The 56974-nt window shown below is 44.9% G+C and carries 50 protein-coding genes; 21 read left to right on the forward strand and 29 right to left on the reverse strand.

Features of this window, described 5'->3' with window-relative positions; all coding sequences use genetic code 11:
* From ACQEXP_RS18215 to ACQEXP_RS18225, 3 genes are all read right to left on the reverse strand, one after another.
* On the reverse strand, nt 1-371 hold a 371-nt coding region (locus ACQEXP_RS18215), incomplete at its 3' end, for a YagK/YfjJ domain-containing protein (RefSeq protein ID WP_426971152.1).
* Nucleotides 361-1113 (reverse strand): inovirus Gp2 family protein, encoded by a 753-nt coding sequence (locus ACQEXP_RS18220; RefSeq protein ID WP_426971153.1) that lies wholly within the window; start codon nt 1111-1113, stop codon nt 361-363. The genes ACQEXP_RS18215 and ACQEXP_RS18220, both read right to left, overlap by 11 nt.
* Nucleotides 1114-1173: 60 nt before the next feature.
* A complete protein-coding gene (locus tag ACQEXP_RS18225) occupies nt 1174-1818 on the reverse strand; it encodes an inovirus Gp2 family protein (RefSeq protein WP_426971154.1) in 645 nt (214 codons plus the stop codon).
* 411 nt (nt 1819-2229) lie between these two features.
* Between ACQEXP_RS18225 and ACQEXP_RS18230 the strand changes: the two genes are divergently transcribed.
* Nucleotides 2230-3117, forward strand: a complete 888-nt coding sequence (locus ACQEXP_RS18230; RefSeq protein WP_002030544.1) for a hypothetical protein — start codon at nt 2230-2232, stop codon at nt 3115-3117.
* A 468-nt stretch (nt 3118-3585) separates the two neighbouring features.
* On the opposite strand, the gene ACQEXP_RS18235 is transcribed toward ACQEXP_RS18230, so the two are convergent.
* From ACQEXP_RS18235 to ACQEXP_RS18245, 3 genes are all read right to left on the reverse strand, one after another.
* Nucleotides 3586-5319, reverse strand: coding sequence for a hypothetical protein (locus ACQEXP_RS18235; RefSeq protein ID WP_426971155.1), 1734 nt, complete (start codon nt 5317-5319; stop codon nt 3586-3588).
* Between the two features lie 209 nt (nt 5320-5528).
* Nucleotides 5529-7352: a hypothetical protein gene (locus ACQEXP_RS18240; protein ID WP_426971156.1), complete on the reverse strand. Its 1824-nt coding sequence runs from the start codon at nt 7350-7352 to the stop codon at nt 5529-5531.
* 276 nt (nt 7353-7628) lie between these two features.
* Nucleotides 7629-8054 (reverse strand): phosphate-starvation-inducible PsiE family protein, encoded by a 426-nt coding sequence (locus ACQEXP_RS18245; protein ID WP_331427694.1) that lies wholly within the window; start codon nt 8052-8054, stop codon nt 7629-7631.
* A 349-nt stretch (nt 8055-8403) separates the two neighbouring features.
* Here ACQEXP_RS18245 and gmk point away from each other — a divergent pair, with 349 nt between their 5' ends.
* The 5 genes from gmk (at nt 8404) to recG (ending at nt 14490) form a co-directional block, all read left to right on the forward strand.
* Complete coding sequence (gene gmk, locus ACQEXP_RS18250; RefSeq protein WP_138972929.1) at nt 8404-9027, forward strand: guanylate kinase; 624 nt, start codon at nt 8404-8406, stop codon at nt 9025-9027.
* Between the two features lie 76 nt (nt 9028-9103).
* On the forward strand, nt 9104-9376 hold the full coding sequence (rpoZ, locus tag ACQEXP_RS18255) for a DNA-directed RNA polymerase subunit omega (protein ID WP_004410883.1): 273 nt from the start codon (nt 9104-9106) through the stop codon (nt 9374-9376).
* Nucleotides 9377-9416: 40 nt separating this feature from the next.
* Nucleotides 9417-11537: a bifunctional GTP diphosphokinase/guanosine-3',5'-bis pyrophosphate 3'-pyrophosphohydrolase gene (spoT, locus tag ACQEXP_RS18260; RefSeq protein ID WP_269376993.1), complete on the forward strand. Its 2121-nt coding sequence runs from the start codon at nt 9417-9419 to the stop codon at nt 11535-11537.
* Between the two features lie 67 nt (nt 11538-11604).
* Complete coding sequence (trmH, locus tag ACQEXP_RS18265; protein WP_426971157.1) at nt 11605-12288, forward strand: tRNA (guanosine(18)-2'-O)-methyltransferase TrmH; 684 nt, start codon at nt 11605-11607, stop codon at nt 12286-12288.
* A gap of 123 nt (nt 12289-12411) precedes the next feature.
* A complete protein-coding gene (recG, locus tag ACQEXP_RS18270; protein ID WP_426971158.1) occupies nt 12412-14490 on the forward strand; it encodes an ATP-dependent DNA helicase RecG in 2079 nt (692 codons plus the stop codon).
* A 91-nt stretch (nt 14491-14581) separates the two neighbouring features.
* Here recG and cysQ read toward each other — a convergent pair whose 3' ends face one another.
* The 4 genes from cysQ to ACQEXP_RS18290 form a co-directional block, all read right to left on the reverse strand.
* Nucleotides 14582-15409, reverse strand: a complete 828-nt coding sequence (cysQ, locus tag ACQEXP_RS18275) for a 3'(2'),5'-bisphosphate nucleotidase CysQ (protein WP_426971159.1) — start codon at nt 15407-15409, stop codon at nt 14582-14584.
* Nucleotides 15410-15469: 60 nt separating this feature from the next.
* A complete protein-coding gene (gene nudE, locus ACQEXP_RS18280; RefSeq protein WP_269376989.1) occupies nt 15470-16018 on the reverse strand; it encodes an ADP compounds hydrolase NudE in 549 nt (182 codons plus the stop codon).
* A gap of 124 nt (nt 16019-16142) precedes the next feature.
* The gene (gene nfuA, locus ACQEXP_RS18285) at nt 16143-16730 is read right to left on the reverse strand and encodes a Fe-S biogenesis protein NfuA (protein ID WP_138972923.1); all 588 of its coding nucleotides are present in this window, start codon (nt 16728-16730) and stop codon (nt 16143-16145) included.
* A gap of 86 nt (nt 16731-16816) precedes the next feature.
* Complete coding sequence (locus tag ACQEXP_RS18290; protein ID WP_426971160.1) at nt 16817-17521, reverse strand: ComF family protein; 705 nt, start codon at nt 17519-17521, stop codon at nt 16817-16819.
* A gap of 59 nt (nt 17522-17580) precedes the next feature.
* Here ACQEXP_RS18290 and bioH point away from each other — a divergent pair, with 59 nt between their 5' ends.
* The gene (gene bioH, locus ACQEXP_RS18295; protein ID WP_426971161.1) at nt 17581-18387 is read left to right on the forward strand and encodes a pimeloyl-ACP methyl ester esterase BioH; all 807 of its coding nucleotides are present in this window, start codon (nt 17581-17583) and stop codon (nt 18385-18387) included.
* A 110-nt stretch (nt 18388-18497) separates the two neighbouring features.
* Nucleotides 18498-18968 carry an ATP-dependent Lon protease gene (locus ACQEXP_RS18300; protein ID WP_269376986.1) on the forward strand — a complete coding sequence of 157 codons (471 nt, stop codon included), beginning with the start codon at nt 18498-18500 and terminating at the stop codon, nt 18966-18968.
* A gap of 100 nt (nt 18969-19068) precedes the next feature.
* Here the strand turns inward: ACQEXP_RS18300 and ACQEXP_RS18305 are convergent, their stop codons facing one another.
* Nucleotides 19069-21387, reverse strand: coding sequence for a Tex family protein (locus ACQEXP_RS18305; RefSeq protein ID WP_426971162.1), 2319 nt, complete (start codon nt 21385-21387; stop codon nt 19069-19071).
* A 225-nt stretch (nt 21388-21612) separates the two neighbouring features.
* On the opposite strand from ACQEXP_RS18305, the gene ACQEXP_RS18310 reads away from it, so the two are divergent.
* Nucleotides 21613-23499: an ATP-dependent zinc protease family protein gene (locus ACQEXP_RS18310; RefSeq protein WP_426971163.1), complete on the forward strand. Its 1887-nt coding sequence runs from the start codon at nt 21613-21615 to the stop codon at nt 23497-23499.
* A 57-nt stretch (nt 23500-23556) separates the two neighbouring features.
* Here ACQEXP_RS18310 and greB read toward each other — a convergent pair whose 3' ends face one another.
* A complete protein-coding gene (gene greB / locus ACQEXP_RS18315; protein ID WP_426971164.1) occupies nt 23557-24036 on the reverse strand; it encodes a transcription elongation factor GreB in 480 nt (159 codons plus the stop codon).
* Nucleotides 24037-24210: 174 nt separating this feature from the next.
* Between greB and ompR the strand changes: the two genes are divergently transcribed.
* The gene (ompR, locus tag ACQEXP_RS18320) at nt 24211-24930 is read left to right on the forward strand and encodes a two-component system response regulator OmpR (protein WP_138972917.1); all 720 of its coding nucleotides are present in this window, start codon (nt 24211-24213) and stop codon (nt 24928-24930) included.
* Between the two features lie 72 nt (nt 24931-25002).
* A complete protein-coding gene (envZ, locus tag ACQEXP_RS18325) occupies nt 25003-26310 on the forward strand; it encodes a two-component system sensor histidine kinase EnvZ (RefSeq protein ID WP_426971165.1) in 1308 nt (435 codons plus the stop codon).
* A gap of 57 nt (nt 26311-26367) precedes the next feature.
* Here envZ and ACQEXP_RS18330 read toward each other — a convergent pair whose 3' ends face one another.
* Genes ACQEXP_RS18330 through gspC form a run of 12 tightly spaced genes read right to left on the reverse strand, consistent with a single transcriptional unit; the run spans nt 26368 to nt 37562 of the window.
* The gene (locus tag ACQEXP_RS18330) at nt 26368-27132 is read right to left on the reverse strand and encodes a type II secretion system protein N (protein ID WP_426971166.1); all 765 of its coding nucleotides are present in this window, start codon (nt 27130-27132) and stop codon (nt 26368-26370) included.
* A gap of 4 nt (nt 27133-27136) precedes the next feature.
* The gene (locus ACQEXP_RS18335) at nt 27137-27628 is read right to left on the reverse strand and encodes a type II secretion system protein M (RefSeq protein ID WP_426971167.1); all 492 of its coding nucleotides are present in this window, start codon (nt 27626-27628) and stop codon (nt 27137-27139) included.
* Between the two features lie 10 nt (nt 27629-27638).
* Nucleotides 27639-28850: a type II secretion system protein GspL gene (gene gspL, locus ACQEXP_RS18340; RefSeq protein WP_426971168.1), complete on the reverse strand. Its 1212-nt coding sequence runs from the start codon at nt 28848-28850 to the stop codon at nt 27639-27641.
* Nucleotides 28816-29829, reverse strand: a complete 1014-nt coding sequence (gspK, locus tag ACQEXP_RS18345) for a type II secretion system minor pseudopilin GspK (RefSeq protein ID WP_269376969.1) — start codon at nt 29827-29829, stop codon at nt 28816-28818. Before gspK ends, gspL begins: the two co-directional genes overlap by 35 nt.
* On the reverse strand, nt 29819-30472 hold the full coding sequence (gspJ, locus tag ACQEXP_RS18350) for a type II secretion system minor pseudopilin GspJ (protein ID WP_269376968.1): 654 nt from the start codon (nt 30470-30472) through the stop codon (nt 29819-29821). Before gspJ ends, gspK begins: the two co-directional genes overlap by 11 nt.
* Nucleotides 30459-30815, reverse strand: coding sequence for a type II secretion system minor pseudopilin GspI (gene gspI / locus ACQEXP_RS18355; RefSeq protein WP_269376967.1), 357 nt, complete (start codon nt 30813-30815; stop codon nt 30459-30461). Before gspI ends, gspJ begins: the two co-directional genes overlap by 14 nt.
* A complete protein-coding gene (gene gspH, locus ACQEXP_RS18360) occupies nt 30802-31386 on the reverse strand; it encodes a type II secretion system minor pseudopilin GspH (protein ID WP_269376966.1) in 585 nt (194 codons plus the stop codon). Before gspH ends, gspI begins: the two co-directional genes overlap by 14 nt.
* Nucleotides 31387-31407: 21 nt before the next feature.
* Nucleotides 31408-31851 (reverse strand): type II secretion system major pseudopilin GspG, encoded by a 444-nt coding sequence (gene gspG / locus ACQEXP_RS18365; protein ID WP_269376965.1) that lies wholly within the window; start codon nt 31849-31851, stop codon nt 31408-31410.
* 41 nt (nt 31852-31892) lie between these two features.
* Nucleotides 31893-33119: a type II secretion system inner membrane protein GspF gene (gene gspF, locus ACQEXP_RS18370; RefSeq protein ID WP_269376964.1), complete on the reverse strand. Its 1227-nt coding sequence runs from the start codon at nt 33117-33119 to the stop codon at nt 31893-31895.
* The gene (gene gspE / locus ACQEXP_RS18375; protein ID WP_269376963.1) at nt 33119-34609 is read right to left on the reverse strand and encodes a type II secretion system ATPase GspE; all 1491 of its coding nucleotides are present in this window, start codon (nt 34607-34609) and stop codon (nt 33119-33121) included. Before gspE ends, gspF begins: the two co-directional genes overlap by 1 nt.
* A complete protein-coding gene (gspD, locus tag ACQEXP_RS18380; RefSeq protein ID WP_269376962.1) occupies nt 34609-36633 on the reverse strand; it encodes a type II secretion system secretin GspD in 2025 nt (674 codons plus the stop codon). Before gspD ends, gspE begins: the two co-directional genes overlap by 1 nt.
* 35 nt (nt 36634-36668) lie before the next feature.
* A complete protein-coding gene (gene gspC, locus ACQEXP_RS18385) occupies nt 36669-37562 on the reverse strand; it encodes a type II secretion system protein GspC (RefSeq protein ID WP_269376961.1) in 894 nt (297 codons plus the stop codon).
* Between the two features lie 225 nt (nt 37563-37787).
* Between gspC and hslR the strand changes: the two genes are divergently transcribed.
* From hslR to ACQEXP_RS18405, 4 genes are all read left to right on the forward strand, one after another.
* A complete protein-coding gene (gene hslR, locus ACQEXP_RS18390; RefSeq protein WP_138972904.1) occupies nt 37788-38174 on the forward strand; it encodes a ribosome-associated heat shock protein Hsp15 in 387 nt (128 codons plus the stop codon).
* 29 nt (nt 38175-38203) lie between these two features.
* On the forward strand, nt 38204-39079 hold the full coding sequence (gene hslO / locus ACQEXP_RS18395; protein WP_426971169.1) for an Hsp33 family molecular chaperone HslO: 876 nt from the start codon (nt 38204-38206) through the stop codon (nt 39077-39079).
* Between the two features lie 336 nt (nt 39080-39415).
* The gene (pckA, locus tag ACQEXP_RS18400) at nt 39416-41044 is read left to right on the forward strand and encodes a phosphoenolpyruvate carboxykinase (ATP) (RefSeq protein ID WP_269376959.1); all 1629 of its coding nucleotides are present in this window, start codon (nt 39416-39418) and stop codon (nt 41042-41044) included.
* A 113-nt stretch (nt 41045-41157) separates the two neighbouring features.
* A complete protein-coding gene (locus ACQEXP_RS18405; RefSeq protein ID WP_426971170.1) occupies nt 41158-43107 on the forward strand; it encodes an AsmA family protein in 1950 nt (649 codons plus the stop codon).
* Here the strand turns inward: ACQEXP_RS18405 and ACQEXP_RS18410 are convergent.
* From ACQEXP_RS18410 to ACQEXP_RS18420, 3 genes are read right to left on the reverse strand one after another with little or no spacing between them, the layout of a single operon-like run.
* Nucleotides 43065-44000: a bifunctional GNAT family N-acetyltransferase/hotdog fold thioesterase gene (locus ACQEXP_RS18410; RefSeq protein ID WP_269376957.1), complete on the reverse strand. Its 936-nt coding sequence runs from the start codon at nt 43998-44000 to the stop codon at nt 43065-43067. The genes ACQEXP_RS18405 and ACQEXP_RS18410 overlap by 43 nt on opposite strands.
* 51 nt (nt 44001-44051) lie before the next feature.
* Nucleotides 44052-44486, reverse strand: coding sequence for a D-aminoacyl-tRNA deacylase (gene dtd, locus ACQEXP_RS18415; protein WP_426971171.1), 435 nt, complete (start codon nt 44484-44486; stop codon nt 44052-44054).
* Nucleotides 44458-45372: a virulence factor BrkB family protein gene (locus ACQEXP_RS18420; RefSeq protein WP_426971178.1), complete on the reverse strand. Its 915-nt coding sequence runs from the start codon at nt 45370-45372 to the stop codon at nt 44458-44460. Before ACQEXP_RS18420 ends, dtd begins: the two co-directional genes overlap by 29 nt.
* Before the next feature lie 62 nt (nt 45373-45434).
* Between ACQEXP_RS18420 and ACQEXP_RS18425 the strand changes: the two genes are divergently transcribed.
* Nucleotides 45435-46076: a DUF2959 domain-containing protein gene (locus ACQEXP_RS18425; RefSeq protein WP_426971172.1), complete on the forward strand. Its 642-nt coding sequence runs from the start codon at nt 45435-45437 to the stop codon at nt 46074-46076.
* Between the two features lie 29 nt (nt 46077-46105).
* Here ACQEXP_RS18425 and ACQEXP_RS18430 read toward each other — a convergent pair whose 3' ends face one another.
* Complete coding sequence (locus ACQEXP_RS18430) at nt 46106-46648, reverse strand: AAA family ATPase (protein WP_426971173.1); 543 nt, start codon at nt 46646-46648, stop codon at nt 46106-46108.
* 70 nt (nt 46649-46718) lie between these two features.
* On the reverse strand, nt 46719-48548 hold the full coding sequence (gene typA / locus ACQEXP_RS18435; RefSeq protein ID WP_426971174.1) for a translational GTPase TypA: 1830 nt from the start codon (nt 48546-48548) through the stop codon (nt 46719-46721).
* A gap of 487 nt (nt 48549-49035) precedes the next feature.
* Between typA and glnA the strand changes: the two genes are divergently transcribed.
* From glnA to ACQEXP_RS18460, 5 genes are all read left to right on the forward strand, one after another.
* On the forward strand, nt 49036-50445 hold the full coding sequence (gene glnA / locus ACQEXP_RS18440; protein WP_269376949.1) for a glutamate--ammonia ligase: 1410 nt from the start codon (nt 49036-49038) through the stop codon (nt 50443-50445).
* A 323-nt stretch (nt 50446-50768) separates the two neighbouring features.
* Nucleotides 50769-51830, forward strand: coding sequence for a nitrogen regulation protein NR(II) (gene glnL / locus ACQEXP_RS18445; protein ID WP_426971175.1), 1062 nt, complete (start codon nt 50769-50771; stop codon nt 51828-51830).
* 35 nt (nt 51831-51865) lie between these two features.
* Nucleotides 51866-53269 (forward strand): nitrogen regulation protein NR(I), encoded by a 1404-nt coding sequence (gene glnG, locus ACQEXP_RS18450; RefSeq protein WP_269376947.1) that lies wholly within the window; start codon nt 51866-51868, stop codon nt 53267-53269.
* 141 nt (nt 53270-53410) lie between these two features.
* Nucleotides 53411-55951, forward strand: coding sequence for an EAL domain-containing protein (locus ACQEXP_RS18455; RefSeq protein ID WP_426971176.1), 2541 nt, complete (start codon nt 53411-53413; stop codon nt 55949-55951).
* A 70-nt stretch (nt 55952-56021) separates the two neighbouring features.
* The gene (locus tag ACQEXP_RS18460; protein WP_426971177.1) at nt 56022-56831 is read left to right on the forward strand and encodes a substrate-binding periplasmic protein; all 810 of its coding nucleotides are present in this window, start codon (nt 56022-56024) and stop codon (nt 56829-56831) included.
* Nucleotides 56832-56974 lie beyond the last annotated feature (143 nt).

Consider the following 56974-nt stretch of genomic DNA (forward strand, 5'->3'; position numbering starts at 1 on the left):
CGCTTGTCCCAACAAATAGCGGGACCAAAGTGCTGGCTATAGTCACTAAACAGCATCACGCGATAGTTGTGGGATGGAACCTTGTCTTCCCGCTTACGCCATACATAAAACAGAGACTCCGTATTAAGTTTTTCTTTAAGCAGCTTAAAGTAATCGTTGAGGATACTCAGGTCGGTATCTTGATGGTCTTCTGGCAAAAACAAGTCCAAACGTGTAGCAAGAGCGATGTCAAACTGACTGAGTGCCTGTTCAAAGACATCGACCATCGAGGTCAGTGCTGATTCGTATAACCCCTTGTCGCTGTAATACAGCGGGTAATCTTCAAAAGTTCTATCAAGGGTAATGCTTGGGAGGTAGGTTCTATTCGCCATGAGTAATGCCTTTTTGTGTGTGAATGACATAGGCATTACTCGCGCTGTATTTTTTAGGTGAGTCGTGACTGCAACCAAAGCTCTTGTTGAAGTGATCGTTCCGGTTGGCAATGGGCTTCGCGAGACGACTGATTCGATAGAAGAACTCGTTTAACTGTAACGGGAACACTTCAGCGTCAGACAACAGCTCAAAACCTTCATTCGTAGGAGAGTAGGCTAATCCAGAGCATGGTTGGCTGTAATAAGCTTCAACCACCCTATCCCATGTCTTCCTCACTTTTTTGTAGAGAAAACGCCCCCAACCCTCTCGTCCAGTGCCGAAGTTTTGAAAGAGATCCCTATCAAAGAGCAAGATAAGATGATGATGCTGGCTGGTGGATTCACTGGCCTTCGCCCAGATATAGCGAATGACCATTTGCTGGTATTGATAAGTTCTGTCGGTGTATTTGTCTCTACAGAGCTCATTAGTCTCCGATGCTAAAATACGAAAGAAATGGGCAAACACCGCTAGGTAATCTCCCTCAAAGTCACTCGGTAGATTTAGGTTGATGTGAACAGCAAAGATTCTTGGGTATTGGTTTAGTGCTTCAGTCAGCACTCGGTCTATCTCCTCTAGGTATTCGAGAACGAGACCATCCTTGTGGTAGTAGAGTGGCTTTCCATTAAAGGTTCGGTCATAAGTGATGGTGTGGTGGTTAAGAGCATCTGAACGACTATGAGTAACGTTAAGTTGATGAGTCATGATTGGTTCCTGTGGTTTGTTGTGATTCCCACAGGAACTGTTTCCAACGTAATTTTTAAGCTACTTATGACTATGACCGAAATTATTCATACGCTTTCCAAAATGCTTCGTTCTTCGTTTCGCTAGATAGCTCAGTCGATAAAAGACAGATTGAAACACCTCCTCAAACTCCTCAGAGTTACGTAGCAAGTGATACTGGCCTTGTTTGGAGAAATGGATAGCTGGTTTCTCTTTACCTGAGTACATGGCTTCCACTGAACGCTTCCATGCATTACGAATACGGTTAGCCAAACTTTGCTGATACTCTCCAAAATCCCCCAGAGAGCGAAATATGTTCCGGTCAAAGATAAGTGCAACGTGGTAATGACTGCTCGTTGAGGTATCACATTCTTTAGCCCACACATAACGAATAGTGGTCTCTCGATAGAGTTTGCGATTTAGGCGAGCACTACGTCTTCGATATGCCGCTACCTGAGATTTTAAAGAGCGGAAGAAACGAGTCATCACTGCTGAATCATCCCCTCTAAAGTCTGTTGGTAAGTTAAGGTCCACTCGAACGATAAAAACTCTCGCATATTGCTCTAGAGCTTTCTCAAGGACTGACTCTATCCCTTCTAGGTATTCAATGATCAACCCCTCCTTGTCGATGTATATCTTGTTTCCGTTGAAAGTGGATTCGTGTGTGATGGTTAGATTTTTAGACATGATAGAGACCTATGTTTTGTTAATGACATAGGTACTGATAGTGACGTTATTTTCTAAGTCTCTCTTTGGGTAGGGGAACCCATCCCCTACCAAGATATCGAGTGATGAGGTCGTTGGTTGAGGTGTGGGATTAGATGAGTAGATGGAGAGGTATATATATTATTAATTACCGATCCCCCTCGATTCACTCCCACTCTGTTTTTAGGTGATTACTGAGCCTTCACATCGGCTAAATCCAACCAGCTAACCTTCATTTTTTATCAAAAATCACGGCTCATGCATTTTTACTTCTGGAGTTCACTCACATAAAAAGTGACAATCCAATAAATAATTTATTTAGATAGATCAATCGGACTACACTTTATGAACATAAATAATCAGCTAAAAACAGCTACCAATAAGTAGATCACTATGACCCCAAATCAGATAACAGATACAACCTACCAGCTCCACAATTTCATCAACCCGTTTGATAGGCAAGATAGTTATATTTTGCTTTCAGGAGGGTATTCAAAGACGCTAGTTATTGATAAAAATCGTCACTCTCCCACACGTTATTTGGGAATAAAAAACTGGGAACAACTAAAGTCAATATGGCCGGGGTTCACCCCTTTTGATGACGCTTACCTGATGCCATTCAGTCCGTTAAGCGAATCAAGATTTCGAAATAAACCCATAGCTGATGAATTCGTTGAGTATCAAAACATCTATCGTTATTTCGAAGAAAAGAGCATCAGGCAACAGCCAAAAGCTACTCTCATTTGTTTGTGTATGTTGCTAGCAAAAAATTATGATGAGAAACTAGGCGGAATCCCAATGGGGATAAAAATGCTGGCCACTAGACTTGGAACTAACAGCCGTAAGATAACCGTCAGTATCAAATCACTCGAAGAAATGGGATTAATCGTTTTTCACCAAAGACGGGCAGATATCGACAAGGTGACTCTTCCTTGTTTTATTGAACCTACCAGCACATTTGTACTGAAATTTACGTCTCTATTTAGAAAAGGGAAAACAATACCAAAAGAAGAGCCAGAAGCAGGTACACCTAAGATTCAGACTGCCCCTGAACAAGATTATGACAACTTCATAAAAAGCATTGCCGCTCAAGAAAGCATCTATGATGACACAGAGGAAAACTTAACTGCCAAAAAGCCAGATTATTATCTACATGGTAAGGAAGGCTTCTTCTGGTATCAAAATAAAATATACACTCTTAAAGTGAGACTTTTGAACTTAGTAAGAAAGCCAAAGGTGGAGGAGGTGGTTAAAGCTCACGCCTATCGAGCTCTGCTCTAGATGCTCTGGTGTAGCAACACCTAAAACAAAGGCACAGTTGTTTACGGCAGAATTACATGACACTATGTGTAGTACCTCAGTATACAAATATAACTCACTCTGACAGCTTGGTGCTTCGATTAGTCAAACAGAACACATGCAAATGAACATCATTATCACTAATATTCTGGCGACATAGTAATCGATAGTTGAACTACAGGATACTGTCACAACTTAGAGTGACTGAGTGAAGATTATTTCATCAAAAACAGAACTATTGTCAACGTAAGAAACATAGCAACTTAAACCAACTGGGTAGTATATTGGGTAGTAAAATTCTAAATCAGACAATACAAAACCACTAAGTTTATGATTTTTAAGTAATAAAACTTATTGCTCGACGAACAGATCCAGAATATTGAGTAATATCGACAGATCTCAATCCGTATCTTTAAGGCCCTTGTTTTAGGGCCTTTTTAATTCAACGAATCACTTCACACACAACACACTGTCTTGATCACCAAAATTTGCATATCGCGACAAACTCGATCTGCTGTAACTGGCAGTGTCCTTCATATTGATTTTCCAGCGACGATCAGTTTGCGACATATTGCTGGAAATAAAAAAGTGACCAACCAAACGGCTACTATCATAGTCATTAGAGCTCCATAGCCCTCGGTACTGACCTTCCGTAGCCCCAACAGTTCCAGGAAGAAACTTTCTACAAACTCTATTTACATCACTATAAATTCTACCTTGAAGAGCGATTGGTGGTAACTCGAAAAACTTAAGTGAACTGCCACTTACAGTGATCTCATCAGGTTGATAAAAATTTGCAATTTCTCGAGTTTTCGACACTCGACTCGTCACGTCGTCATAAAACTGAATAACAACGGCTTGGGTAGGATATTGTTCAAACTCCAGTTCATAAAACAGAGTGCCATTTTCAACGACAAATCTATCTCTCCTTGCAATTCTTTGTGGTGAAAGTACTCTTGAAAACACTGTTTGAATATCATCACCGTCTTCCAACTTTAACAACTTATACTTCAAATACTTATTGTTGCTTTCAATCAATACTGGAACGATAGACGATGGTTTGAGTTCGCTAACTCCTTCAATATCTTCAGACGAAAAATACTTATCTAAAAATTGTAAACCATAGAAGTTTGCGATGCCGTAAGTCATTCCTGAATCATGATTAAACCCATATCCATGTGCACCTTCATGGAAAAAAGTTTTTTGAGTCCGACCATCATAAGGTCGCGCTTCAGAGTTTCCCTCGGTAATATAAGGCCTCCAAATCGAAAGCCAGCCACCACTGTTTGTTCTCATTTCAGTCAATGCAGGACCACTCCCTCCACCGACACCCTCATTAGAATATGGTCCGGAAAGCACCTTCAAGTCTAAATTATGGCCTTTTACCCCTAGTCTCATGTAATTGAAATTGGCAACCAATGGGTTGCAATTTCTATTCGAACTTGCACACCAAACATCGCGATAATATTGATACATTTCAGGAAGAAAGTATTTATTATTCATTGTCTTATGAACATTGCTGGAAAGAATTTCATACACTCCTGCTTGCTGAGCATCGGGGCTGCTGTAGCATACAGAAGTACACTGCAACCCTTCTTGAGCAGAAAGACTGCCTGTCATAGTTATCTGCGGCAAATACATACCATTGGTATTAATCAGCCTTATCTCATCGATATTTTGCTGAAATACAACCTTACTGCGACTAAAGGGAGACAATTCCGTATCCATTACAAAAGCAGTTGGATCATGACTACCTGAAACTCGGACCAGAAGCGTAGTGATCTTATCGGGAGTATTGTTGACGATAAAATATTCATTCAGCCCTAAACGTTCAAAAGTAATATCATCAAAGCCGTACGTTTTCTCACCTTGAGCATTACGCCTCTCGAACGATTCGGTATAAACAACATTCACATCTATCTGAACAACGGACTCTGTTGGGCTATAAGTGATCGTATTTTCACTAAGGTAGGTCTGGCCACTATTAGCAATCCAAGGAGACGAAAAGCTGACTAGGGATGTCTCAGGAATACGAGTGTCATCAGGATCGATAACTTCTGGATAGACCAATTCAGGAATTGAATCCTTTTCGTCAGATTCAGCAGCGGAAAACTCACTATCTTCACTACACCCACTCACCAGTAGCAAACCTAGAAAAAACATATGACTATATTTCATTGCCATACAATTAGTACCAATAAATTACAGAATTAATAATAGTGGCGCTATGGTACTCGTGAATTCTAAAAACTACGGCTGAACACTTGAAAGGAACAGACTAATTTATTGTAGGTTAATTCCTTTTTAAATAAATCAGGATAAAAAACAGACAACTAAAATCTGAAGTTCATATCCAAACAAAAAAAAGACCCTCACAGAGGGTCTAATAAGATCTATTTAACACATAAAACGCCATCATCGACATCAAAAATATCCGATGTATTCTTTGGTAAAGTCATCGTGAACGAAGTGGTGTTTTTCATATTGATCCTATAGTGCATATTCAATATAGGAATGTCCGTTAACGCAATCAAATTTGAAGAAGCATAATAGGTGCTATTTAGAATAAGGGGGTTGAAATCACTCGCACTCCAGAGTGATTGATATTGTTCCTTAGTTGCTCCTGAGCTCCCTGAGATATAATTATTACAAATACTATTGATGCTACCGTACATTTCACCTTCAATAGCAGATCTTGGTAATTCAAAGTACGTTAGAGGATTGCCGGCTACGTTTATCCCTTCTTGCTTATAAAAGTTTGCAAACTCCCGTGTAGTAAATAGCCTGTTTGTCACATTATCAAAAAACTGGATTACGATGGCTTGTTGAGGAAAATCACTAAGTTCAAGTTCATAAAATAATTCATTATTTTCAACAATGAATCGATCTCGTCGAGATAGTCTCTCCTGAGTAATAACCCGAGAGTACACCGCTGAGATGTCATCCTCTTCCTCAAGCTTTAGCAATCGATATTTAATATATTTATCACCAGCATCGACGAGCACTGGAACAATAGAGGACGGTTTTAACTCACTCGCACTGGTCATTTCCTGATTGGTAAAGTATTGGTCACTTTCAATAACCTCTGATCCATAACGCACTGAAAAACCGTTTTCAGTCATTCCAAACGCATCAATAAATCCATACCCATGCGCAACTTCACGAAACAAAGCCTCTTGCGTTCGACTAGCAAACGGTCTCGAATTTGTCGCTCCTTCAGTGATATAGTTTCTCCAGATTGCTGCTGTTCCAGAGCTTTCAGCAGTTACATCAACCAGAGAAGGAATGGTTCCCGAGCCTGTTCCATCAACGGAATACGGTCCCGAAAGTACACTCAGGCCAAGTTTGTGACCTCTGGCTCCCAGCCTCATATAGAAAATATTAGCCATATCAGAGTTACAGCCAGAATAATTTGGAACACACCACTCTTCACCGTAGAAATCTAACATTTCGTTCAGAAATCTTTTGTGGTTCATTGCCTTATGCAAATTACTCGTCAAGATCCCGTACACTTCTGCTTGTTGCTCAGTTGGCTTACTAAAGCAAGTATCACCGCACTGGCTTCCTTCTTGTGCAGAGAAATCACCATTCAAAGTAATTTCAGGTAAGAACATACCCATCGTATTTACTAATCGGATATTCTCAAGATTTTCTTGGAATGAAACTCTAGTACGACTAAATGGCGAAAGCATGCTATTTAAAGTGATTAATACCGGCGTATTATAGTTGTTTGTACTTACTAATAATTTTAAAATCTTGTCGGGAGTATTATTAACGATGAAATAATCATTCGGTCCAATCACTTCAAACGTCACATCATCAAATCCAAAGGTCTTATTGCCGCTACTATCACTTTTTTCGAAGTTTATTGTATAGATAATGTTTCCATTAATCTCAGTAACAGAGGTTACTGGGTTATATGTTACATAGTTTTCACTTAGGTATTCCTTAGACGGGTTGTTAATCCAAGGGGTGATAAAATTCACGTAACTTTGTTCTGGAACATCTGGAACATCTGGAACATCTGGAATATCTGGGATGATTGAACCGTCGACAATGGATACGTCAATTTCTTTATCAGGAACTTCAATAGGGACAGATGATGAACCGCTAACTTTACTGTCATCCACGCTCTTTTCAGTGACACCACTATCACCACCACACCCTAACAATATTAGTGAAAGTGAAGAGACTACACTCAAACATATAACATTCATATTAACTACCATTCATTTAAAAGAATAAGAAATGTAGTTTTTAATATTATTTATTTGAGAAATAATTAAAGTCAGCAGTTATCTATGGGATATGTAAGAAACAACCAATTAATGTAATTTCTACTTACTTTAAATTATATTAATCTTTAGTAAACAATTAAATATTAATAAATTAATTTAGAGAAAAACATTTAATAACAGGTTAATTTACCATTGAGCATAAAATATAAAGCCCCTTTATCACAGGGGCTTTATATCGTTAGCCGAAATGAGTGTCTACTCATCCTTCTCTTCAGTCGTGTGATCAACATAAGGCCAATAGTGATGACCAACTCGAATCACTAAAGTGGCAGCAGCTAGAATAAATGCAGCAATAGAAAGCCAAACAACTAGAGTCGCATCAAGTTCCTTCATACCTAATGTGATGTAACGAGCTATTGCCATCATAGCGATGTATATAGGATAGCGTACAGGGATCTTACCGTTCATCACGAACTGTTTCACCATAGCCAGTACTTCTAGATAGATGAACATCAGTAGAATGTCTGTCAGTAAAACACGTTTCTCAGTAAAGACATGAACAAACTCTTCCACCATCGCAAACAAGGTCGCTAACGTTATCGCAATCAAGAGGACAGCTTCTAAAACATGAAAACTCTTGAGAAATGGTTTACTGAAAGATTTAGGTAGATTGGAAGGCATAACCTCTTTCCACAATAAGGCACTAAGTAACAAGCAGTTTATCACGACGGTTAATAAATTGTGCCTGATCGTGTTCATCCTTTAGTCGATTTCTAACAACCCAGATTAACGCCATACTTAAGCCAAAAATCAATATATCCAAAAGCCTAAAACGAGCATGAAGCCTTGGGGTTTATAAGGGCTGTATTAAGGTCTGCTACTTGTTTCTAATGACCAGATTGTGCTACTCTTCGCCTCCATTTTTCTGGCCTAAATTTAACCACTTCGGTGTTTTAATGGGTCAGTGCTATCTTTAATATGTCAGTAATTAGATACTGACGGTCATCAAACCAAATATGGAATCGTCCCTATGGGTAAAGGCACTCTCTATATCGTATCCGCACCAAGCGGTGCGGGAAAATCTAGTCTGATTTCGGCCATGCTAGAAACCAACCCAACCTACGCGATGAAAGTGTCGGTATCACATACCACTCGAGGTATGCGTCCAGGTGAGCAAGATGGTGTCCACTATCACTTTGTGCAAAAAGAGCTCTTTGAAGAACTGATTGAAAAAGGTGAGTTTCTAGAATATGCAGAAGTATTCGGTAACTACTACGGCACCTCTCGCGTTTGGATTGAAGACAACCTAAAAAAAGGCATCGATGTTTTTCTAGATATTGACTGGCAAGGTGCTCGTCAGATCCGTGAACAAATGCCATTGGCAAAAAGCCTATTTATCCTCCCACCATCAAATGGTGAATTAGAGCGTCGCCTTAACGCGCGTGGTCAAGACAGCGATGCTGTGATTGCGAAGCGTATGGCAGAAGCGAAGTCTGAAATTTCACATTATAGTGAGTACGACTACGTGATCGTTAATGACGATTTCGACAACGCACTAATGGATTTTAAGGCCATCATTCGCGCAGAAAGATTGAAGCAAGACAAGCAAGCTGATAAATATAAAGGCATGCTGGATGCTCTTTTAGCGGAGTAAGTCCTAGACACTAGGAACTTACACCCTGTATAATTTCTCGTCATTCAAAATTTAAGTTAACTAATTTGGAGTTCTCATGGCACGCGTAACTGTTCAAGACGCTGTTGAAAAAGTAGGCAACCGTTTCGACCTAGTTCTAATTGCGGCACGCCGCGCTCGTCAAATGCAAACTGGTGGCAAAGATTCACTAGTGCCAGAAGAGAATGATAAGCAAACGGTTATCGCTCTGCGCGAGATCGAAGAAGGTCTTATCACTAAAGAGATCCTTGATGCACGCGAGCGTCAAGAGCAGCAAGAGCAAGAAGCCGCTGAACTAGCAGCTGTTAGCAGCATCGCTCACAGCCGTTAATTAACGCTTCTCTATAACAACTATCTTCCGGGCCTAAAATTTGTATCTATTTGATAGCCTCAAAGACGTTGCCCAAGAATACCTAACAGAGCCTCAAATTGAGGCTCTGCGTCAATCTTATGTGGTAGCGAAAGACGCCCATGAAGGGCAAACCCGCTCTAGCGGTGAACCATATATCATCCACCCTGTTGCTGTTGCTCGTATTCTGGCTGAAATGCGCCTAGACATCGAGACCCTACAAGCCGCTCTACTACATGATGTCATTGAAGACACTGAAGTCACCAAAGAAGAGTTAGAGTCTCAATTTGGTACTACGGTTGCGGAGCTCGTGGATGGCGTTTCTAAGCTTGATAAGCTCAAGTTTCGCGATCGCAAGGAAGCTCAGGCTGAAAACTTCCGCAAGATGGTACTTGCCATGGTGCAAGACATTCGCGTTATTCTAATCAAACTCGCTGACCGCACACACAATATGCGCACTTTGGGCGCACTTCGCCCAGACAAAAAACGCCGCATCGCTCGTGAAACTCTAGAAATCTACTCTCCTCTGGCGCATCGCCTTGGTATCCACAACATCAAAACCGAACTCGAAGAACTAGGCTTTGAAGCGCTCTACCCAAATCGCTATCGCGTATTAAAAGAGGTAGTAAAGTCAGCGCGCGGTAACCGTAAAGAGATGATTCAGCGTATTCATGACGAGATTGAAGGTCGCCTCGAAGAAGTGGGTCTGCATGCACGCGTTTTTGGTCGTGAGAAGAACCTCTTCTCGATCTACAACAAGATGAAGACCAAAGAGCAGCGCTTCCATACCATTATGGATATTTACGCGTTTCGTGTGGTCGTTGAAGATGCAGACACTTGCTACCGAGTGCTAGGTCAAGTGCATAGCCTTTACAAGCCTCGTCCAGGACGTATGAAAGACTACATCGCTGTGCCAAAGGCTAATGGCTATCAATCCATTCACACATCAATGGTTGGCCCTCATGGGGTTCCCGTGGAAGTGCAGATCCGTACTGAAGATATGGATCAAATGGCTGATAAAGGTGTCGCTGCGCACTGGTCTTACAAAGGCAATGGTGAGCGAACTGGCACAACCGCACAGGTCAAAGCACAACGATGGATGCAAAGCCTATTAGAACTCCAGCAAAGTGCCGGTAACTCTTTCGAATTTATCGAAAACGTAAAATCAGACCTTTTCCCTGACGAGATTTACGTCTTTACGCCAAAAGGCCGTATTGTCGAACTTCCTGTCGGCGCAACTGCGGTAGACTTTGCTTACGCTGTACACACTGACGTGGGTAATACCTGTGTTGGTGCACGTGTCGATCGTAATCCATACCCGCTTAGTAAATCTCTGAAAAACGGTCAGACGATTGAAATCATTAGCGCTCCAGGTGCTCGTCCGAATGCTGCATGGCTAAACTATGTAGTAACTTCTCGCGCAAGAACTAAGATTCGTCAGGTTCTCAAAACCATGCGCCGTGAAGAGTCGATTACGCTTGGTCGTCGTCTACTAAACCACGCTCTTGGTGAACGCTCTCTATCGGATGTAAGCGAAGAGAACATCGCTCATGTGCTCGGTGACCTAAAAATCGCAACGATTGAAGATTTGCTTGCTGATATTGGTCTGGGTGAACTGATGAGTATCGTTATTGCCCGTCGACTACTAGGTGATGCCGATGAACTGACTGAAGTTGACAATGGCAATAATGGTAACAAGAAAAAGCTGCCAATCCGTGGAGCTGAAGGCATCTTGCTCACCTTTGCCAACTGTTGTCACCCGATCCCAGATGATCACATTATTGCTCACGTATCACCTGGTCGCGGCCTCGTGGTTCACCGTGAAATGTGTCCTAACGTACGTGGATATCAAAAAGAGCCTGACAAGTACATGGCTGTTGAGTGGTCGAAAGATTACGATAAAGAGTTCATTACGGAAGTGACGGTAGACGTACAAAATCGTCAAGGCGCATTGGCAGAGCTGACTAACGTTATCTCTAAGACCGGCTCGAACATTCATGGTCTATCGACCGAAGAACGAGATGGTCGCTTGTATACCGTCACGGTATTGCTCACGACCAAAGATCGCGTCCATCTTGCAGGAATCATGCGTAAGATAAAAGCGATGCCGCAGACGCTTAAAGTTCGTCGACGTAAGAACTAAGACTCCGATTTGATTAACCACTGCCCTTGAAATCACCGTTTCAAGGGCTTTTGTTTTGTATAAGATTATGAATTTAGAACGCTACAACCGAATCCAACAAGTACTTAAAGCTCGTCAGTCTGATCTGACTCTGTGCCTTGAAGAAGTCCATAAGCCCAATAACGTCTCAGCGATTATTCGGACCGCAGATGCAACTGGCATTCATAAGATTCATGCTGTCTGGCCAAACAAAATGCGAACACTTAGCCACACTTCAGCAGGTGCTCGTAACTGGGTAGATGTCGAAACTCATGATTCAATCGAACAAGCAATCGGTGAACTTAAATCTCAAGGAATGCAGGTTCTGGTTACCAATCTGTCCGAAACAGCGGTCGACTTCCGTGACATTGATTACACCAAGCCAACTGCCATCATTCTGGGCAGTGAGAAAGTAGGCGCTTCTGAGCAAGCTAAGGAAATGGCCGACCAAGACATCATCATCCCTATGGTTGGTATGGTTCAGTCACTCAACGTATCTGTCGCTAGTGCCGTCATTCTCTATGAAGCACAACGTCAACGCCAAGCAGCGGGTATGTATGACAATGAAATCAGTTCCGTTCCTGAAGAAACCATCAACCGCCTGTTATTTGAGCGCGGCCACCCTGTGCTCGCGAAAGTAGCCAAACGAAAGAAATTGCCTTACCCGCCTCTTGATGACCAAGGGCAAATTGTCGCAGATGAAGAGTGGTGGAAGGAAATGCAGAAGAAGTAGCGAGAGGCGAAGCGTTCTCGCCAAAGGGGATACTATTTTTTCCTGTACAAAAACACAGTCCAATGGTTAACTATTGATGCTGATAGCCCTACTAACTGATTGAATAACTTAGCGAGCTTAGTTATGTCCCAACTCTTATCTGCCATTCCCCTGACTTCACTGACTGGCGTCGGTGCTAAAGTCGCAGAAAAGCTTGCTAAAGTAGGACTCAATTCCGTCCAAGATCTGCTTTTTCATTTACCTTTGCGTTATGAAGATCGCACCCGAATCTATCCCATCGTTAAATTGCATGCAGGCCTATGGGCAGCAGTGCAAGGAACCGTGATGAGTGTTGATACACTGTTTGGGAAACGGAAAATGTTAACGGTCAAAATCAGTGATGGAAACGGCACGATCACCCTGCGCTTCTTTAATTTCACTGCGGCGATGAAGAACAACTTTAGCCAAGGCAAGATGGTTCACGCCTATGGAGAAATTAAACGTGGAGGTTACGGTCTAGAGATTGTTCACCCAGACTACAAATTCTATGCACCCAATCAAACGGCTGAAGTTGAGCAAACACTGACCCCTGTTTACCCGACTACAGATGGTCTCAGACAAATCACACTACGTAACCTAACGGATCAGGCGTTAGAGCTACTCGATAAAAGCGCCGTTCAAGAACTGCTTCCTAGCGGACTCTATGACCATCAAACAACGCTAGCTCAAGCGCTTCACACTATTCATCGACCTCCTCCAAGTATCGATCTGGAGCAGTTTGACCAAGGCAAACACCCTGCACAAATTCGCCTCATTATGGAAGAGTTATTGGCACAGAATCTCTCTATGCTATCCGTGCGTAGCAAAGGACAGCAGGATGCAGCACTTCCTTTACCTGCCAGCAATAAGCTCAAACAGCAATTGCTTGAACAACTGCCTTTTTCACCCACGAACGCCCAGACGCGTGTCGTACAAGAAATAGAGCAGGACTTAGAAAAAGCACACCCAATGATGCGCTTGGTACAGGGAGATGTTGGGTCTGGTAAGACTTTAGTTGCTGCCCTTGCCGCACTACGCGCACTTGAGCATGGTTATCAGGTTGCGCTAATGGCACCAACGGAACTGCTCGCGGAGCAACACGCTCTCAATTTTGCCAACTGGTTGGAACCGATGGGCATAAAAGTCGGTTGGCTAGCAGGAAAACTAAAAGGCAAAGCCAAAGAAACCGAACTGGCTAAGATCGCCAGTGGAGAAGCACAAATGGTCGTGGGTACCCATGCTCTGTTTCAAGAACATGTGGCATTTGATCACTTAGCGCTTGTGATTATTGATGAGCAACACCGTTTTGGTGTTCATCAGAGGCTTGAACTACGTGAAAAAGGCGCCAAACAAGGCGCCTATCCACACCAGTTGATTATGACGGCTACACCTATTCCACGCACTTTAGCCATGACCGCTTATGCGGATCTAGAGACATCAGTCATCGATGAACTGCCTCCAGGTAGAACGCCGATTCAGACCGTTGCGATACCTGATACTAAACGCGATGACATCGTTAATCGTGTACGAAACGCCTGCCTCAATGAAGGTAAACAAGCATACTGGGTCTGTACCCTGATTGATGAATCTGAGGTCCTTGAAGCACAAGCGGCCGCGGACACCGCCGAAGAGCTACAACGAAAACTACCTGACGTAAAAATTGGCTTGGTACATGGACGAATGAAGCCTGCAGAAAAACAAGCTGTGATGCAGGACTTTAAAGACAATAAGCTCCATCTGTTAGTGGCAACCACTGTCATTGAAGTTGGTGTAGATGTGCCAAACTCAAGCTTAATGATTATCGAAAACCCAGAACGTCTAGGTTTGGCCCAACTTCACCAGCTAAGAGGCCGTGTTGGACGTGGTAGCGTCGCAAGCCACTGTGTTCTGCTCTATCACTCACCACTATCGAAAACTGCTCAAAAACGCTTAGGCGTGCTTAGAGAAAGCAACGATGGTTTTGTGATTGCACAAAAAGATCTGGAAATACGTGGCCCAGGCGAGTTACTCGGAACCAAACAGACAGGAATGGCAGATTTCAAAATTGCCGATTTGGTACGAGATCAACGCTTAATCCCCGAAGTTCAGCGTATCGCACGGCATATTCATGACAACTATCCCGACAATGCCGCCGCAATCATAGATCGCTGGTTAGGAGAGAGGGATGTGTACTCGAAAGCATAGCGAGATGCGAGAAGTGCACGCAGAGCAAAGCCCGTTCTTGGCACGAAGCGTTCTAGCATCTCGCGGAACGAAGTCCGCTCTCAAAACGCTCTCAATCCTTAACCTGCAAAATCTCATCCCACGGTAGGCTCTCATCACCTAGCACGATAAAATTCGGGTTCTCTAATGTATCTCGTTCGTTGTATGACAAGGGTTCAAGGAGCGTACTTAAAATTCTTCCCCCCGCTTCCTCAACAATACACTGAGTTGCCGCTGTATCCCATTCACCCGTCGGACCTAGACGCAAATAACAATCCACAGCCCCTTCAGCAACTAAACATGCTTTAAGCGCTGCTGAGCCAAGAGGAATCAAATCATAGTTCCAACTACTGCTCATTCGATTGGTAATACGGTTAATATCCTGACGGCGACTAATCGCGATCGCAATTGGACTCGCCTTCCCGTCATGTTGATGTGCCTTAATACGCACACTTTCGCTAAGATCTGGGATCTTCCATGCACCTTTGCCGTGATAAGCGTAATAAGTGACACCTGAGACAGGGCCATAAACCACGCCCATAACGGGCTTATGGTTCTCCACCAGCGCAATAATGGTCGCAAAGTCTCCACTACGGGCAATAAACTCTTGTGTACCATCGAGTGGATCCACTAACCAATAACAGTTCCACTGTGAACGCTTCTCCAGACTAATGTCCGCCGCCTCTTCTGATAAAACTGGGATATCAGGAGTAAGCTCAGACAGTTTCTCTACAATCAGCTTATGTGCGGCGATATCTGCACTGGTCACAGGCGTCTCGTCACTCTTGGTGTACTCTTCGTACTCTTTTTTCTCATAAATATCGAGAATCAATTGCCCTGCTGAACGAGCAATCTCTATCACTGCAGGTAAATGATGCGAATAGTCTTCTGTTATTGGCATAAAAAATCCTTAGCGCTCTACGTATCTGCCTCCCTATCATCTAGATTGAGGAGGCGTTGATTATGGTTTTAGTCTTTGTAGAGCCAGCAACAACGCAGTAATACTCCGCGCTTCACTAAAATCGAGGTGCGTTAGCAACTCTTCAGCTTGTGCTAAAGGCCAACGAACCACTTCTAACGGTTCAGGTTCATCACCTTCCAATTGCTCTGAGTATAGATCCTCTGCAATGAATAGGGTCATTTTGCTGGAGAAATAGGATGGGGCAAGCACCACCTCTTTTAAAGGAGTAAGTTTGTGAGCACCAAAACCTATTTCTTCTTTCAATTCACGCACCGCCGCTTCTTGCGGTGATTCGCCAGCATCAATCAGTCCTTTCGGAAAGCCAAGCTCATAACGTTCCGTTCCTGCGGCATACTCACGAACAAGTAAAATATCCCCTTGCGCCGTCACAGGTACCATCATCACAGCATTGCGACCACTAGGTTTCATTCGTTCATAAGTGCGCGTTTCACCATTACTAAAGCGGAGATCTAACGCTTCAATTGCAAACAATCGTGATTGCGCGACCGTATTCTTGGCCAGAATTTCTGGTGGAGTCCTTTTAGCCACAAGCTTGCTCCTAAGCAAAAATTGAAGTTCTTAATATATGAGAAATTAGTCCGCTTTGAAAACAAAAAAAAAGGGTCAGCGCAACGGCCAACCCTATGTATTTCATTCGGTTAAAATAACGTAATTAGTAGTAAGAATGCTCACCACGATCGTGTTCCGTTGCATCACGTACGGCAGACAATTCACCTTCAAACTGTTGTAGCAGTTCTTTCTCGATGCCTTCTTTAAGTGTTACGTCAACCATTGAACAACCATTACACCCACCGCCAAACGCAACAATTGCAATACCATCTTCGGTGATCTCAACAAGATTTACGTGACCGCCGTGGCCAGCAAGCTGTGGGTTCACTTGCGTCTGAATGACATACTCGACACGCTCAACGAGCGGTGCATCATCAGAGACTTTGCGCATTTTAGCATTAGGCGCTTTAAGTGTAAGTTGTGAGCCCATTTTGTCGGTGACAAAATCGATCTCTGCATCTTCTAGAAATGGAAGACTTAGCTCATCAACATAAGCAGAGAAAGCGTCAAAAGCTAGCTCAGTATCCGTAGCTTCAACGGCTTCAGGTGGACAGTAAGAAACACCACACTCTGCATTCTGAGTTCCAGGGTTAACAACGAATACACGAATATTAGTGCCGTCAGGTTGCTGTTCCAATAGGTTAGCAAAGTGTTTTTGGGCAGTTTCAGTAATAGTAATTGTATTTGACACGACGAATACCTGAGTAATTTTGTAGGCTATTAGTTGACCATTCTACTCCTGAAAGCTGAGAGATCTAGCGTTTTAGTTAAATTCAGCTAACTTGCGGGTTCAGGAGTCCGACAGATGCAGTAAATATCAACGGTTTTGACTCCGGCTTCAAGCAGTAGTTTGCATAAATGATACACCGTACTACCTGTGGTGAGAACATCATCAACAATTGCCACATGTTGCGTGAGGACTTGTTGACCTTGCAAAGCAAATGCATTGAGTAAGTTCTCTTTTCGTTCAACTCTACTTAGTCCTGCTTGCGGTGGTGTTGCTCTTAATCGCCTAAAAAGAGGCTGATAAGATACATTGAGTTTGCGTGCTATCGCCTGCGCCAACAAATCACTTTGGTTGTAACCACGCACCCAATATCGCTGCCAGTGCATCGGCACACTGGTCACTAGCTGTGCTGGTTGTTCAATTCTTGCCGCCAGCATAGAAGACAATTGACCACTCAACCAAAATTGCCCACGGTACTTATAGCGATAAACGTAATTGGATAGGGGAAACTGGTAATCTCCGACACAATAGACTCGTTGCCAAATGGGTGGGCGCTTGAGGCACTCACCACAAGCTAACGCCTCGGTAACCATAGGCAAGCCACAACGCAGACAACGTGGTAAAGGCGCAAAATATTGGCTGCAATGCCGACAGACACCTTTAATCTCTGTCGTCGAGTCCACTTCAAGCGAGCAGATATCACAATACACAGGTAACAGGTCCGCGATGTATTTTCGTACCCTTTGCGCTAACATACCCCAACTCCAAACAACGATGACATTCTAATTGTGGCGATAGAGTAAGGATTTTAGGGATGGAAAAAGTGGCAGAGACTGAGAGCAAAACCGAAGCTTTATATTGGCACAGTTGTGGGGAAGGAGCAGATATCGTCCTCATTCATGGCTGGGGAATGAATGGCGCAGTTTGGCAACAAACCGTGACTGAACTCAGCAAACATTATCGCGTGCACGTCGTTGACCTACCAGGGTTTGGCCATAGCCATCACTCCAGCTTCATCAACATGGACGATCTTGCCCAGCAAGTGCTTGCTAGCGCTCCACAACAAGCGACTTGGATCGGCTGGTCACTAGGTGGTCTCCTAGCAACACATATTGCGCTAAACCATCCCCTACGAATCACCAAACTGATCACGGTCGCAAGCTCACCGAAATTTGCCGCTGAGCGTCCTTGGCGAGGTATTCAGCCAAACGTTCTTAGCGCCTTTACTGAGCAGTTGGTCGAGGATTTTCAACTTACGATTGAGCGATTTATGGCATTGCAGGCAATGGGGAGTCCATCTGCAAGACAAGACGTAAAGCAGCTTAAAAAAGCCGTGTTATCGCGCCCGACCCCCAACCCAGAAGCGCTGCTGGCTGGACTCAAACTCCTAGCGGACATTGACTATCGAGCGGAACTAGAACGACTGACCATTCCCGTTCTTCGCCTATATGGGCGGCTTGATGGATTAGTTCCAATCAAAGTCGCCAGTGACGTGGAACGCTTAATGCCACACAGCGACCAATATGTCTTTTCTGAATCCTCTCACGCCCCTTTTATGACGGAGTTGGATAACTTCTGCCAGCAAGTGCTGCTTTTTGTTTCTCAAGACATAAAAAAATAGGGTTTGTGCAACAAATTGTAAACGTCGCTAAACATCTGACTAAACTGGTCGATAAATAGACTAACCGAACGGAGTAACAACTCTCTAGGTTGGGCGTGAGGAGATAAAATATGCTCGTATCACCTACGAACGTAAGTGTTCCACTCATCGCCCCATCGGTTAATGTGCAAACGGAACAAGCGGCACGCGACAACAAAGTTCGCGAACCTGTTGCTCCTACGATTGCATTGACCAAGAGCAACGCAGAACGAAAGGTAACAGCGGACGATAAACGGCGAAAGCAATCATCATGGGATCCTTCAGAGCACCCAAGCTATGAAACGGAACAAAGTGGTGAAGCAATTTCGCTCTATCAGGAAGAGCCCAAGGACACACTCGAAAGGCTATTTCAGTTGCTGGCGCTAGACAGTTACAGCGAACATCAAGGTAAAGGCTACGCCATGCGTTTTCGCTTGCCGAAACGCATAATCGATGCGGCGATAACAGAAGGGAAAATGGCCAAACGTAGAACCGTAATCAAATTCCATTACGGCGATGCGGTTGCTCCCAATACACCTTCTGATGTAATTGCGGTGTTGTAGTACTCAATCGAGGTTTACTTCGATTGAGTAATGCCGAAAAAATCCCCGCTAGTATCTCTACTGCGGGGATTTGCTTTTTCTCTTACTAGTGGTGACTCAATTAGCGTTTGGCTTTGGCAAAGGCTGCGGCAAACGCACCACCCATCGCATTATTCTGAGACTCATCACGACGACTTTGGCTACCCTGTGTCTGACGCTGCTGCCCACGCGGCGACGCAGAACGTTGAGCTCGATTGTCTTGTCCTGGCTCATCATTGAGACGCATAGAAAGCGCGATTCGTTTGCGTTGAACATCCACTTCCATGACCTTAACTTTTACAATATCACCGGCCTTGACCACTTCACGCGGGTCAGAGACAAAACGGTCAGTTAAAGCAGAAATATGAACCAAACCATCTTGATGAACACCGATATCAACAAAGGCACCAAAATTAGCCACGTTTGAAACCACGCCTTCCAAAACCATTCCAATCTCTAAGTCGGATACCTCATTAACGCCATCAGCAAAGGTCGCCGTCTTAAACTCTGGACGAGGGTCACGACCTGGCTTATCGAGCTCTTTAATGATGTCAGTAACAGTGGGCACACCAAAGTTTTCATCAGTGTAATCAACCGCATGCAGACCACGTAGGAACTGAGTGTCACCAATCAGAGCTTTGATATCTTTTTGATTTTTCTCTGCAATGGCTTTCACTACTGGATACGCTTCTGGGTGAACCGAAGAGGCATCAAGCGGGTTCTTACCATCCATAATACGTAAGAAACCAGCACACTGTTCAAAGGCTTTAGGCCCTAGACGTGCCACTTTTTTAAGGGTCGAGCGCGCTTCAAAACGGCCATTAGCATCACGATAATCAACGATGTTTTGTGCAATAGTGCTTGATAGACCTGCGACTCGTGTAAGAAGTGCCGGAGATGCTGTATTGACATCAACACCCACCGCATTCACACAGTCTTCAACCACCGCATCAAGTCGTTTAGCTAGCATCGACTGACTCACATCATGCTGATACTGACCTACACCTATAGATTTAGGATCAATTTTCACTAACTCAGCAAGCGGGTCTTGCAGACGACGGGCGATAGATACCGCACCCCTCAGTGAAACATCAAGATTCGGGAATTCATTCGCCGCCAACTCAGATGCAGAGTAAACCGAAGCGCCCGCTTCGCTGACCATGATCTTCTGAACTTTAAGATTGCCACGCTTAATAAGATCAGCCACGAAACTGTCCGTTTCACGTGAAGCAGTACCATTGCCAATCGCAATCAGGTCAACATTGTATTTGCGTACCAAAGCATCAACGATTTGCGCCGATTTATCGTACTGTTTTTGTGGAGGGTGAGGATAAATCGTTTCTGTCGCCAAGACTTTACCAGTCGAGTCTACAACCGCAATTTTGGAGCCAGTACGTAAGCCAGGGTCAAGACCCAATGTCGCACGAGGACCTGCCGGAGCCGCCATTAACAAGTCTTTGAGATTAGTGGCAAACACTTCGATGGCTTCAATCTCTGCGCGCTCTTTCATCGCGCCCATCAACTCGGTTTCCATGTGCATAGATACCTTGATGCGCCAAGCCCAACTGATCACTTGTTTGCGCCATGCATCCGCTGGAGCGCTACTTAATGAAATACCATAGTGGTCACTAATGATCGTCTCACAATACGATTGACGGACACCTTCATCTTGCGCCGGATCTGCATTCATCGCCAAGGTTAAGAAGCCTTCGTTGCGACCCCGCAACATTGCCAATGCACGATGCGAAGGGACTTTGTTTAAGGCTTCATTGTGCTCAAAGTAGTCTTTAAACTTCTCACCTTCTTGCTCTTTTCCTGCGACAACACGAGATACCAACTCAGCATTGCGGTTAAGGTGGTGACGAATTTTTTCTAGCAAATTCGCATCTTCTGCAATGCGTTCCATTACGATCGCACGAGCACCATCCAACGCAGCTTTAGTATCTTCAATGCCGTTCTCGGCAGAGATATAACCCGCCGCCTCAACCTCAGGTTCGGTTTGCGGCTCATTCCACAGTTTATCGGCTAGCGGCTCAAGTCCCGCTTCAATCGCAATCTGTCCCTTAGTGCGACGTTTTGGTTTGTACGGCAGGTAAAGATCTTCTAGGCGAGTTTTGCTATCTGCCTGATGTATTTCAGCTTCTAGCTCAGGCGTCATTTTTCCCTGTTCCTGAATCGACTTCAGGATAGTTTGGCGGCGTTCGTCTAGCTCACGCAAATAGGATAAGCGACTATCTAGGTTTCGCAGCTGAGTATCATCTAAACCACCCGTAACCTCTTTACGATAACGCGCGATAAACGGAACGGTATTACCATCATCAATCAGGTTAACAGCCGCAGTGACTTGCTCAGGGCGAACATTGAGTTCCTGAGCAATCAAATTACAGATAGCTTGGCTCATCCGTTGAATCTCTTTTCTAAATTAAACGTCTAATATATTGGGGTAACAAAGGTAAAAACCAACACTTTTTGCTACCGCTAGCAAGGTTACGCAATAGTTGGAACGATAGGTTGGCAATTGTGTGAAAGTTATGTCAGAACTATTGCTATCATTCGAACTAAAATTTGAAAATTGGAACTAACTTCGTTCAAGTCTTTGAACGAACAATGAATATATGGAACCACTATGAAAAAAATCTTGCTGGCCTTTTCTGTATTATCCGTTTTCTTTTCGTCACTCTCTATCGCGGATAATAGTTCTCTCAATTCCGCGCTAAGTGCAACGACACAGAATCCCCTTTACACTCTTGAGGATAAATTGGTACTGGGTCGAGTAGAAAGTGTCTACCTTAGTGATGTCGAGCCGCTAAAAACGATAGCCTTTGCGGGCAAGATTGATACAGGTGCGGATACCACCTCAATGCATGCTACCAATATTCATGTGTCCAGTCGCCATCCAGATTTTAGTCAATTGCGCGATCAAGAGTTAATGAAAGCACTCATTGCTCATCCACCAATTGATAACGTTAACTATGATAAGTGGCATGCGGGGCTGTTTGATCCTTATCAAGTCAGTGTTTCTTTCACCATCACTCACCCATACACTGGTGAGGCTATAGAAATTACTAGACCGATTACTCGTGTCAGCGTGATTCGAAACCGAACTCAGAAGCAGCCAATCCTGCGACCAACAGTCACTCTACCTCTAACCATTGCAGATAAAACGGTAATGACGGAGGTAAACTTAACCGACCGAAGCCAATTTTCCTCTCCGATTCTGATTGGCAAAACCTTCCTTAGCGACAACGCATGGGTTCTTGCTGGATATGACTATCTACAACAGCAAAAACAGGCACAGCTTCTCGGTCGGGCAGAAACGGTCACCATCGCAGGAATCCAACAAAAGATTAGCTACTCGCTCAATAGTAACTACAGCGTTTTGCATGCCAAAGACGTCAACGTGGACTCGAAGACTCAACGGGTGACCTTCACAATCGAAAACCGCCAAGGCGAGAAAAAGGCACTGACGCTACCTGTCATTAGACAACTCAATGTCGGTGGAAAATCACGTCCAATGGTGTTTGTACCGATAGATACCCCCAATCAACCGACTCAATACTGGCTGGTCTATTTGAGTGACCGAAGTCAATATGGTTCTCAACTGCGATTAGGCAAAGAGACGCTGAATCGACACTTTATGGTTGATACCAAACAAAAATCCTTACTGTCTGGCAGCCCTAAGTTCTTCAACCCTCAATCTAAAGCAATGCAAGTTTCAGGCAGCGAATCTATCGATTTAGATGGCGTTATCTTAGAAGCTCAACCATCGTTGACGGTCAAAACACCGCTACTCAAAGTCAGCAGTTTCGAGATGTTCGATAAGAATGGCAAAGACTGGGTGACCTACTATCTGACCACCCCAGATGGGGAAGCCAAGCAGTTTTCAAAGCCTATCAACAAAAAACTCAAGGTAGGCGACTCGATTCGTCCGGTGGTATTCGGCACCTTCACGCTCTACGGAGAGCCCGTGGAACTTCCTTATGCGATAGACGTGCTAGATGAAAATGAGTCAGAAGATTACTTTGTCATCGGCCAAAAAATGTCAAAAGATGGTGTACTCATCAATACGCGCAGTGAACATCTACTTGATGTTTATCCACTGTTTAAAGCAGGGCATATTGAGGAGGCTTTAGTCGAAGGTATGAGTATCCCAGTGAAGCTAGATACTGGAGCCGATGTCAGCTCCATCAATGCGCAAAACATCAAGTTGTTTAAACGCAATGGTCAGCAGATGGTGAGCTTTACCTATGAAAACGATCAGGGTTTCAAACAGGAATTCACTCGTAAAGTGGTCGATAACATGACGATTACAGCCAAAAAGGGCGAAAAGGCCACAACACGACCCGTCGTAGAAATGCATGTATCGCTTGGCGATCTTGAGAAAAACATTCGCGTCAATTTACAGGATCGGAGTCGTTTCCATTACAGCATGATTTTGGGTAAGAACTTCCTCAAGTATGGTGCCGTCGTTGCCAGCGAAAGCAACTATCTCGTTAGTGAGCCTGCTCAATAGAAACCGAAATAATAAGTCCCGCTATAGGCGGGACTTTTACTTTGAGTGAAACCTTTCTTAATCAGCCGAGTAGCGAATGTGATTCACAAACCACTCTTTGTCACCATCGGGCGTTTTCACACAGAATTCATCATCAACTTCTTTTTTAAGCAACGCACGAGCCATCGGAGAATCAATCGAAATGTATCCTTTGGCATCCCCATAAATTTCATCAGGCCCCACAATACGGAATGACTTGACCTCACCAGCTTCATTTTCGATTTCAACCCACGCACCAAAGAAAACTTTGCCTTCCTGCTGGGGCGAGTAGTCGACCACCTTAACCTGTTCGAGTCGCTTTCTCAGATAACGAACGCGACGATCAATCTCTCGCAAACGTTTCTTATTGTACTGGTAGTCTGCGTTCTCACTACGGTCACCAAGACTCGCAGCCCAAGTCACTTTTTTAGTCACCTCAGGGCGCTCTTCCCTCCACAAAAAATCAAGCTCGCGCTTGAGTCGGTCGTAGCCTTCTCGCGTTATTAGGTTTGTTTTCATATTTTTGACGATATTAAATTGAAGTTACGATATACATTAGCTAAAAAGGAAATAAACGTTAACAATTCTTTGCGCCACTAGAGCGTGAACAGTGTTACATTTTAAGCTGCACAGTGGGTAAGTCTTTCTCTACCCTGTTTTAGTGCGTGCTTATCAAATAGGTGGAACCATTACATGCAAGAAAATCACAAGATCTTAGTTGTTGATGATGATGCACGTCTTCGTGCACTACTAGAGCGTTACTTGTCTGAGCAAGGATTCCAAGTTCGTAGTGTTGCCAATAGCGAGCAAATGGACCGCCTGCTAACTCGTGAAAACTTCCACTTGATGGTTCTCGACCTAATGCTGCCGGGTGAAGATGGCTTATCCATCTGCCGTCGCCTGCGTAATGCGAATAATACGCTACCCATTCTAATGCTGACAGCGAAAGGCGATGAGATCGATCGTATTGTCGGCCTCGAAGTGGGTGCAGATGACTATCTACCAAAACCTTTTAACCCACGAGAACTACTCGCGCGTATCAAGGCGGTTCTTCGTCGACAAACCATTGAGTTACCGGGCGCACCAAGCAGCGAAGAGTCGATCGTTGAGTTTGGTGAATTTCGTCTCAACTTAGGAACTCGTGAAATGTTCCGTGGCGAAGAATCGATGCCCCTAACATCGGGCGAATTCGCTGTACTGAAAGCACTTGTGACGAACGCACGTGAACCAATGTCTCGCGATAAATTGATGAACATGGCAAGAGGTCGTGAATACTCAGCAATGGAACGTTCGATAGACGTACAAATCTCACGTTTGCGCCGTATGCTAGAGGTCGACCCAAGTAAACCTCGTTACATCCAAACAGTTTGGGGATTGGGCTACGTCTTTGTCCCTGACGGTAAAGAAGCCTAACGGTTTCCAGATTTACTAGAGTGCGAGACCCTGTCTCGCACTCTTCGTTTCTACTCCACTAAGGTTGGCGTTATGCGCATTCGCAGCTCATTTACACAATCCATCTTTATCTTTCTTACTCTACTGATCGCAAGTCAGGTCTATTCTTACTACGCCGTGTTCAACTACGCGTTAATGCCTAGCTTGCAACAGTTCAATAAAATCCTCGGGCATGAAATAAACCTAATGCTTGATGACTCGGCAAGCCTAGAGGATGAATTAGCGATGGATGCACCTCTGCGCAGACGAGTACTGGAGCAGCTTGGTGTGACCATCCACGCTGAAGATAGCCCGATTGCTGACGAGTACTACCATGCAGTATCGATCGACTTGATGAGTGAGGAGATGAGCAATGAACTTGGCTCACCCACAGATGTGCGAATGATGTTGGGCAGCGACAGCTATGTGTTATGGATGAAAATCGATTCTCTACCAGGGTCGCTATTACGTATTCCCCTCTCCGAATTACAGGAAGAAGACTTCACGCCACTGTTTCGTAACAGCTTGATCATGGCGCTACTTATCGTAGCCGGTGGTTGGTTATTTATTCGTTTACAGAATCGACCACTTATTGCTTTAGAAAAGGCAGCGAAAGTCGTAGGACGAGGGGAGATTCCACCTCCACTCCCAGAAAAAGGCGCTTCAGAAATTCGCTCCGTAACACGTGCATTTAATCAGATGTCAAAAGGCATTCAGGCTCTAGAAGAAGATCGAGCTCTATTGATGGCAGGCATCAGCCATGACCTAAGAACCCCTCTAACCCGCATCCGATTAGCGACCGAAATGATGTCACCAGAAGATAGCTATCTTGCAGAAGGCATCATTAGCGATACCGAAGAATGTAATGAAATCATCAGCCAGTTCATGGACTATCTAAAGCCCGTGAACAAGCAGTCATTTGTCTCCGTCGATTTGAATGAAATTGCTAACGATGTCGCCTCATCAGAAGGTGGGTATGAGGTACAAATTGAAACCGCTTTGGTGCAACCAATTAAAGAGACGCTCGGCAGCCCTATCGCGATTAAACGTGCCGTTAGCAACCTCGTTGTGAATGCTATTCGATACGGAAATGGGTGGATAAAGGTCAGCACCGGCATCACCGCAGACAACAAACTGGTTTGGGTCTGTGTTGAAGATAACGGCCCTGGTATTGAACAGAGCCAGATTAGCAAACTGTTTGAACCTTTTACTCGCGGTGATACCGCTCGAGGTAGCGAAGGTACTGGACTTGGGCTTGCGATAGTCAAACGAATTGTTAGCCAACATAACGGTTCGGTTATCGTTAACAATCGCAGTGGTGGCGGTTTAAGAGTACAAATCAGTTTTCCCGCCAGCAAATAATCAAAAGGGCAGCGTGATTCACGCTGCCCTTATACATTGTTGCTCGATACCTAGGAATTACCATTGCCCTTGATTGTTGAAATGGTATTTACCATCACTATCCGCAGGCTCTGGCAGCCACTTGAGCTGTTGTTGTAGCGCTTGTGGGAACTCCGCTAACGGCTTAAACCAACCACTCATCTTGTAGCTACGATCTGCCCCAACCTCAGCACTGAAGCTGCTTTCAACCTCTTTGCTCTGCTGCTCTCCTTGCACATCAATTCGACTCTGCTGACAACTAAATTGTGCAATGACCGGCCCGAGATAGAGATCTGCCAGTGGCGTACTTACGGCTTGAGTATTCCACACTAAGCTTCCCTGAGCGCTATCGCAATATGGTTGGGCGTAGCGATAAGAGCGGAGATTGACCTCAACCTGACCTTTAAGATCCAACGGTACAGGTAAGCGAGGAGTAAACTTACTCATTTCTTCTACGGGAATAGCGGCGATAAGGTTTTGCGCATACAAGCCACTGAAGTCGTAACCAATCACACCTCGACCTTGAAGTGAGAGGTCACTGCCTCTGCCAAAACGAATTTGCGCCTCTAGAGAACCCGCGAGCATCTTAAGCGGATTAAGCTGCCAGTTGAGTGCCCCATAATTTGTGCCCTGCCACTGAACTTGCTGGGCACTGCCCTGCCATACCGTCCCTTCGATATCGGCTACGCGCAATGCGCTGGGCAAAGGCGCATATTGAAGAATGAACTGTGCAGGCATGTGAACCATCGCACTTACGACAAACACGCTACTGATGAATAGACCCGATAGAATGGTTTTCTTCACTCTGTTAACCCCTACCTAACTGCAATCGATTCACTTCAACCAAGCCATTTTGAGCGCCTTTATCTACATCCAGAAATACGACCTCAATCCCGTAAGTCTCTTGCAAGTAGGCAATCCAGCTAACAAACTGATTGAATGGCATAGGCGCAATCCAAACCTGAAATTGCTCTCCACGAGGCTGGACACGAATAAGCTCGACATTAAAGCGTTTAACGCTTGAAGAAACAGCCTGATTAATTGGCATACTCGACACTGTCAGACCGCCCTGGGCTTTTAGCTTGCTGATCTCATCACCCTTGCTTTGAACCCAATTCAAAAGCTGTTTCTCACTTTGGATGCGCATCTGCGCATCATCAGCCCTCTGAGCGATGGGCTGTACGATCCCCCAGTAGACACTTCCAAGGACAGCAAAAAAAACACACACAACCACTAAGCGTTGCTCTCGTTGAGAGATACTTAGCCACCACGTTTGTAAGGACATCAGTAAATTATTCACTCAATACACCTCACAATGGTTTCAAAATAAATGAGCCATTGACTAGGCTCCCTGAGCGATTAAGTTGCCCTTGCTCAACCTCGAATCGAGTCGCTAACAACTCTGCAGCTTTCTCAAAGGTTTGAAAGTCTTTACTTTGAGCTTGCACTCTTACCTCATTTCTACTGCTGTCGTACTTAAAGCTCACCAGATCCAAAGAGGGCACTTGGCTCAATATTGGTGGTAATGTGGCCAGGATGCTTAAGATGGAATTATCACGGCCAGACCCTGACATCAATCGTGCTTGCTGTTCCAACTCACGCTTTAAGTAACTGACTGTCGGTATTTTATTTTTACCTGGCATCAACTGACGGAAAATACGCTCACTTTCCGCTCGATACGCTGTGGCTTGCGCTTCATAACGCTGTATCTTCTGTACATTGTCGACCACAACGACAGCGAGCAGCAATACTGCAGCTACGGCTACCTTCTGCCATGTTTTCCAGTAACGACCAAATGAAGACTTAGGCTTAAATCGCCCAGTGAGCAAAGTCAGTTTGCTGGCAACGGCTTGTTCAGCAAGTAACTGCATCACCAACTGAGGCTGAGTCTCTTGCCAATCTTGCTCTTCATCCAATTCCAGCTCAGGCAAAGCGGAGTAGGCCGCTAACGGCAAATACTCATCCTCACGTTTCACCCAGTCAGACTGCGCCACTAGAGCTAACCACTCACTGTCAATTGATATCCCTGAATACGTCGATTTTTTCAGTAGCCATTGTCCATCAAGTTCAACAGCGGAAATCCCCTTTGACTCGGGCAAAGCTAATACGTCTGGCAGCACTTTTTGAATCTGACAACCAATCGCTGTCAAACGTTGCAGAATATGTGTAAACCATTCGCTATCAACCGCACACACCTGAGCACGACCGTTACCTTTGTGAAAAATGGTAAAGTGGAGCTGATCAACATCTTGTGCCAGCTCATCTTCCATTACGTACGGCAGCATCGCTTCAAGCTGACGACTGGCACCCGCGGGGATCGCGATATCGTTAAGCACTAAGCTCGAAGCAGAGAGCAAAACGATCGTACGTCGGTTTTCACCATATGGCGCGATGTCCGCAATAGCATCTTGGTTCGCAAGCTCGCCACTCGCAATCACTTCCTGTTGTGTCACCGACCATACTAACCATTGAACAGCTAAGGCCGGATTATTGCTCAGTCGAACGATCAGAAACTCGTTCACCGATACCTCCGAAGCGACGGCGAATAACCGTCGCAGTTTCTTGATTATTACTAAAGAGCAAGCTTCTAACTCTTACTCGGGAGTCATCAACGACGATCTCCACATCCATTTCAAAATAAGCACTTGTGACGGCAAGGTAACCCTTAGCCTGTTTCAGCACCTTTTCATCAATACCGGAAAAGGCCCCTTCACTAAGCATTTCATCAACCGTCGTCCAACCATCAAAAGGGCGGTTATCTAGGAGCTTTTTAGCCTCACTGGTCGCCAAATGTGGATAGAACAGTGCAGACAGCAACTCTGCTTGAGCAGGTTGCAGTGTATTCACATTGAGGCGAAAGTCAGACGTAGGTATTGCACACACATAAGGCAATACCTTCTGCATTACCTCACCAGAAACCTGATTCACCGCTCTCAGCTCAGAGCTATCTGACAACATACTATTGGCAGTAAGGTAAGCCGGTGAGATGGATTCATAGTAACTGTCTTCGACACCAGCAGAGGAATTGCTGACATCATTACTATCCAAATATTCCCACAACGATTGAGAAATCGTCTCTGCCTGATAGTTTTCAACCTCTAGTTCCTCGAGCAAACGCTGAAAGACTTCCACTAAATACGGCGAACTGCTGGAACTAGGCTGGTCAGTGACGGCAGCTAAAGCATTGAGGTTAAAGCAGGCTTGTTTATCAACTAAGCGCCCTTTCAAAGTTCCGTAATCCAATGGATAGGTTTGTTCCTCCAGTGCCCATGGCTGAGAAAGATTGATGGTATCTGAGTCTCTAAAGCTCTGTTTCAACCCTGCTTCAGCCAACGCTTCCGCGCCCACGCTATACCAATAAGCTTGTTGGTAGTTGAGCTGATTGCTCGCGCGCCTAAACTGACCAAATAAACGGTCAGCCATACTCGCCGCTATGCTGACCATCACCGCCAAGAGCAGCAAAACAATAATCAGAGCCACACCACGCTGCTTACGACCCATCCGCGTTTTGCTCCTCGTCGACCTCTAAAGCTCCACCAGCGGTTAGATAGATACGTTCTATTGCTCCGTAATCCTCAAATACCAACTTCACTAGCACAGCTTTCGGCAAGGTATAATTCGTTTCCCAGCGGTCTAACCACTGGTTGCCATCGTAAAAACGTAAATCAAAGGAATCGACCTTATCAATCAAGGGCATCACTATCCCTTCTTGGCCAACTGGAGTGTCAACATATCGCCACCACACCCGCTGTAACTCGCCTTCTTTTAATCGATAGCCGACTTTGCTCACCTCCCCTCGCGGGAATTGCTGCTGGGGGTTATGCCAACCAGAGCGTACAAACATGACACCTTTAGCATCAGAATCAAGGAGGTAATCCTGCCAATGAATCAGCTCTGGAGATGGTTCCTCACCATTGGTGCGCGATTGACGCAGCGCCATTTGGCGAAAATCGTTGTCCATAAAGACTAACGTTCTCTGTAGCGTTTTTAGCCGTTCACTACGTTCAAGTGACAGTTCATTGCTGCGCTGAACTTGATTGAGTACCTGATAGGCTCCAACACTCAAACTGGCAAAAATCGCAATAGCGACAAGAACTTCAATTAAGGTGAAACCATGTGAGGAAGACTGACTACTTCGGTACATAGCTTCTTACCGTCACAACTGGTGCTCCTTTTGCACTTGCTGCCACTTTAACGTCAAATGCTTGCAGAAGATCACCCGCTGTAGAGACAGGTTCTACCGACCAAAACCATTCGCGTTCAGCTAACATTTCGGTGCCTTTCTGCTTGCTTGGTTTTCGCCCCGACAGCATCACTTTCGCCATCTGATTGTCAGCAACCATGCTCGCAAAAGTTTTCTCTTCCAAGAAATTGAGCGTATTAATATGCTGGCTAACAGAACGAATCGTCGCTATCGCTGCGGTCGCAAAAATCGCTAATGCCACCAATACTTCCAGCAAGGTAAAACCACGTTTACTCGCCTTCATCACGTTCTCCTGGAGCCAGCAAGAGTATCTGTCCACTCTCTTTAACCACTATATGCCATGCATCACGTTCAGCATCTTTTTGCTGCGGATAAATAGCCACTGATACAGGTGTTATTTCTCCACTCGACATAATGAAGACTTGAGGAGGTGGGAGTTTTTTCTCGTCATCTTGTTCAGCAAACATCTCCTCATCGAACAGGCTACCCGGCTCAAAAAGTCGCTCTTTATCACTCCAGACATCCCCGCCAAGTCGCAGCATCAATGCCAATCCCGAGTCCAACTCGGTTTTCTCTGGAATATGTTGTTCATCCAGTTTCTGCCACCCCTTGGAGGTTAAATGCATAAATTGATAGGTCGACTTTTCCTCATTGATGTTTAAGCCGAAATCACGCCCACTTAGCATCGCCTCTTCATTGAGCAGTTGAATGCGATAAAACAGCGCTTGGGCTTGCTTCTTTGCAACATCTTCTGCACTGACAGTCAGTGTTGAAATAACGGCTACGGATGCCAGAGATATCAGCACCAATACCAACAATATCTCTAGTAGCGTAAAGCCTGCGTGACGACGCATAGTTAACCTAACTTGGTTGTCTTACTGAAAATCTTGAATATTCCAGTTACCAATATCGGAGTTAGCGCCTTCACCGCCCTCTTGACCATCTGCACCTAAGGTAAAGATATCAATACTGCCGTTGTCGCCTGGGCTTAAATACTGATAGTCGTTGCCCCATGGGTCTGATGGTAGACGTTTGATATAGCCACCATCACGATAATTACGTGGTTCAGGATTTGATGGCTTCGTTACCAGCGCTTCAAGACCTTGATCCGTTGATGGGTAAACACTGTTATCCAACTTGTACATATCAAGCGCATTCTCTAACGCAACAATGTCAGTGATTGCTTTTTGCTGATCCGCTTTCTCTTTGTTACCCAATAAGTTAGGAACAACAAAGCTCGCTAAAATCCCTAGAATGACTACAACGACCATGACCTCTAATAGAGTAAAGCCTTTCTGAACGTTCATTTTCTTATTCATTTTTTTCTCCACAACAAGCAGCTTCGATACGCTCAAAGCTATTATGAACTCATTAAATTATTCATTTCTAAAATTGGCATTAACGTCGCCATAACGATAAATAGAACCAACCCAGCCATAAGAGCGATCAGTGCTGGAGTAAAGATCCCTAACGCAATATTCACCGTTGATTCAAAATTTGCATCTTGGTTATCCGCGGCACGTGTCAGCATCGCCTCTAATTCACCACTTTGTTCACCACTGGCAATCATGTGTAGCATCATTGGAGGGAAAAGTTTGGTCTGCTCCAAAGCGCGACGCAAACTTGAGCCTTCACGAACATTATCCGTAGCAATTAAGACCTGCTGTTTGACGTAATGGTTCGACATTACATCCACCGCGACCCGCATACCTTCTAAGATAGGGATTGCGCTCGATGTACATATCGATAATGTACGAGCAAACCGAGAAGTATTCAGCCCACGAGCAATTTTCCCAACCAGTGGCATCGCGATAATTTTTCGGTCCCATTTGAGACGTACATTCGGCTTGCTCAAAGCGTATTTAAACAGATAAGTCATCAAAATAACGGCCACAAGAAGCTGTAGCCCCCAGTTCTGAATAAACTCACTTGAGGCGAGCAAAAACTGGGTGGATTGAGGTAACTCCTGACCCATCTGTACAAATTGACCAACAATTTTCGGAACGACTGCCGCGAGAAGGAAAGCAACGATACCGATCGCAAACACCACCAGCACCACAGGGTATATCAATGCCTGCTGTAATTTGGAACGCATCTTTTGACGATTTTCCGCATAATCTGCCAATCGTTCTAAAACCGAATCCAAATGACCTGACTTTTCTCCAGCAGATACCATTGAGCGAAACAGATCATCAAAAACATGAGGATAGTCCGCCAAACTGTCCGCCAAGGTATAACCTTCCGTCACTTTGGAACGCACTGCCAACAGCATGGTGCGAATACGAGGTTTTTCTGACTGTTCGGAAACGGCTCTTAAACACTCTTCTAATGGCATACCGGACTGAACGAGTGTGGCCAGTTGACGGGTCACTAGAGCGAGATCTGGTGTACTTAAACCACGCTTAAACTGAAATAAAGATGGCTGTTCGCTCTTCTTTTTCGCTTGCTGGCGAGCTTCACTCACTTCGACTGGAATCAAGCCCTGTTCTTTAAGCCGAGCTCGAACCTGCCGACCATTGTCGCCTTCAATCACGCCTTTTTTGGTTTTGCCTTTGGCGTCGAGAGCCTTATATTCGAATGCCGCCATTAGCTTTCCTTAGTCACTCGCAATACTTCCTCAAGTGACGTAATGCCTTGACGGACTTTACTCAAGCCATCACTCCGAATACTTGGAGTATGCTGGCGGATATGCTTCTCTATCTCTTGCTCACCCGCTTCACCGTGAATGAGTGTCTGGACATTTTCATCCACTACCAAGAGCTCATAAATACCAGTACGCCCACGATAACCTTTAAAGTTACACGCTTCGCAGCCACAAGCTCGATATAAGGTCAGCTCTGCTTCAGGCTCGATAGCAAACAATTTCTTTGTTTCGGCATCGGGTTGATATGGTTCCTTACAGCTAGGGCATAACGTTCTAACCAAACGTTGTGCAAGAACCCCAAGAAGTGAAGAGGAGATTAGAAATGGCTCAATGCCCATGTCTCTCAAACGAGTAATGGCGCCAATTGCCGTATTGGTATGGAGCGTCGACATCACTAAGTGACCAGTCAAAGACGCTTGAACCGCAATCTGCGCGGTCTCAAGGTCACGAATCTCACCCACCATCACCACGTCAGGGTCCTGACGAAGAATCGCACGCAAGCCTCGGGCAAACGTCATATCAACCTTTGGATTGACTTGAGTCTGACCGATACCATCAATATCAAACTCAATCGGATCTTCGACGGTAAGAATGTTGCGCTCGTTGCTGTTAATCTCCGTCAATCCTGCATACAAGGTTGTTGATTTACCCGAACCTGTCGGACCGGTAACCAACAAAATACCGTGTGGTCGCTGAATCATGCCGCGAAATGCATCATGATTTGACGGGGTCATTCCTAAGCTATGCAAGTCTAACCGCGTGGCATTTTTGTCTAGTAGACGCATAACCACTCGCTCACCATGTGAAGAAGGCATCGTTGAAACACGCACATCAACCGCTCGACCGCCGATTCTCAGAGAAATGCGGCCGTCTTGTGGTACTCGCTTCTCAGCAATATCAAGTCTAGCCATCACTTTTACGCGTGAGACCAGCAATGGCGCTAGTTTACGGCTAGGTGAAAGTACCTCGCGGAGCACACCGTCAACACGAAAACGGATAGAAAGACTCTTTTCAAATGTCTCGATGTGGATATCTGAAGCACCTTCCTTGATCGCTTCACCTAGCATGGCATTAATCAGCTTGATAATTGGCGCATCATCTTCAGATTCGAGCAAGTCTTCATCTTGTGGCAAATCTTCAGCCAAAGAGAAAAAGTCATCACTATCAGCGCCAATATCTTCCATTAGCTGACGAGCTTCAGAAGAATCTCGTTGATAGGCTTCCGTTAGTTTACTTTCAAACGCCTCGGTACTGATCGACTGCAATGAAAAAGTCTGAGCACAAAAACGCTTCACTTCTAACAAAGCTTGGACTGAAATAGGTTCAACGTAATAGAGCACCATTCCTGCTTCAGTTGGTTCAAGCACTAGCTTGAACCGATTGGCAAAACTAAATGGTAGACGCTTTGAGTATGACGTGACTTGTACGTCCATTACTGTTTATCCATCTGGTCTAGAAACGCTTGTATTTCAACTGGGTGACGGATTTCTTCACCATATTTAGGGAGCACAGGGATATTGTCATTGCTCATTAGTTTTAAGCCTTGATCAGCCTTGTAAAGCTGTTCTGCACGAATGAAATTGTACTTACGTTGAGTAATGCCATCCGCAGTCACACCATCACGAATAATGGTTGGCTTGATAAACACCATGAGGTTTTTCTTCTCAACCTGTGTGCTGGTTGACTTAAACAGATGCCCTAAATACGGAATATCACCCAATAGCGGCACTTTGGATTCACTTTCTAGTGCTCGCTCATCGATCAGGCCACCTAATACGATCATTGAACCGTCTTCAACCATCACAGAAGTGTTTAGCTGACGCTTAGCAAAACGTACGTCGACAGCACCATTAGCCCCAAGCACGTTCGACACTTCTTGTTCAATATTGAGCTGGACCGAATTACCTTCATTTATCTGAGGCACCACTTTCAGTTTGATGCCCACTTCTTTACGATCGACCGTTTGGAACGGATTATCATTGTTAGAGCCCGCTGTCGAACCCGTAATAACAGGTACTTCTTCACCAACGATGAACGACGCCTCACCATTGTCCATGACGGTAATACTTGGCGAAGAAAGAATATTAGAGTTTGAGTCAGTTGAAACCGCGCTAATTAAAGCGGTCCAATCGCCCATAACAACACTCAACGCAGCACCGTTAACGCCTGACAGGGCCGAAGCTAATGTGCTGTAGTCGCCTTTTTCAGTCGACTGGCGTGACTCCCACTTGTTGGTCGTCGAGTTCCAGTAACTCTCAGTTGTCGTAGTATCTTTAGCCTCTTCGAGTCCGACCATCACTTGTCCAATCGGTACACCCGTATTTCCGTATTGAATTACCGCACCACTCTCAAGGGAACCCCACTGTACGCCTAGATTGACCCCATCTCCTTCGGCCATTTCTACGATCAAGGCTTCAATCAGTACTTGTGCACGACGGATATCAAGCTGGGCAATGACATCTTGGATAGCATTCATAATATCTGGCGGAGCAGTAAGAACCAGAGCATTCGTCTCAGGGTGAGCGGCGATCATCACCTCACCACGCTGAGTACCACTCCCTTTAGTACCCGTCGACTTCTCCGCTTGTAAGTTATCCGACACACCTTTTAGGACATCGACTAAATCTTCCGCTTTAGCATACTTAAGATAAACGACGCGGTTGTTGCCTTTGGAGGCCATTTCAACATCTAGCTGCTGGATAAGCTTTCTCAGACGTTGACGAACTTGGGGATCACCGGAAATCAGAATCGAGTTGGTGCGGTCATCAGCGACGAAGCTTGGCTGCAAAAATGCTGGAGTATTTTTGGCTTCCGTCGTTTTATTCAAGGCTTCAACGATTCGCACCATTTCTGCCGCAGACGCGTTCGATAGCTCAACCACCTCGATCTCTTTGTCACCCGCTTGGTCGACACGCTTAATGATGTCTGCCAAGCGATTCACAACCGCTGCGCGTCCAGTAATTAAGATAATGTTCGCAGGATCGTAGTGAACAACGTTACCCGCACCCGCATTGTCGTTCAATTGACGCAACAACGGCGAAAGCTCACGCACCGACACGTTTCGCACAGCAACAACACGAGTAACAACCTCATCACCATTGATACGGCCATCTCCTACAACAGGGACGGCTGACGTTTTCGCATCTTTTGCTTTAATCACTTTCAGAATGCCATTGTCCATTTCAACAACAGCAAAACCGTAGACTTCCAGTACATTGAGGAAAAAGCTGTAATATTGCTCTTCGGTCAACATATCGTAACTACGTACATCTATCTTACCGCGCACAGAAGGCTCGACGATGATCGTCTTCTCTAAGTTACGTCCAACTATATTGATAAACTCACTGATGTCTGTGCCCTTAAAGCTGGCACTAAAATCATCAGCCACCGACATTGTTGGTGATACTAGTAAGCTTCCTGCTAAAAGCCATGCGCTTTTTTTAAGCCAATGGTTCACTCTTTACTCCTCGATAGGACGTCGCGACGTCCATCTTATAATTCAATATATATCTCAAATAACTGGCCATCGCGTTCAACAGTCAAAGTAACTTCATTCATCTGCGACAAGTTTTGCCAAACTTCACCCATTGACGCTGAGTCTTTTAAATCAAGTCCGTTGATCGCCGTAGCAATATCACCTGCTTTTAATCCAACAGATTCAAATAGAGCTTTATCTTTACCTGGGGACAATCGATACCCGACCACCTCTTCGTCTCGCTTTACTTGCGACATTCGCACATATTCAAAGAGCATTTGTGCGTCGTTACGAATCTCTTCGCGTATCTGATCTAAGGTATCTTGAGATGCATTCGATACTATTTGTTTACTGCTGCTTTCTATTACCTGAGGGGCTGGCTTAGTGAACTTCAATCCCTCAAGCATGACGGTTTCGTTTCGACCCGAGTTATCAATGATCACACGGTCTTGCTGCACCTGAATCAGTTTTGCTCGCGTCCCTTCAATCATTTCATTCAAACCGTAGGTTGCTTGAGTACCTTTATTAGCGATAACAGCCAAGCTCTTCTCTGGAACAGAACTGGTTACAACACCAACCAACACTAAGTTAAGACGACTCTTAGGTGCATCTTGAACCTTGGGTTGCTGAACAACTGGCGCATTGCTCTGATATTGGCCAAATAGATGGCTATTTTGCAGGTTAGATAGGTCTATTTGTGGCGAACTGGTCGTTTCTTGTCTCGCCACGTTAGAAGGCTGCCATTTAGATACGCTCGGTATGCTCCATGGTTGCCAAATCATTTGTCCTGCTATCCATGCTGTGACTGTTAGCAATATGAACATAACCGCAAAGCTTACTCTTTGCTGTACTTGCTGTTGCTTAAATGCCTCACCTAACTTCATTAGCGTATTCATGCTGTTGTGCTTCACTCAAGTTCCTTCTTTGCTGGGTTAGGTGAATTTACCGTAATTTATCAGATAAATAGCGTTGAATTGTATCAAAACAAGCAATATCCAAACATAGCAAACTCTTATATTGTCACGACGGACTATGCCAATTTTTATGATCTTGCTTGAAAAAACCTACACTCGTCACCATTGTTAGTGCATGTAACAGGGCATCAATAATATTCACCTTAGAGGGTAAAAATCACCATGGGTTCCCAAACCGAAGCGGTAAGGCTCGACAAATGGCTATGGGCTGCGCGCTTTTATAAAACTCGCTCCATCGCTCGAAATATGGTCGATGGTGGCAAAGTCCATTATAATGGGCAACGCAGTAAACCTAGCAAAGCTGTTGAACTCGGGGCGATCATCACTTTAAGGCAAGGCCAAGAAGAGAAAACCGTGGTTATTGAGCAAATCTCAGATCAACGCCGTGGAGCTCCCGAAGCTCAACTGCTCTATTCCGAGACCGCTGAGAGTATTAGTAAGCGCGAAGAAAACGCGACACGTCGCAGACTTCATGCTCACAATCCAAGCCCAGAGCGTCGTCCAGATAAAAAACAGCGCCGCGACATCATTAAATTTAAGCACCAATAAGCTCAACCAGATTTACGAGGAAACGCCACATGGCAAGCAATGTTTTAAACCGCTACTTATTTGAAGACCTTTCTGTTCGTGGCGAGTTGGTACAATTGGATGAAGCTTACCAACGTATTATTTCTAGCAAGGAATACCCAGCACCAATTCAGAAGTTGCTAGGCGAGCTATTGGTTTCAACAACACTTTTGACAGCAACTCTGAAATTTGAAGGCTCAATTACAATGCAACTTCAGGGCGACGGTCCTGTATCGCTTGCCGTCATCAATGGCGATCACGATCAGAAGATTCGTGGTGTTGCACGTTTTGAAGGCGACATCGCTGACGATGCTACGATTCATGACCTGATGGGTAAAGGTCACTTAGTGATCACTATCGATCCTAAGAAAGGTGAGCGTTACCAAGGGATTGTTGGTCTTGAAGGCGAAAACTTATCTGAGATCCTAGAAACGTACTTTGCCAACTCTGAGCAGCTAAAAACTCGCCTATGGCTACGTGCTGGTAAATATGAAGGCAAGGCGCATGCGGCAGGTATGTTAATCCAAGTTATGCCTGATGGTACTGGTACGCCTGATGATTTCGAGCACCTAGAGCAACTAACTAACACAGTAAAAGATGAAGAGCTATTTAGCTTAGAAGCAAATGAGCTTCTATACCGTCTCTACAACCAAGAGAAAGTTCGCGTGTTCGAACCTCAACCGGTTGAGTTCTTCTGCGGTTGTTCTCGTGAACGTAGCGGCGCAGCAATTCTTACCATTGAGCGTACGGAAATAAATGACATTTTGGCAGAGATTGGTTCAATTTCTTTACATTGTGATTACTGCGGCACGAACTATTCGTTCGACGAAGCAGAAGTATCAGAGCTATTTAATCAAGCAAATTCTGGTAACAAAACGCTGCATTAATTCTTACGACTTATCAAGTCTGTAATTTACCCTTCAAAAGGCCAGCACTCGCTGGCCTTTTTGTGATCAAAACCTCGCTACACCTAGCCTTCGCCGTAATAAATTAACCTGTTAATTTTAGACAATTAATAATAGTTTTGCTCTAGCGCAAAGCTTTGCGCACACGATAAACTAGCTCTACCAATATGTGATGTGTCGCTTAAAACCCCAATAAAATTAAGGATATTTTTTGAGCTATATCCCTGTTTTATCTGAGGCCCATTGCTAGCATGGTGAGCAGATAAAAATTAAAAAATTATTACAAAATCCCTACAAATATTCCGATAAGGAGCACCTATGACCGTTATGGAACATACAAAGGCTGCAACAATTGATCTTACCAAACACGGGCTTCAAAACGTAAAGGAGGTTATTCGTAACCCTAGCTATGAAGTGTTGTTCGAAGAAGAAACTCGCGCTGATCTGGAAGGCTATGAAAAAGGCGTAGTCACCGAATTAGGAGCAGTCGCTGTTGATACTGGTATTTTTACCGGCCGCTCACCAAAAGATAAATACATCGTCAAAGATGCGACAACTGAAGAACATATGTGGTGGACTTCAGATTCAGTAAAAAATGATAACAAACCAATCGACCAGGCTGTTTGGAATGATTTAAAAGAGCTTGTGACTGGCCAGCTTTCTGGCAAACGAGTATTCGTTATCGATGGTTACTGTGGTGCTAACCCAGACACGCGTTTAAGTATTCGCGTTATTACAGAAGTGGCGTGGCAAGCGCACTTTGTGAAAAACATGTTCATTCGTCCAAGCGAAGAAGAGCTCGCGACTTTTGAGCCAGACTTCGTTGTCATGAACGGTGCAAAATGTACCAACCAGAAGTGGCAAGAACACGGCCTCAATTCTGAAAACTTCACAGTATTCAACCTCACAGAGCGCATGCAGCTTATCGGCGGTACTTGGTACGGCGGCGAAATGAAGAAAGGCATGTTTGCGATGATGAACTACTTCCTTCCGCTAAAAGACATTGCATCAATGCACTGTAGTGCCAACATGGGCAAAGACGGTGATGTTGCGATCTTCTTTGGTCTATCTGGTACAGGTAAAACAACCCTATCCACCGATCCGAAGCGTGCACTGATCGGTGATGACGAACACGGCTGGGATGACGATGGTGTCTTCAACTTTGAAGGCGGTTGTTACGCGAAAACCATCAAACTATCGAAAGAAGCTGAACCAGATATCTACAATGCAATCCGTCGTGATGCTCTTCTAGAAAACGTAACGGTACGCTCGGATGGCTCAATCGACTTTGATGACGGTTCAAAAACTGAAAACACTCGCGTTTCTTACCCAATTGAACATATCGAAAACATCGTTAAGCCAATTTCAAAAGGCGGCCACGCAAACAAAGTTATCTTCCTATCTGCGGATGCGTTTGGTGTTCTTCCTCCGGTATCAAAACTGACTCCAGAGCAGACTAAGTACCACTTCCTATCAGGCTTTACCGCTAAGCTAGCAGGTACAGAGCGTGGTATCACTGAACCAACACCAACATTCTCTGCTTGTTTCGGTGCAGCATTCCTAACGCTACACCCAACCAAATATGCAGAAGTTCTAGTGAAACGTATGGAAGCGGCAGGCGCTGAAGCTTACCTAGTGAACACTGGCTGGAACGGTACTGGCAAACGTATTTCGATTCAGGATACTCGTGGCATCATTGACGCGATTCTAGACGGTTCAATTGAACACGCTGAGACGAAGCACATCCCAATCTTCAACCTTGAAGTACCAACAGCACTTCACGATGTTGACCCTGGCATCCTAGATCCTCGTGATACCTACACAGATCCACTGCAATGGGAAAGCAAAGCAAAAGATCTAGCGACTCGCTTTATCAATAACTTTGATAAGTACACTGATAATGATGAAGGTAAGGCTCTTGTCGCTGCTGGTCCTCAGCTCGATTAGTGACCTATTTACTATTTGTCTATCTAAGCCCCTCATTTGAGGGGCTTTTTGTTGCCTGAAACCAAAATTTGTTCCAAGCTAGTATCACTAATCATTAAGGGAAGTGATTCATCGTGAAAAAAGCACTGTTGCTGCTGAGTATCCTGCTTGTCAGTATTGCCACTCTGTCGATTTTGACGCTTTATATCGTGATGCAATCACAATACGCTCCCAAAGCGGTCAACCTGCTAATCAGCAAGCTTACTCCCTACTCAATAACCACTTCTGGCGTGCAATATACGGCCCCCTTTCAACTCAAACTCAGTGATGTTGAAATTCAATCTTCTGAACGTGTCATCATGCTGCCAGCAGTGACCCTTTGGCTTAGCCAAATACCGTGGCAACAGAATAAACTTTCCTTCGACTCGATCCTTATAGAAGGTGCCACAATTAATCTTGAGGCAATGCATGCAGAACTCATTGGCAGTGTATACGTCCACCAGCTCGCATTGAAACATGTCGACATTAGTGCACCAAAATGGTCAGCTCGGAGCGTCAATCTGCAAATAGAGCAACCTCGTTGGGTTACAAGCAACCAATCCTTACCTTACGGTGATATCCAACTTTCGGCTGAACAGCTCTACATGCAAGGCGAGGCGCTGAATAACCTGCTGATCGATATGCGTTATCAGGAAGAAAATAGTACGATTTTTGGTGGTTCATTTAACTGGCGGGGCGCTGTTTTTTCTGGGCAAGCAGAGCAGTATTCCCAAGGTTGGTCGTTAGTTAATGTCACCATCGACAAACTCTCTTTGCCAGAAAGCGAGCAAGTTGAGCAACTGGTCACGACCTTAAATAACCTTAGCTTGCCGATCAATCACATTAATAGCCTCGATATACTCAGTAGTTCATTTAACTATGGACACTGGCGCTTCGAACAGCTTGATGCATCGCTAGAAAACCTCTCACTCGATGATTCACTGTGGCAGCATCAAAGTGGATATGTCTCTTTTGATGCCGAAAGTATCAGTAATCAACAAGTACAACTCTTCTCCCCTAGAGCAAGATTGGCATTGGCACCACAACAAGTCACGATTGAAGAGTTTGACGCAGATTTTAGACAAGGGCGAGTTCAGTTACAGGGGACGGTCAGCCCTAAACAAGTAGCTTTGAAGCAACTCAAGATCGTCGGTGTAAAGTGGCTGGAGCAAACCGAACAAGCCATCCCCGCCTTTACCGAAATGGTGAGCAACCTCCGTAAGTTAACCATCGAAACACTTAACGTTGAGAACAGCCAATTTATTCAGGTAGAAAAACGCCCATATTGGCAAGTTTCGGGGCTAAACGTCACCGGTTCGCAACTATCATTCATCGACGAAAACAAAGCAGGACTGTTGTCAGGAGACTTAGAAATCAGCGCTAACGCGGCAAGCATCGACAAACTGATCGCCACTCAGGCACACGTGAAAGCGCACGCAGAGAACAATCGAGTCACCCTTGAGCGTGCGTTTATTCCTTTAGAGCAAGGCTATATCGAAGCGTCAGGGATTTGGGACAGAGGCTCTGTTAGCGCTCCTTGGTCACTCTCGGTTCATGCCGATGGACTTCCATTAGACCACTATCTTCTGCAGCAACGAATGCCATTCTCGCTATCAGGATTGGCAGAAGCAGAAGTCGAGCTTAAAGGGTTATCTGGTGACTACTCGATGCTATCTCATAGCCTATCGGGGCATATTCTCACTCAACTACATCAAACTCAGCTAGATGCGGTCAGCCTTGATGGTGAAAAAAACTACCAGCAAACATTAGATCTCAGCGAGATCACGCTTCACGCTGACAGAGGACGCATGGTGATTGCGGGAGGAAATGACAACGCTCAAATAGCGGGTGAAGTCGATCTCACCAAACTTGAATTTGCGACCTTGTTACTGAAAGCTGAACAGAAATGCCAAGAGCTTTGGTCTGATGTTCTAGGTAAAGCGAATGTGATTAAACAAACCTGTAGTGATAAGGAGCCTCCGCTTCCGAAGGCCGTCGATAGTCATGACTTTGATTTGGAAGCAGAGCCCAGTACAGCTTTGTAGTTCGGTAGCAGCATGTAGGTACCCACAAAATCCACCGCAGCTTTGTCTCCACTGTAGATGGTCACGTGAATCACAATACGTGCTTTGCGCCCAGAAGCCAGTCGGTCTAAGTCACCACTAATGCCATCAAGGGACGTAGATGCAACGGGGTTCTGCGTGACTGGATGACGATAACGAATTTGGCTGTCAGCCAACACAATATCACCGGTGAGGTTACGCTCTTTCATTAGCAACCACGTTAGACCCCAGCCAGTTAAGGTGGCGAGAGTAAATGCCGACCCAGCAAACATCGTATTGTGAGGGTTTAAGTTCGGGTTTAGCTGCGCACTACACTCAAACTGATAGCCCGTGTATTGGTTGATTTTGATACCCATTTTGTCACTAATGGGAATCTGATTCTCCCAGCGCTCTTGCAACTCTGTACACCATTCAGGCTTACGCAATACGTTAGCCATTGGATCGAGTTGTTTCACCATTTGTTGGTGACGAACAGGTCCACGCTCATCGGTCAGCTCACCACGTCGTTCAAATCCATTCTTCTCATAAAACGAAATGGCATCTTCTCGGGCATTACAAACCAGTCGTTTGGCACCTTCCTGACGCGCTAACGACTCCAGAGCAACGAGGACTAATGAACCCATCCCTTTACTGCGCCGATTACCTTTTACCGCCATATAGCGAATCTGACCTTCGCTATCTGGGGTTATGTAGAGACGACCAATCGCCATAGGTAAACCGCGTCCATCAACTATCATGCGGTGATGGCTCATGGGATCGTATTCATCACGCTCTGAGCCAATCGGCATACGCCAAGGCTCCCTTAGCATCTGCCAACGAAAGTGATAATACTTATTGAGTTGGTTCTCTGTTTTTGGCGTGATCAGCTTAAACATAAAAATCCTTTTTTATGGAGACAGATAGTGTCTCCCCACTATTTCTTATAATTATACTTGTAACCAGAAGGTGACTGGGCCGTCATTGACCAAAGACACCTTCATATCAGCAGCAAAACGTCCGCGTTCTGTAGGAAGAACCTCTGCACATCGATCGGCAAAGTACTCATATAAGCGCTCAGCTTCCGCAGGATGAGCACCTCTAGAAAATCCCGCTCGAGTGCCTTTTTTTGTGTCAGCAGGAAGAGTGAACTGAGAGACCACCAACACTTTACCTTCAACTTGTTGGACATTGAGGTTCATTTTGTCTTCTTCATCACCAAAAACACGATAAGTCGTCACGCGCTCCATTAGGCGCTTCGCCTTTGCTTCATCATCGTCTTTTTCTACCCCTAGTAGCACAAGTAGACCTTTGTCTATCTCTCCAACCACTTCACCATCTACGCGTACGGCTGCTTCACTCACTCTTTGGATCAGGGCTATCACTGTGCTTTCCTTCTGACGTTTTAACTTGAATTTTTGTTGAGTGTACCACTTCTTTGGACTCGCTCCACTGCTCTCTTTCTCCCAGAGCGGCGGTAACTTCGGCACCAACTAGTACAATAAGCCAACACAGATACACCCAAACAAACAGAATAGGAATAGCCGCTAATGCACCATAGATCAGCTGGTACGATGGAAACTGAGTGATATATGCCGCGAAGCCTTTTTTACTTGCTTCAAACAACAATGCCGCGACAATTGCCCCCACCATAGCATGGGAAATGCGAACTTTTTTATTCGGTACCAAAAGGTACAAACCAACAAACGCAAAGAAAGACAACAGAAACGGCAACCAGCGCAGCAGTAGATCATAAATCCCTGAGATGGCTTCACTTTCGATAATTTTCAAAGATGTAACGTAAGAAGTCGCGGCTATACTGGCACCAACCAGAATTGGACCAAGAGTCAAAACCATCCAATACATCGAAAAGGAAAATACAGCGCGGCGCTTTTGTTTAACTCGCCAAATGTAGTTAAGGTTCTTATCGATATTTGAAATCAGCATCAACGCGGCAACAAAAAGAAAAGCACCACCCACTGCGCTCATCTTGCCCGTATTGGCGACAAACTCCAGCAATGCCCCCTTAACGGCATCTCCAGCCGCAGGCACAAAGTGGGTAATAACAAAGTCTTGAATCGCGTCACCAGCATTTTCAAATATCGCAAAAGACGAAAGCACAGAAAGCAATACGGTCAACATTGGTACGATAGATAACAAGGTAATGTAAGCAAGATATCCCGCATTCACATTGACTCTATCATGCCCCATACGGGTCAGCAGATAGCGTACAAACAACACCGCTTGCTTAATCAATGGCTCGATTTTCAACTTGTATCTCCCAACTAACTCAGTCATCCTAACGTTCTAATTCTAAAGGAAAGGAACCCATCATGCCGTACTTACTGGCGATTGTATTGTCGATTTTTACCTTAACAGGATGTCAATCAGCCTATTACTCCGCAATGGAACAAGTAGGCTACCACAAACGCGACATCATGGTGGATCGTGTCGAAGATGCAAAAGAATCACAGCAAGATGCCCAACAAGAATTTACCAGTGCTTTGGAAGCTCTCTCAGCTTTAACAAACTTTGATGGTGGTGAACTGGAAACGGTGTACAACCAGATCAATGACAAGTATCAAGATAGCGAGAAAGCGGCACAAGAAGTGAGTGATCGAATTGCGGCAATTGAAGATGTTTCTGATGCCTTATTTGCAGAGTGGCAAAGCGAGCTCGAACTCTACACTAGCAGCAAGCTCCGTCGCGCCAGTGAGCAAAAATTAAAAGAGACTCAACGCTCATACAACACAATGCTGTCGGCGATGAAACGTGCTGAAGATAAGATGACACCAGTGCTCAATACACTGCGTGACAACACTCTCTACTTAAAACATAACCTCAACGCCAGTGCAATCGGCGCACTGCAAGGTGAGTTCACAAGCTTAGAGCAAGATATTCAATACGCAATTAAACAAATGAACGCAGCCATTGCTGAATCAGATAAGTTCCTACAGAAACTAAGCCAAAAATAACGGATAAAACCTCCTCCACTCGAGGAGGTTTAGTTGACTGATCCACACTCTAGCGCTAACTCGTTGACCACAAACTTAACCCTCTCAGATATAGTTGCCCAAGGCACTTCCACCACTTGATAACCAAGCTCAGTGTATGTCTCAACCAATATCTGATGTATCTCTAAGGCTTCCTCAAAGCTATGTGGGCGCACGTCGTCCTGAACATAGATAGATGACTCTGGGCGACAAAAAAACACCTTGGGGTAATAACCCGCACTTTGCGTGATGAACATTGGTGGCACTTCACACCTCGCCAATTTCAAATAACCAATAATGTCCACTATGGCTCGATCAAGGAAGGCAATCTCGTAATTTTCTGCATCACTTTTCTGCTTAGCCATCAAATCGAAACATAACTGAGCAAATGCTGGCAAATTTGTCCAAGGCAAGACACCATTATCCAGCAGACTCTGCTGCTCAATTAACGTGCGTGAGCCCTCAGCGAAAGTGGTGTAACCTCTCGCTCCCAGCATGTTCAATAACGTCGTTTTGCCCGCTCCTGGGCCACCTGTAATAATAATTGGGGTCATGGCGACAATATTCCAGATAAAAAAAGCCCCGAGCATCGCTCAGGGCTTATTCAATCTAATCCGTTACAGATTACTTAGCTGCACGAGAAGCACGCTTACGATCGCTTTCCGTTAGGAATTTCTTACGTACACGGATGCTTTCAGGAGTAACTTCTACTAGCTCGTCGTCATCGATAAATTCTAGAGCTTGCTCTAGTGTCATGATGATTGGCGGCGTAAGAACCTGTGCATCATCAGTACCAGATGCACGAACGTTAGTTAGCTGCTTACCTTTAAGTGCGTTTACAGTCAGATCGTTATCACGGCTGTGAATACCGATAACCATGCCTTCGTAAACTTCTACACCGTGACCAATGAATAGGCGACCACGTTCTTGAAGGTTAAATAGTGCGTTAGTTAGCGCTTTACCCGCTGCGTTAGCAATCAACACACCGTTGATACGTTGACCGATGTTACCGCCTTTGTGTGGGCCGTAGTGATCAAACGTATGGTAAAGAAGACCAGAACCTGAAGTTAGAGTCATAAATTCTGTTTGGAAACCAATTAGACCACGAGATGGCATAACGAAATCCATACGGATGCGACCTTTACCATCAGGAGACATGTCTTTCAGCTCACCTTTACGTAGGCCGATGTTTTCCATGATACCGCCCTGATGCTCTTCCATCACGTCGATAGTTACCGTTTCAAACGGTTCCATTAGCTGACCATTTTCTTCTTTAATGATTACTTCTGGACGAGATACTGCTAGCTCGAAACCTTCACGACGCATGTTTTCGATCAGGATAGATAGGTGAAGCTCACCACGACCTGATACACGGAATTTGTCTGGATCGTCTGTTTGTTCAACACGTAGTGCAACGTTGTGTACAAGTTCTTTTTCTAGGCGCTCAAGAATGTTACGTGAAGTAACGAACTTACCTTCTTTACCTGCAAACGGAGACGTGTTTACTTGGAACGTCATTGTTACTGTTGGTTCATCAACAGACAGTGCTGGTAGTGCTTCAACTTGGTTTTGAGCACAGATAGTGTCAGAGATTTTCAGCTCGCCAAGACCTGTGATTGCGATGATATCGCCCGCATGAGCTTGCTCAATTTCGTGACGCTCAAGGCCTAGGTAGCCCATTACCGTACCGACTTTACCGTTACGAGTTTTACCGTCTGCACCAATAACCGTTACTTGTTGGTTAGGTTTAACGCTACCACGTGTTACACGTGCAACACCGATAACACCAACGTAAGAGCTGTAGTCTAGCTGAGAAACTTGCATCTGTAGTGGACCTTCAAGGTCAACTTCTGGTGCCGCTACTTCTTCAACGATAGTTTGGAATAGTGGTTCCATGTTCTCGCCAGTTTCACCCTCTTCTAGAGCTGCCCAACCGTTAAGTGCTGATGCGTAAACCACTTTAAAGTCTAGCTGGTCATCAGTAGCACCTAGGTTGTCGAATAGGTCGAACACTTGGTCCATAACCCAATCAGGACGAGCGCCAGGACGGTCAATCTTGTTGATAACAACGATAGGCTTAAGACCGTGAGCAAATGCTTTTTGTGTTACGAAACGCGTTTGAGGCATTGGGCCGTCAACTGCGTCAACGATAAGTAGCACTGAGTCTACCATCGACATAATACGTTCTACTTCACCACCGAAGTCCGCGTGTCCCGGAGTGTCTACGATGTTGATACGGTAGTCATTCCAGTTAATCGCTGTGTTCTTAGCAAGAATGGTAATACCACGCTCTTTTTCGATGTCGTTCGAGTCCATGACTCGCTCTTCAGCTTCACCGCGAGACTCTAAAGTACCTGATTGCTGTAGTAGTTTATCAACCAGTGTTGTTTTACCGTGGTCAACGTGCGCGATGATCGCGATATTTCTTAATTTATCAATCTGTGGAGTAGCCATGGATTTGATTCGCTCGATAGAAGAAGCCCGCTAACAAAAACTCAGTTTTGAATAGCGCACTTACTTGATTAAAAAAACGGCCATAATGTACCAGATTCTAGCGAAAAACCCAGAAATATGTGATCTGATTCGCTGCATTTCAACAGATATTTTTCTAGCCACCACGAAATCACCAAACGTAAGACCAAATCCTGATTGACATCGAAGGGAAAACTCGGCTGAATGGAACACGATTTTGTTTGTTATTGGTGCAACAAACCCAGAGAGCACCAAAATAGTGCAACGAAAGATCATTTTGGTGCAAATTATTGCACCAAGTTAAACACCAATAAGCTAAAATGTTGAAATTAATGGAATAATTTTTTTGGCACGGTTTTGGCTTTAATAAAATCGGCATCGATTAATACGATTGAAAAGAAATTAATCAATGCTGGATTTCAAAACGAATCGAGCTAAACCGCTTTAATAACACTGGAGGTTATCCAAGATGTCAGTAGAAAACGTTCTATCGCTGATCCAAGAAAACGAAGTTAAGTTTGTTGACCTACGCTTTACAGATACAAAGGGTAAAGAGCAACATATTTCAATCCCTGCTCACCAAATCGACGCAGACTTCTTCGAAGAAGGTAAGATGTTCGATGGTTCTTCTGTTGCTGGCTGGAAAGGCATCAACGAATCAGACATGGTAATGATGCCTGACGCATCATCTGCTGTTCTTGACCCATTCACTGAAGATGCAACGCTTAACCTACGTTGTGACATTCTAGAACCAGCTACAATGCAGGGCTACGACCGTGACCCACGTTCTATCGCTAAACGCGCAGAAGACTACATGCGTTCTACTGGTATCGCTGATACTGTACTCGTTGGTCCAGAGCCTGAGTTCTTCCTATTTGATGATGTAAAATTCTCAACAGATATGTCTGGCTCTTTCTTCAAAATCGACGATGTTGAAGCAGCTTGGAATACAGGTTCAGACATCGAAGGTGGTAACAAAGGTCACCGTCCAGGCGTTAAAGGTGGTTACTTCCCAGTTGCTCCTGTTGACTCTTCACAAGACATCCGTTCAGCAATGTGTCTAATCATGGAAGAGATGGGCCTAGTTGTTGAAGCTCACCACCACGAAGTTGCAACGGCTGGTCAGAACGAAATCGCTACTCGCTTTAACACGCTAACAACGAAAGCGGACGAAATCCAAATCTACAAGTACGTTGTACACAACGTTGCACACGCATTCGGCAAAACAGCGACATTCATGCCTAAGCCACTTGTAGGTGATAACGGTTCTGGTATGCACGTTCACCAATCTCTAGCGAAAGATGGCGTTAACCTATTCGCTGGCGACAAGTACGGCGGCCTATCTGAAATGGCTATCTACTACATCGGTGGTATCATCAAGCACGCTCGCGCGCTAAATGCTCTAACAAACCCATCGACTAACTCGTACAAGCGTTTGGTTCCTCACTACGAAGCTCCAGTTATGCTAGCTTACTCTGCTCGTAACCGTTCTGCGTCTATCCGTATCCCTGTGGTACCAAGCCCGAAAGCACGTCGTATCGAAGTTCGCTTCCCAGATCCAGCAGCAAACCCATACCTAGCATTTGCGGCAATGCTGATGGCTGGTCTTGATGGTATTAAGAACAAGATTCACCCAGGTGAAGCAATGGATAAAGACCTTTACGATCTACCAGCTGAAGAAGCTGCAGAGATTCCAAAGGTTGCAGAGTCACTAAAACAAGCACTTGAGTGTCTTGATGAAGACCGTGAGTTCTTGACAGCGGGTGGTGTATTCTCTGATGACTTTATCGACTCATACATTGCACTAAAAACTGCTGATGTTGAACGCGTGAACACAGCTGTTCACCCACTAGAGTTCGAACTGTACTACTCTGTATAATCGACATTAGTGCGCAACACACCGTTGCAATGACATTATTAAGGCTCGCCTTTTCGGCGAGCCTTTTTATTTTCCGATGTCGAGAATCAGACATCACTTACACCTTCAACTCTTTTGTAATTCAACACCTTATAGACGGCAAGCTTATTGCATTAACAACTCTAGATACCGTGCACTAGCTGTAGGCATGATGAATAACTGAACAGAATCGACACTAAAGTGCCCGTATGCAATAGGTTTTAGCTTCAGTTCTTACAGTGAATGCGCCATACTTGAATTTTCTTTCGCACCAAATTGGTGCGTTGCACTATTCAAGTTCAAGGATGAGGGAGAGAGCAGTGGACAGCGAACTCAATAACATTATTTTAAACCACCAAGTGACAGCGATTCTAATTATGAATGAGTCACTTCAGGTGAAGTACGCCAATCCAGCGGCTGAACAACTGTTTTCTCAAAGTGCTAAGCGAATAGTCAATCATCCACTATCACATTTAATCCAGCATGCCTCACTGGATCTTGCCCTGCTGTCACAACCACTACAAAGTGGACAAAGCATTACTGACAGCGATGTCACCTTTGTTGTCGATGGCAAACCATTGATGCTTGAAGTGACGGTGAGCCCAATTTCTTGGAATAAAAAATTAATGCTGCTGGTTGAAATGAGGAAAATAGGCCAGCAACGTCGCTTGTCCCAAGAGCTAAATCAACATGCTCAGCAACAAGCCGCTAAGCTATTAGTTAGAGGGTTAGCACATGAGATTAAAAATCCTCTCGGTGGCTTACGTGGTGCGGCTCAGCTACTAGAACGCACTCTCCCAGATCCTAGCCTAGCTGAATATACCCAAATCATTATCGAACAGGCCGATCGTTTACGCGCCTTAGTGGATCGACTACTGGGCCCACAAAGACCAGGGAAAAAGCGCCCAGAAAACCTCCACCTTATCCTTGAAAAAGTCCGTCAGCTGGTTGATCTCGAAGCCAACCAGAGTGTCACTATCGAACGCGACTACGACCCCAGCCTGCCGGAAATTCTTATGGATGCAGATCAGATTGAGCAGGCACTGCTGAATATTGTTAGTAATGCTGGACAGATTTTGAATGGGCAACAAAACGGCGAAATTATTATTCGCACCAGAACAGTGCATCAGGCCAATATTCACGGTCAACGCTGCAAGCTAGCGGCACGAATCGAAATTACAGACAACGGTCCAGGCATTCCCGCCGACCTACAAGACACTCTTTTCTACCCAATGGTGAGTGGAAGAGAAGGTGGGACAGGGTTAGGCCTGTCGATAGCACAAAATTTAATAGACCAACACCAAGGCAAAATTGACGTTGAGAGTTGGCCTGGAAGAACCACATTTACGATTTATTTACCCATTTAAACAATGGAAAGTAATCTTGCTGCAAGGAAATCAATATGAGTAAAGGATACGTTTGGGTTGTTGATGATGACAGCTCTATCCGTTGGGTGATGGAGAAGACTCTCTCATCAGCCAACATAAAGTGTGAAACCTTTGCAGATGCTGAAAGCGTTTTAATGGCACTTGAACGAGAAACGCCTGACGTACTCGTTTCAGATATTCGTATGCCAGGCATTGATGGGATTGAGCTACTTAAACAAGTACATGAATGTTCTCCTGAACTTCCTGTCATTATCATGACTGCCCACTCAGATCTTGATGCAGCGGTCAATGCCTACCAAAAAGGGGCATTTGAATATCTCCCTAAGCCTTTCGATGTTGATGAAACCCTAACTCTAGTTGAGCGAGCTATCACACATAGCCATGAGCAGAGACAAGAGCAAGCATCACTGGCTGGCGAAGGTTACACGCCACCTGAGATCATTGGCGAAGCACCAGCAATGCAGGAAGTATTCCGTGCAATCGGTCGACTGTCTCGTTCTTCGATCTCCGTACTCATCAACGGTGAATCTGGTACAGGTAAAGAGCTGGTCGCTCATGCGCTTCATCGTCATAGCCCTCGAGCCAGCAAACCCTTTATTGCTCTTAATATGGCGGCGATACCAAAAGACTTGATTGAGTCAGAGCTGTTTGGCCATGAAAAAGGCGCCTTTACCGGAGCCAACAGCGTTCGCCAAGGACGCTTTGAACAAGCCAATGGCGGAACCTTATTTTTGGATGAGATCGGTGACATGCCGCTCGATATTCAAACACGACTACTACGAGTATTAGCGGATGGTCAGTTCTATCGTGTTGGTGGACACTCTCCAATCAAAGTGGATGTTCGTATCGTCGCAGCAACACACCAGAACCTTGAGAAGCTCGTTTCAAAAGGCAACTTCCGCGAAGACTTGTTTCATCGCCTCAACGTCATTCGAATTCATATCCCAGCCCTGAGAGAGCGCAAACAGGATATAGAAAAACTCACTTTACACTTCTTAGCATTAGCGGCGGAAGAACTCAGTGTTGATGTCAAAACACTGCATCCCAGCACGGTAGAAACGCTTAATCGTTTGGATTGGCCAGGTAACGTTCGTCAGTTAGAAAACATCTGTCGCTGGTTGACTGTTATGGCGAGTGGCTCAGAAATCCTACCTGGAGATCTCCCCACAGAACTGCTTGAGGACAAGAAGCACAACAATGTCAGCTCAGCAGGTTCATGGCAGCAACAGTTAGCAAACTGGGCAAGAAACTCTCTTTCTCAAGGAGATACCGAGCTACTTTCTTACGCACTTCCTGAATTTGAGCGTATACTTTTGGAAGCAGCGTTAGAACATACTAACGGTCATAAACAAGACGCAGCGAAAGTTTTAGGCTGGGGACGTAACACCCTGACCCGAAAGCTCAAAGAGCTTTACTGACATGAAGTCGCTTAACAACCGACTCGGATAATGGAGGTTACTACGGATAGATTGTAGATAGCAGTCTATTATTTGTATGGTAATCACCGTTTTACCCACTGTCACTCGCCTTAGTATAACGATTAGTGCATAAGGGGTCGGATGAAAGCGACTACAAAGATCACCCTCAGAACAGCTGTTGTACTGCCGTTTGTATTGATATTTATCTTTACAATCGGAGTGATCATAGCAGTACAGAAGAACAGCTATGAAGAGATGGTCGTCGATATCAGCAGTAAACAACTGTCAGCTCTAACTGAGAATGTCAGACTTGAGCTTAATAGTTTTCTCAATGAACCCTTTCAGGCAAGTCTTGCTCTCAGCCACTCCATTGGGTTCAATGAACTTTATCGTTCAGGAGACACATCTGATATTGAGCAATATTTCCTGACCTCCTTTCGCGATCTCTATAATACCTTCCCTCAACTCGATGTTATCGGTTTCGGCGGAGAAAGTGCTGAGTACGTAGGTTTCCGCAAAGAGCCTGATAAAAGCTACACCTTAATGGTTCAGGATAATCGTACCCAATATAAGTTGGTCATTTATCGTGGAGAAGTCGTTAACGACAACGTTCGCTCGGTGATCGATAACTATGATCCTAGAGTCCGACCATGGTATGCCCCCGTAGCCAAAACGCGTCTGCCCATGTGGTCATCCATCTATGCCAATGCAGATGAAAGACAAGAGATCACCTTATCCGCTTTAACCCCCGTATTTTATGGCGATCAATTCCAAGGGGTGGTAGTAACTGATGTCAAAATCGACACATTTAATACCTTCCTAAAAGAACAGCAAAAGCACACCAACGCACTCATCTATATTGTCGATGACAAGAAGCGTCTCGTAGCTCACTCAACGAATGGTAATGTCGTCTCTTGGGGTACATCTTTAACGCCAAAAGGGGAGCGACTATTCGCAACAGAAAGTACCGACCCAATAATCAAAGCCAATGCCGAATATTCGGCATCACAAGAGTTATACCAACTGAACCAGACTCAACGTTTTACACTCGATATCAGTGGAGATCGCTATTTCAACCATTTCACCCCTTACATCGATGAGCATGGTTTGAAATGGTATATCGGTGTCGCTATTTCCGAGTCACATCTGCTCGGTAAACTGCCAGAAAGTCAGAGAAATAGTTGGGTGATTGGATTAATAGCGAGCTTTATCGGTATCGTTGTTGGTTTGCTCGCCTTTAACCAGATAATGACACCCATCACCTCAACAGCAGCGGCAGCCAAACGTCTTGCGAAGGGTGACTGGGATAGCCATATGCCACAGCCTGGCAATATCTATGAAACCTCTATGCTGGTGTTCGCATTTAACGAAATGGCCAACAACTTAAAAGCCTCATTCAGAGCATTACGAACTCAATTGCTCTATGACTCGTTAACTAACCTCTATAGTCGCGAAGGCTTGATTGATACGTGTGATTCTCTCGGTAAGTTGGACGGCATTTTGTTGCTGGTAGGAATCAATAAATTCAGAGATATCAACGACAGTTTAGGTCATAGTCTAGGCGATCAGATTCTCAGTGTTATATCTCGCCGGCTCAAATCCCTTTTCACCAATCAACACTATCTAGCCAGAATAGGAGGGGATGAGTTCGCCATCTACATTCCCGATCGACAAACCTGCGCTAATTCTAAAATCCTTGCAGATCAAATCATTGAAATGTTCGCATCGCCATTTCTGATTGAACAAGAGAGTGTTGTCATCAGTGTCTCAGTCGGCGTTGTTGAAGACGGGCCGGATGCCAACATGACTGTGTGGCTAAGAAACGGTAGCATCGCGCTGAGTAATGCAAAACATGACGCGACAAGCATCAGCTACTACCGCCCTGAAATGGCGGATATCTCTCGAAATAGAACCATGATGCTAGCGAAGATAAAAGATGCCATTGAGCACAAAGAGTTTTTGCCTTTCTATCAACCACTCATTGATTTGAACAGTGGCAAAGTCGTGGGTGCAGAAGCCCTAGCAAGATGGTTCTCCCCTACGCAAGGCTTACTACCACCTATGGATTTTATTCCATTAGCGGAAGAAAGCGGGTTAATTGGTGCAATAGGAGAGCATATTCTAACTCAAGCGTGCAATGATACTGTTCAGGGTCTCAAAGAAGGCAAGTGGGACGAGTCATTCAATATGCATGTTAACCTCTCAGTTAATCAGCTTTCTCAACCGACTTTTATCCAAGTCCTACAAAGAATACTGGCACAGTCAAACCTCAATGCCAGTAACCTTACCTTAGAGATTACTGAATCACGCATCGTAGACAACGATCCAGTAACAATACAAAACTTGCAGGCTATCCGAGATCTAGGGGTGAAAATTGCGATCGATGACTTCGGAACGGGATACAGCTCCCTTGCTTATTTGCATAAGCTACCGTTTGACTGCCTCAAGATAGACCGAGCTTTTGTTCGTGGTCTAGATCCTCAAAATCTAGATACGTCGATTGTGGCGGCGATCGTTAACATGACTCGAGGAATGAGAGTCAGCATAGTAGCCGAAGGCATTGAAACATATGAGCAAGAGCGCCTCATTACCAAACTAGGTTGCTCACTTGGTCAAGGTTTCCTCTACAGCCGACCAGTCCCTTATGCCGAGTGGCCAACCAACTTGGTCACAAAGAAATAGTGATTCGTCCACTCTAATAGAAGTAGATCGTCTAAACTGACTAGTATCTTCTCCTTAACCGGAGTAAATCATGACGAATAAAGCTTTCTATATCGCCCTAGGAGCAGCCGCAAGTCTTTTGGCTTTCAGTAGCCACGCTTGCACGCTTACCATGGGCTATCGAACCAATGAGCGCCCTCCTCTCATAGCCAAGTCCCCTGATAATAGTGGCTTGTACCAACACTTCTATCAGGTCGTAGCGAACAAGATTGGCTGCGAACTGGATATTGTTCGAGGCCCTAAAAAGCGAATCCTCAAGCAGCTTCAAGATGGAGAAATAGACTTCTACCCAGGCTTCAACTTTAACGATCAGCGAGCAGAATTTACGTTTTTTATTGCGAATGGTTTCCCTGGTGGTGAAATTGGCATCTCTCGATCAGACTTTCCTCTAATAACCGCGCTAGAGCAGCTTGAGGGCTATACCATACTTCAAGCATTAGGTTCGCCAGATTTTGTCCGAGATCTCGAGTCGGTAAAAATATACGCTGTTCCTGAAATGACAATAGACAAAGCGGTCGGTCTGCTTAGAAAAAACCGCGGAGACTTCTACATTTACAATGGCGCTTCGATAAGACATTACCTAAAAACCAACAGCAGCAACGACATTAAAGTCCACCCCAATTGCTGTGGAGACGTCAATCCGATCTATCTTGGTTTTTCTCGTCACTCACCACACTTTAAAGAAGTAGAAAACCCTTCATACCGGAACGATAAACCCAAGGGGCCATACAATTTTCCGACTCAACTTGATTCGGACTCTAAAGCCTACCAAATGAAGCAAGTACTTGAGCAAATGGCTCTGGATGGAGAAACGGAAAGTATCTATCAGCAGTATTACTGATAAGTGAGAAATGATGGTATTGCGGGGTAAAACGAAAAAGCCCGCTGCGTATGCAGCGGGCTTCTCAATGTGGCGGAGAGATAGGGATTTGAACCCTAGATACGCTATTAACGTATGCCGGTTTTCAAGACCGGTGCTTTCAA

Origin of the sequence: Vibrio sp. TRT 1302, assembly GCF_050113875.1 — a bacterium.
Taxonomy (GTDB): Bacteria; Pseudomonadota; Gammaproteobacteria; order Enterobacterales; family Vibrionaceae; genus Vibrio.

What these genes read in the sequence shown, in the direction of transcription:
- ACQEXP_RS18220 (WP_426971153.1), bottom strand. Translation starts at nt 1,113, where the DNA reads ATGACTCATCAACTTAACGTTACTCATAGTCGTTCAGATGCTCTTAAC.
- ACQEXP_RS18225 (WP_426971154.1), bottom strand. Translation starts at nt 1,818, where the DNA reads ATGTCTAAAAATCTAACCATCACACACGAATCCACTTTCAACGGAAAC.
- ACQEXP_RS18230 (WP_002030544.1), top strand. Translation starts at nt 2,230, where the DNA reads ATGACCCCAAATCAGATAACAGATACAACCTACCAGCTCCACAATTTC.
- ACQEXP_RS18235 (WP_426971155.1), bottom strand. Translation starts at nt 5,319, where the DNA reads ATGGCAATGAAATATAGTCATATGTTTTTTCTAGGTTTGCTACTGGTG.
- ACQEXP_RS18240 (WP_426971156.1), bottom strand. Translation starts at nt 7,352, where the DNA reads ATGAATGTTATATGTTTGAGTGTAGTCTCTTCACTTTCACTAATATTG.
- ACQEXP_RS18245 (WP_331427694.1), bottom strand. Translation starts at nt 8,054, where the DNA reads ATGCCTTCCAATCTACCTAAATCTTTCAGTAAACCATTTCTCAAGAGT.
- gmk (WP_138972929.1), top strand. Translation starts at nt 8,404, where the DNA reads ATGGGTAAAGGCACTCTCTATATCGTATCCGCACCAAGCGGTGCGGGA.
- rpoZ (WP_004410883.1), top strand. Translation starts at nt 9,104, where the DNA reads ATGGCACGCGTAACTGTTCAAGACGCTGTTGAAAAAGTAGGCAACCGT.
- trmH (WP_426971157.1), top strand. Translation starts at nt 11,605, where the DNA reads ATGAATTTAGAACGCTACAACCGAATCCAACAAGTACTTAAAGCTCGT.
- recG (WP_426971158.1), top strand. Translation starts at nt 12,412, where the DNA reads ATGTCCCAACTCTTATCTGCCATTCCCCTGACTTCACTGACTGGCGTC.
- cysQ (WP_426971159.1), bottom strand. Translation starts at nt 15,409, where the DNA reads ATGCCAATAACAGAAGACTATTCGCATCATTTACCTGCAGTGATAGAG.
- ACQEXP_RS18290 (WP_426971160.1), bottom strand. Translation starts at nt 17,521, where the DNA reads ATGTTAGCGCAAAGGGTACGAAAATACATCGCGGACCTGTTACCTGTG.
- bioH (WP_426971161.1), top strand. Translation starts at nt 17,581, where the DNA reads ATGGAAAAAGTGGCAGAGACTGAGAGCAAAACCGAAGCTTTATATTGG.
- ACQEXP_RS18300 (WP_269376986.1), top strand. Translation starts at nt 18,498, where the DNA reads ATGCTCGTATCACCTACGAACGTAAGTGTTCCACTCATCGCCCCATCG.
- ACQEXP_RS18305 (WP_426971162.1), bottom strand. Translation starts at nt 21,387, where the DNA reads ATGAGCCAAGCTATCTGTAATTTGATTGCTCAGGAACTCAATGTTCGC.
- ACQEXP_RS18310 (WP_426971163.1), top strand. Translation starts at nt 21,613, where the DNA reads ATGAAAAAAATCTTGCTGGCCTTTTCTGTATTATCCGTTTTCTTTTCG.
- greB (WP_426971164.1), bottom strand. Translation starts at nt 24,036, where the DNA reads ATGAAAACAAACCTAATAACGCGAGAAGGCTACGACCGACTCAAGCGC.
- ompR (WP_138972917.1), top strand. Translation starts at nt 24,211, where the DNA reads ATGCAAGAAAATCACAAGATCTTAGTTGTTGATGATGATGCACGTCTT.
- envZ (WP_426971165.1), top strand. Translation starts at nt 25,003, where the DNA reads ATGCGCATTCGCAGCTCATTTACACAATCCATCTTTATCTTTCTTACT.
- gspK (WP_269376969.1), bottom strand. Translation starts at nt 29,829, where the DNA reads ATGGGTCGTAAGCAGCGTGGTGTGGCTCTGATTATTGTTTTGCTGCTC.
- gspJ (WP_269376968.1), bottom strand. Translation starts at nt 30,472, where the DNA reads ATGTACCGAAGTAGTCAGTCTTCCTCACATGGTTTCACCTTAATTGAA.
- gspI (WP_269376967.1), bottom strand. Translation starts at nt 30,815, where the DNA reads ATGAAGGCGAGTAAACGTGGTTTTACCTTGCTGGAAGTATTGGTGGCA.
- gspH (WP_269376966.1), bottom strand. Translation starts at nt 31,386, where the DNA reads ATGCGTCGTCACGCAGGCTTTACGCTACTAGAGATATTGTTGGTATTG.
- gspG (WP_269376965.1), bottom strand. Translation starts at nt 31,851, where the DNA reads ATGAATAAGAAAATGAACGTTCAGAAAGGCTTTACTCTATTAGAGGTC.
- gspF (WP_269376964.1), bottom strand. Translation starts at nt 33,119, where the DNA reads ATGGCGGCATTCGAATATAAGGCTCTCGACGCCAAAGGCAAAACCAAA.
- gspE (WP_269376963.1), bottom strand. Translation starts at nt 34,609, where the DNA reads ATGGACGTACAAGTCACGTCATACTCAAAGCGTCTACCATTTAGTTTT.
- hslR (WP_138972904.1), top strand. Translation starts at nt 37,788, where the DNA reads ATGGGTTCCCAAACCGAAGCGGTAAGGCTCGACAAATGGCTATGGGCT.
- hslO (WP_426971169.1), top strand. Translation starts at nt 38,204, where the DNA reads ATGGCAAGCAATGTTTTAAACCGCTACTTATTTGAAGACCTTTCTGTT.
- pckA (WP_269376959.1), top strand. Translation starts at nt 39,416, where the DNA reads ATGACCGTTATGGAACATACAAAGGCTGCAACAATTGATCTTACCAAA.
- ACQEXP_RS18410 (WP_269376957.1), bottom strand. Translation starts at nt 44,000, where the DNA reads ATGTTTAAGCTGATCACGCCAAAAACAGAGAACCAACTCAATAAGTAT.
- ACQEXP_RS18425 (WP_426971172.1), top strand. Translation starts at nt 45,435, where the DNA reads ATGCCGTACTTACTGGCGATTGTATTGTCGATTTTTACCTTAACAGGA.
- ACQEXP_RS18430 (WP_426971173.1), bottom strand. Translation starts at nt 46,648, where the DNA reads ATGACCCCAATTATTATTACAGGTGGCCCAGGAGCGGGCAAAACGACG.
- typA (WP_426971174.1), bottom strand. Translation starts at nt 48,548, where the DNA reads ATGGCTACTCCACAGATTGATAAATTAAGAAATATCGCGATCATCGCG.
- glnA (WP_269376949.1), top strand. Translation starts at nt 49,036, where the DNA reads ATGTCAGTAGAAAACGTTCTATCGCTGATCCAAGAAAACGAAGTTAAG.
- glnL (WP_426971175.1), top strand. Translation starts at nt 50,769, where the DNA reads ATGAGGGAGAGAGCAGTGGACAGCGAACTCAATAACATTATTTTAAAC.
- glnG (WP_269376947.1), top strand. Translation starts at nt 51,866, where the DNA reads ATGAGTAAAGGATACGTTTGGGTTGTTGATGATGACAGCTCTATCCGT.
- ACQEXP_RS18455 (WP_426971176.1), top strand. Translation starts at nt 53,411, where the DNA reads ATGAAAGCGACTACAAAGATCACCCTCAGAACAGCTGTTGTACTGCCG.
- ACQEXP_RS18460 (WP_426971177.1), top strand. Translation starts at nt 56,022, where the DNA reads ATGACGAATAAAGCTTTCTATATCGCCCTAGGAGCAGCCGCAAGTCTT.